Here is a 57,671-nt window from a genome sequence, read left to right as displayed (position 1 = left end):
GTAGCTCTTCTGGTAGCTCAGGCGGCGGTGACACTGCACCACAGTTTGACGGTGACTTAGGTTTCAACAACCCAGGTTTTGAGAACATCGATCCAGGTTACGGCGCAGATGCTCCAGATGGCGATCAAACACCAGATCTCGGTTTCGATTTCGGTTACGTTTACATTCCTGATATCGGTGAAGAGGTGCCTGTACCAACTCATCCAATTATGGGCACACCTGACAACCCAATCGAAATCGATATCAACAACCCAGATAGCAAAATGGCGGCAGTTAAAGAGCGTTCAGACGACAATGAAACCCTATACTCAGTCTACATTGGCCAAATTCGTGTCGGTGAAATCATCATCAACGATGAAGGCATCTCAATCGAAGCACTGCATAGCGATAAAACGATTACCGCCGTTAAAAATACTGACGAAGATTCTTGGCAAGTTCGTGGTAACGACGGTAACGTAAAAGGCGATGTGAAGCGTCTAGAAGATGGCACATGGTTGATTCGTGAAGAGATCACACGAGAGGTATACGTCTCAGTGATCAAAGATGGTGAGCGTATCTTTGTTCCTGTAAGCGAAGTTAAAGGCGCACTGAAAAGCAAATTAAAAACAAACAACCCAGCACGTGCAAACCTACATAAGATTCAAACACTAAAAGCACGTCCTAAATTAGGCTAACAAGGTCTCACGCTAGGTTGACGCAAAGGCTTGGCAAATGATTCTGCATAAAAAAGGCTCGATACCTATTTTGGTATCGAGCCTTTTTGTCATTTGGTCGCCAGTACATACAAGTGACGACAATCAACAACCCATAAAGGAAGACTGCGTTGATGTCGCGATTAAGTTTTGTTGCTCTCTTAGTGCTAAGTTCTCTTTCGCTTTAGCATTCAGAATCAACTAACGTGGTATTTGTCTTGCCATATTTAGCACCACCTGAACTTGTGGAGCGAGATATAACAATAGCGCACCTTCTTGTTCTTACCTCTTTGTTGTATGTAATACCTTTAGGAAAAACATAGAGGGTCTTCATTTGCGATTGCGCATTCGGCTCAACCACTGTGTACCCATCGGTAACCATCATGTTATTAAGGTTCTCGACGGTTAGGTCAATATAGCCATCAAGTATGGTCACGCCATTAACGATGCTGACACCTTTATGATCTTCAAGCCCTTCGATCATTACCTCTGCTGAGACCACTGCTTCTGCGGCTATGAAGGCACCTTCGAATGCCTCAAGTGAGGCTCGCCTTGCATCGCCCTCAATATCAAGAAAGCGTGGCGCGGCTGTGACGGCCAGTACCCCAATAACGATAAGCACAACAATTAGCTCAATAAGTGTGAAACCTTTACTTCTCAACGTACGCCCCAATATACAAATTCACTGGAATGACATACGGATTTTATAAGTTAATATGCGCCTTGTATCGTTACATTTTTTTACATATTTAATTAGTTTTTCTAACTCATTGAGATTTCAGCCGAATCATCCAACCCTGTCACTGCTCATCATCTAATCGACTCTTAAACTCAAACACCTTTTCTGGACACACATCGACACAGCGACCGCAACTGATGCAGTTTTGAGACATTACTCGTCTATCCCCTTCTTTCAAAGGCTGACGCAGAATCTCTGGCTCAGGGCAAACATAAAAACAATCCATACACTTGTCGCAATCTTCTCTTCTGACTGCTTTGACACGTATTACGCTCTTACTCCCAATCACGCCATACATAGCCCCAAGTGGGCACAAGTGACCACACCAACCGTGCTCGACGAGCAGTAAGTCGACGACGAAGACTAAGGCTATGAGAACCCACCCCGCGCCCATTCCAAACACTAACCCTCGGTGCAATGTCGCAACAGGATCGAGCCACGCCCATAAAACCGTGCCAGTGACCGCACTTCCAACCAGCAAGACACCGATTAACCAGTAACGGATTTGCGGCGACCAGCGGTAACTGGCCTTTAAACCCATTTTTCTGCGAAGCCAAGCAGCAGCATCCGTGACGATATTCATTGGGCACACCCAGCCACAGAAAATCCGAGGTGCGACAACCAAATAGAACGCAATCACAATCCCGGCACCAGCCAACACGGTCAGCTCAGGAATATGCCCCGCAGCAATAGTCTGCATGACGATCAATGGATCGCTCAGAGGGACTGTGCCCAATAACAAGCTGGATGAAAGATTCCCTTGTAGGATCCCCCAAGTTGGGCCGGCGATAAAGCAGACCATAACCGCGATTTGGCATGCTCGTCTTAGGATTAAAAAACGGTGTGCTCGCCACCAACCAAGCGTCTCAACTGCCTCTTTACCTGCGTTCTTCGCCAGATTCTTAGCCATTATAATTTCCCCTTCTTCAAGGAGTTTAAAGACTCAAGGGCATCGGTTGGGATCACGTCCTCGACTGGCGCATTATTTAAGTCTCTGTCGACCTCTTCCCAGCCTAATTGATAATGCTCACCCAACTTGCCCATAGCTAAATTGGTCGGAATCACTTTAATCGCAGACACATCAAGAACGCACGCCTGTTCACACTTACCACAGCCAGTACAAGCATCAGAGTGAACCGTTGGTATCAATTTAGCGTGGTAACCGGTTCGATCATTACGAACGTGCTCCAACGTGATCGCTTTGTCTATTAACGGACACACTCGATAACACACATCGCAGCGCAAACCGCGCCAGTTCAAACAGTTTTCATGATCAATCAACACTGCTGTGCCCATACGTGCATCATCAATATCTTTGAGCAAAGGATCTAAGGCTCCCGTTGGGCACTCCACAACACACGGGATGTCTTCGCACATCTCACAAGGAATTTCACGAGCATTAAAGTAAGGGGTTCCGGAAGGAAGTGGCGAAAGCAACGTCGCTAGCTTTAAAGTGTCGTAAGGGCAAGCTTGAACGCATAAACCACACCTTACACAGGCCGATTCAAACGCTTCACCTTCTAATGCACCCGGTGGCCTTACTGGCAGGCCGGTAGTATCTCGCGCTTTGCTTTGCATGGATTGTAGCCCGAGCACGGTAGCCGCAGCTCCAACTCCAGCGGCAGTTCTAGCGGTGTCGCGTAGAAAACGGCGGCGACCTTCAGAGAATTTTGGTTTTGATGACTTCATATACCACCCACTACGAACAAAGCTCTGACAACTCCTGCTCGCTATTAATTGCTATCCATAGACCTTTCCTACGAGCCCACTCAGTGAAAAGCTCATAGTCAGTAATCGTTGGTAATTGGGTTATCTATAAAGGATGGTATGAAAAAGCCATTGACTCAAATCAATGGCTCACAATTAATACACAAAAGTAGTAGGGATATTTGTTAGCAAGATCACTTAAGCTATTCAAAAATCTAAAAGAAAGCACTAGTAACCAGAAAAGACTAACCTTTAATCTTGTCTTTGTTTCTCAGCACTAAAGCAAGAGCGCCAAACAACAGCTCCCCAGCCAAGTATAAATACATAACGAGGTTCGCTTCACCGTCATTCCAAAGACCGACTAATCTTCCAAACGCCATTGCTAACAAAACGACAGCAACGAAAATCAATCCAAGCTCGACATCGTCTTTCAGCTTTACCACCAGCAACATCATCAAGCCAATCGATAGCTGAGCACCACCATATGTCGCTCTAAGGTCTATCACAGCGGAGGCCGTATTCAGATCTGCTCCTGTGATCCAATAAACCATTCCCGTTGGAAGCAAAAGAAACAAACCACCATAAACCATGAAGAAAACAGCGGTGGCATAAACCAGTAATTTCGACATCTCTAATCCTTTAGTTACCGCGATATCACCTATATTCGATTTAAAATACTAGCCGACCCACAGTGAGCTCACACAACTTATTGGTATGTTTCTTCTCGTTTTTTGTCATCCATCGGAAAGGCAAGGTTCACGACTTTTGCCAACAAAATCCCACACGCAACACCACCTGCGTTTGCTGCTAAATCCAACCACTCACCGTAACGGTTCACATAGGGCTGAATAATCTCGATTGCACCACTCCACGCAATAAAGAAAAATGCAATCAACAGCCAGTTCTTTGGTCTTGCCAGTGCAACCGAGAATGTTAACGCGGCATAGGCGATAAAGTGATGCGTTTTATCCGTCCCCGGCACTGGTGGAAGGCTAGGAGCCGGAAGAAGAGAAAGAATGGTGATAGCAGCCAAAACCAATAAGGTAAGTGCTAACCAATATTTTTGAATTAAAGCGATCAAGCGACGCATATTTATCCTTACTTACCGAGGGTATCAATACCGAAAAATATAAAGTATTGAATCATATTTAGTATTAAACCTGACTGCAATTGTCCATTTCGATTGAACAGCTAGCAGGAAATAAAAAATTCTTTAAAAACAACAACCTTGACATTTCATTTGGTCATCAGTAAGAATCCACACAGATAAAATTTGTTACTGAAAGATAAATGATACATAAAACATGCAAATGCATTCTAATCGCTTTAATCGTTTTTGGTTTGAGTTACCTGACAACGTTATTGTTAACAGCAAATCAATATTTCGGCTTTGTGGAATATAGTGCTGGAATCAACTCTGGCTTTGTCAGCTTTTATTCTATTACTACCATTGCTCTTATTAACTACTTTGTAAGTAAACGTGGTTTAAGCTAAACCTTACTTTCAAATCGAAGTACTCGTAGTGTTCCCCGAAAAACTCGTAACTCTCTAATAATCAACCTAGATCTCACTATCGCGATTTCCAGACAAAAAAAGAGCCGCTAAAAAGCGACTCTTGATTTTCAAACTATTCGAATTCGTTCAGATTACTCTTTACCGAATACGTTGTTCTCTTGCTCTTGTACACGAATGAAAGTTGTACGCTTAGTTAGCTCTTTAAGCTTTGCTGCGCCTACGTATGTACAAGTTGAACGTACACCACCAAGGATGTCAGAGATAGTGCCGTGAACAGAACCACGGAACGGAAGTAAAACAGTTTTACCTTCAGCTGCGCGGTACTTAGCAACACCACCTGAGTGCTTGTCCATAGCAGACTGTGAAGACATTCCATAGAACTTCATGAATTGCTTACCGTCTTGCTCAACAACTTCACCGCCTGACTCTTCGTGGCCTGCTAGCATACCGCCTAGCATTACGAAGTCAGCACCACCGCCGAACGCTTTAGATACGTCACCAGCACATGAACAGCCACCGTCACCGATGATCATGCCACCAAGGCCGTGCGCAGCATCACCACACTCGATGATTGCAGAAAGTTGAGGGTAACCTACACCCGTTTTAACACGTGTAGTACAAACTGAACCTGGACCGATACCAACTTTAACGATGTCAGCACCTGCTAGGATTAGCTCTTCAACCATGTCACCTGTTACAACGTTACCTGCAGAGATAACTTTGTCTGGGAATTCAGCACGTACTTTTTGTACGTACTCAACTAGGTGCTCTGAGTAGCCGTTAGCGATATCAATACAGATAAATACGAAGTCTTCGCTAAGCGCCATGATTTGCTTAGTTTTTTCAAACTCAGCTTCAGATGTACCTGTTGAAACAAATACGTTGTTCAGTGTTTTCTTGTCAGCTGTTTTTGCGAACTCAGCCCACTGCTCTACTGTGTAGTGCTTGTGTACTGCTGTCATTACATCGTGCTCTGCTAGAGCCGCTGCCATTTCGAAACTTGCTACCGAATCCATGTTGGCTGCAATTACTGGTACACCAGACCATTGACGACCGCTATGCTTGAATGTAAACTCGCGGGTTAATTCAACTTGAGAACGGCTTTTAAGAGTAGAACGCTTCGGGCGGAATAGTACATCTTTGAAGCCTAACTTAAGTTCTTGTTCGATACGCATGATAATTTGTCCTGTAATCATATTACGTGTCGTGCGTTTTCGGTAAGCGTTGGCAGACGCTTTACTGAGTTTCGGACACAAAAAAACCGGAGCGTTGGCAGACGCTCCGGTTTTCAGCATTATAGGTCGTGATTTATTAACAGCAAGTCTGATATTTCATTTTTTTTTATGCTATCCTCCCAAAGATTCCATATCCGAATTCCTCTCTGCTTTCCTATTTTTCAACTATTTACTTAGATATTAGCAACTTAAGCGAACAGCGTGACGCAAACTTACGCAACATTTGCGCAAACGTTTTCCAGCCCATAGATGGTGATTTGCTGATTTGTTTGTATTTCTGCGAGAAAAGGGCGTCCTATCGCTCACTTTTCACCCTTCCAGTTCAGCCAATAAATCAAAAAAATCGTGATATTTCCTATTTAAACGCCGAAAAAAACACCGTCACGAATAACTCCATGCTGTCGCAGAGATCAAATGCTGGCACTCAATCCACAATTGTTGCGAGCCAAACCGTTTAAAATAAGGTATAAGTTGCTTATTAGAAGCGCTCTTCTCTCATAAAAAGGGCGCATTAAATGGCTTACAAGGAAGTTAGTTATGAAGAAAACTCTCCCTCTACTTGCCCTTTTGTGTATCAGTGGCTCTGCTTTGGCACAAAATGGTCCCGGTTCTTTCTATACCAATTTGGGTGCGACCGCGATTTCAGACGGTTCAGATTCCGAAACCGCCTACTTTGCACAGCTCGGTTACAACTATTATCTGTCTCCTATGGTGTCAGTCGATTTGAGTTTTGGTCATACGGCGACACTCGATAGCACGGTATCATCGGAATCAGATGGCTTTGCCTCAAAATACAACTCTTACAGTGCAGGTTTAAAACTGGAACAGAACTTTGGCGGGTTTAACTTATACGGCTCAGGTGGCGCGAGCTACATTGACTCCGAAACGACTCGATGGGATGCGGTCAACAGTGTGTCCAAGACTACAACCGACAGCAGTGTGCAGCCTTATGCGAGTACTGGTATCACATTCGCACTACTAGGGTCTCCGCTGATTCTTGATACAGGTATTAGCTACCAATGGCTACCGAGCGGCGAAGGTGCAGCTTCTGTTTATGGCGGGGCTTACCTGAGCTTCTAAAACCAGCAACGCATCTTACCTATTGTTTATTTGGTTTATGTGGTGGCTAGCTGGTTAGCTGCCACATAATATCTACGAGTAACACGCCCCTCCTCATCTATTACCCTCTGAACTCACTTTCTCGTCTGGTTTTACCATTCAATTTTCTCAATCGATCAAATGGAATGATATTCCATATATGATATAGTTCATCGTACCATTAAATGATAAAAATGAGTTTAGCCATGCCAACAATCTTCAAAACTGTTTTATGCGGTGCTCTTACTGCACTCTGTTTTAATGTTCATGCTGCCAAAGTGCCCTTGGAGTATTCCTTTGATATTGGTATGTCAAACATCACAAAAGATGGCGAGAGCTTAACGGGTGTTACATCTCGTGGTCGACTGAACTACTACTTCACCCCATTTATCGCCCTCGACCTAAGCTATACCGACACACTTTCTATTTCAGGGGACATCCATGACAACGCCAACAACACGGTGACGACCATGGAATACAAAGCGATAAGCACAGGTGTGAAGATTAACCAACCAGTGAATAAACTGATCAACCTTTATGCTGCAGCTGGCGGGGCCTACTCGACAGTAGATGAGCAAATTGAAGATCTTGGTACGAATACCAAAACCAAAGACTCGGATTCAAGTATCAAGCCCTACGCCAATGTGGGGGTTAGCATGAATAGTCCGTGGCAGAAGGGGCTTCAATTCTCTGTCGACTATACCTATCAGCCATTAGCGCTGGATTACACCGCAAGCTACTTCTCTGTGGGTGTTCATTACGGATTCTAGAGGCGCTGCTATTAGCTCTGTAAAGCTCTCTTAAATAAGAACGCAAAAGGCACGCTAAACAGCGTGCCTTTATCATTTACTATCATCAGATAGAGTCAGTCGAAATCTCTACTATTGAGTCGCCACCAGCGCTTCTGCCGTCGCGTCTTGAATAGAAAGAAACAGTGACGTTACTTGCCCTGTTGGAGAACGCATTGGGTTCAGCGTGACGTTTTGGTACATAAAGTCCGCTTGCTGCGTCACAGGGCGCACGTTACGACACTTAAACAAATATGGACGCTGTTGCCATGTGATAAAGCTGCGACAACCAAGATCATAAACAGGCTTAGTTTTTAATCGAAACCACTCTTCTGGTATCTCTGGGAACAGTTCGAAGATCGACTTACCAATTGCATCGTGTGACTGCTTGCCACTGTGATGCGTCATAAAACCATTCCAAACTTGCACGTTGAAATCACGGTCAATCACAACAAGTCCCATGTCGACATTTTGAACCATATCGACCATCCAATGGAATTGCTCAAACTCTGCTGGTAACTGAAGCATAATTAGAAATCCTCCATTAGATAAGCCAGCTTGTTATCAAGCAATGGCAATGATTCGTCAACAAACATGAACAATAGGTCGCACCGAATCGACGTACCTTCGATGTTGTAGCTCACCTCAAATGTCATGGTCTTCTTGAATGAGCCACTGGTGTTAGCAATAACAGAATCAATAGGAATATGCTGACCAAGCAGCACAGGCGAGCTTTGGAAGAAACGCACTTCAGACTGTTCGCCCAACCCATTAAGGAAAGAACCGACAAGAATATTAGAGACATCCATCAGCAGCTCTAACTCTTCAAGCTCTTCGCTGTCTGTTGGTACCTTCATTAGCTTCTTTAGGTCATTTACGCTGGAATCACTCAGTAACACGAGCGCTTCACCTGCGATACCTTCACCACTAAAGCCTTGGCAAACCCCCGACACTTGGTCGTTGTCAGCCAGATCACGCAATGCCATATGAAGTTCACTCACTTCAAAGATATTCACGTTAGGTAGCGGTAAGTGAACAAACACATCAAAGTGACGTGCCAGTGCGTCTGCCGCTCGGCCGATCGCCACGTTCGCAACTTCCATGTAGATATCGCGTCTACGCAGAATAGGCAGCTCTAATGGCGCTGGTGTGACTAATTGCGGTTGTTTTGGTGGCTCAACCAACTCACGCAAGATCGCCTTAAGCGCGTCTTGATCAATAGGTTTTTGTAAGAAGGCTTTCGCCCCAAGCTCCATCACCTTTTGTTTAGCTTTTGGCTGAATATCGCCAGAGACAACCACAACAGGCGTCGTGTTGCCCAAGCGTTGCATCTCTTCTAATGTTCCATAACCATCCAACTCTGGCATGGTCAGGTCGAGGAACATGAGTTTAAATTGTTTACTCGCTAATTCTTCGAGCGCATTCAATCCATGCACAGCAAAAGTAATGTCAGCATTTAATGACGGCGGTAAAGAGCGCGCCATCTGTTTGCGGGCTAAGGCAGAATCATCACATATAAGAACTGGGAACGACATTAATGTACCACCAACGATTGAAGCGAATATGAGCGAGTGTAACAGATTCTTATAGTATCAGGTACGGGGGGAATACATTAATATGGTGATTATTGACTAAGTAAATACAAGTTTCTTCTATGTTTGAGAAGTGGAGATATGCAGTCAGAAACCCTTAATAACAAAGGGTTTCTTAATAAATGCTCGAAGATTATCCAAATAACCCATCACATCAACGGCGTTTAATAAATCTAGCCGCCAAATGCTCAACAGAGATGAACAAGAGGACTTAGTTATAGCTGGTAACTTGGCCATAAAATGAGTAAAGCAAAACGCAGAATCACAGCGAAAACCAACAGCGCAATGCCCAAACGGTACCACTTATATTCAGACACGCTCATTGGAATACGCTTATAAAACATGGTAATTACACCTTTCCAGTCGGAACTGCGCTTCCCATATTGCATTACGCTTGTCAGTACAAAAAGAGCCCCAAGTACCAACATCCCTTTCTCGGCCCAAAACAACCCTACTTCCATTTGTACAACCTCTTTCCTTGGATTATCACTACAGTGTAATCAGCTTAGGCGCGGGTTTCTGTACGACAATGGTCTAAGTTATACAAGGTGATCAATGTGCCAATTGCGCTGAACAATCCAGGTTGCGCTGCTTTCTGATCTCAACCATGAGTTGGATAAGCAATAAGATACCCGTGACACCAAGGCCAATACCAATGCCGCACCAAATGCCGGCCAGCTGGTAGTCAGGCATTAAATACCATGCAGCAGGCAGACCGAACACCCAGTAGCCGATTGCTGTCATTACCGTTGGCATCGATACAATCTTCATTCCGCGCAGTAGATTAATTGCCAATAGCTGCCATGCATCAACAATAAAGCACAGAGCGACCACCCAAATTACCGAAGTGAGCAGAGTCGACATGGTGTCTGTTCCGTCATCAAGCTGGAACAGCGCAGCAATCGCTTCTGGCCATGCAATGAAAACTGCACAAAGTACCAAGCTCAGTAGCGACACCAAAATGAAGCTCTGAATCGACGTCTTCTTAATGCCTTCAATATTGCCTGCACCAAAGTCACGACCGACCAATATCGCCGCGGCTTGCGAGAAACCAAAGTTGAAATTCCACGTAAAGCTCAAGCATTGAAGTAGGATCTGATGCAATGCCAGCGAGGCAATACTGATAGTCCCCGCCATTAAGGTGCCACCGTAGATAAGACCGTGCTCCAAAATCGCAGCGACCGAAATAGGTAAACCCATCAACAACAGTGGCGTCATCAGCTTAATCGAGTACTCTTCCAAATGAAGCCAAGGGGCGAACGGCTTGAACTCATCACGCCGGAATACCCAAAACGTATAGCCCATCATCACGACGAACGCCGAAATCGCAGTGCCTAGCCCAAGTCCCGTCAATCCCATATTGAGTTCGAAAGCCATGAAATAGCTCACCGGAACATTCAAAACCACGGTCGCGATAGACATGATTAAAATTGAGCGGACCTTACCAAATGCGCTAGTCAAACCGCGTAAGACTAGCAGCAACAGAGATGGCAGCATCACCCATTTCAATGCGTGAACATACTCCATGGCTAAGGTGATCACTTCTGGTGGTTGTTTTGCCATTTCTAGCACTTGAGGGGCAAACCAGAAACCAGACATCAATAAGATGCTCATTGCAAACGAGAGCATGACTGCGCCTTTTACGGCCAAGCGGATCTGTTGATTACCAAAGTCTGGGCGCGCGACTCTTTGTCCATAAGCAATCGCGATCAAGTTAGCGACACAGCCCACAGTGCTGCCCGCAATCAGAAAGATGAAGAAGTAAATTGAAGCACCCAGACCACCTGCAGCCAATGCCGAAACACTGATGCGCGACATCATCCACACATCGGTAAGCACCAATGCCATTGATATTAATTGTGAAATGATGAGCGGGAATGCAAGTTCTAATATTTTTTTCATGGGAGCCTCTTGAGATTCCCACAAACCCTAAGGCTTTTAAGAGTGGCGTTCAATTGATATATCTGCCACTCTTACATTCCAAAAACTCATGCGAGCGTTTTATGACCCCATATCCAAACCTGCCCTATTCACACAATGGACTGCGAGCATTTGAATCTGTTGCGCGACTGATGAGCTTTACTCTAGCCGCCGACGAGCTCAATGTGACGCAGAGCGCCGTTAGCCGACAGGTAAAACAGTTGGAAGATGAGCTAGAAACGTCTTTGGTTCGTCGTAAACATCGCGCGATAGAACTGACACCGCAAGGCAATGAGTTGTATCTCGCACTGCGTGAAGGATATAGCAACATCGAATCGGTGCTCGCGAGTTGGAAAGAGCCTAAGCAGAAGAGGATCGTGATAAAGGCAGCGTTAAGTTATGCCACACGAGTATTGATCGCCAAAGTCAGACAACTCAACGAACGATACCCAGAGTATGAGATCGTGATCATTCCTGTTATCGAAGAGGACGAAGCGCTCAACTACACCGATTACGATTTATTGGTCTTCCACACTCAGTTGAAGAACCATTACGACAACAAACCCGGTATCCGAGTATTGCGTGAAGAGTTTATGGCACCGGTTTGCTCACAGAGCTTGGTGACTGATGACCTTGATTTAGATTCAATCCTAACCTTGCCAAGGTTGCACCCTACTCTCGACCATACTGACTGGAAGACTTGGTTATCCGATGTGGCGTACCCACCGACAACGGCTGTCAGAAATACCAGCTTCCTCTCCCTTGATCTCGCATTGAATGCCTGTCTTTCCGGGCAAGGGGTGACGGTGACCGATCTGCTGTTGATCATTCCAGAGTTAGAGCGCGGATTTTTGTACTGCCCGCCAAACGCGAAGATCCAACACAGTGCATGGACCTATTACCTGCATCAAAACACTAAGAGTGCCGTCATCGATGACCTAATTGAATGGCTTGTTAAAGAGAACGAAAACGAGCTGACCAAACTGAAAAGCCTTGCTCAGCAGAATGCTTGGTATGGTGTGATAGAGAAATAATAACAAAAACGCCCACAAGCTAACATCATGAACAATGATGTACCTTGTGGGCGAGAGTAAGTCGAACTGTTTTGTCGAGTTATAAATGTGTGCAGTGATAGGTTTTAAGCGACTTTCTTACTCACCTCAAAACGACCAATCAGCTGTTCGAGACGACCCAGCGCATTGCCCATGAGTGTAACGCGGCGAGCAAGTTGCTGAGTTGAGCCTTGCAGATCAGAGATCGAACGCTGCGCTTTGTCTGCTGTGTGACCGTTCTCTTGGCTATTTTCATCCAGCTTAGACATGGTCGCAAACAGCTCAGCAACCGCAGCCCGCATCTGCTCACTACGAGCACTGGAGTCCACCATCAAGTTGCCTCGGCTAACGTTCTCTACGCCTTGTTCCATCGACGCGACCGCACTACGTGACTTCGTATGAAGCTCCTTCATTAATTCGCCAATATGATTGGCTGCTTGTGAAGTACGGTCAGCTAAGGTTCTCACTTCCGATGCCACCACAGAGAAACCACGCCCATGCTCACCCGCCCTTGCCGATTCTATTGCAGCGTTCAGTGCTAAAAGATTTGTTTGCGCAGTAATGTCTGTGATGATGTCGATGATATCCGAGACTTTACTCATCTCATTGTTCACCTCATTCACACTGGTTGCAGAGCTCTCAACAATGTTGCGCACCGACTCCATGCCTTGAGCCGCTTGTTTGTACTCTTCTTCTGCGCTCTCAACTGCATGCTTCATGACCGTGTCCATCTGAGTCGCTGAAACCGTAGCATTGGTGATTTCACTCTGTTGATGCTGACTCAGTTCTAGCATGTTATGCAGTGAATGTGATGCATCTTCACTCGCCTGATTCATCACGACGCTGCGTCTAAACATCGACTCAGAAACCTGACGCACTTCGCTACTGGCGTGGATCAGTTCACTAATAATGCCATCAAGATTATCGATGAAACTGTTGGTCCAACGCCCTAAGCTACCAAGTTCGTCACTACTGAAGGTACTAGGGTCGAGTCGGCGACTCAGATTGCCATCGCCCTCCGCTAGCGTCTGCATCACCATGGTCATCTTAGCCATCTTGTTCACCAAAGGTTTAGCACTCACCGCACGAAACAGGCCAAGGCTCAATAACATACATAACGACATTAAACCTGCTTGAATCAGAGGCGAGAGATCAAACATATGGGTAAGCAAGAGTGGTAAGAAAAGGGTAAAGAGCATGCTGCCGACAAAATGTTTAGATAGGGTGTAGCTTAGGCTGCGGTCTCGATACACCTCTTCCAAGTCAGACTCACACATCATACCGAATTTATCCGGTGATCCATCGAGTTGAAAAGTCACGCCCTTGCCAATCACAGGAATGTGTCGGTAATCGGAATAGCCCGGGTACTCAACAAAGACATTGTTGCCTTTCTTTATCGTCTCTCTTACTCCTGGGTGCAGTTGCTTGGTGGCAGGATCGGTAAAGCGAATTTCAAATTCAGTGTGATGCTGAACCTTAACAACACCCCAATCCGTGTTAATACCCTGCTTTAAGTTTTCACCATGAGAAAACGTATTGTCTTCAAATCGAGAGCGCGATAAAGCAACCCCGGCTTCAATGCGTGGATCATGATTCGACTCCACCATAAATATGTAGTTATCACCCGACTCGCTATAAATGTGCCCCGCTTCACGTTGGATAATATCGCTAATTACATCATTCGGAACACGGCCACATAGACACAAAGGTTTACCGTCTTCACGAGAAAACGGCACATAAAACATGAGCGTCACTTGGTCATGAAATGACGAGCTAGAAGCGCCAACCGATAGTGTACGATCATCTACATACGGGCCATGCAAGTAACGCTTATTTAGCCCCTCTGAGAGGGCTTTTGGGTCGGTAAGGGTATAACCCACATGATTGCTGAAACTGGATGCCTGCGCGATGCCTCTTTCATCGACAACTGCTAACTCTGAAATATCGGGGCTGCGATTCAAGAGCCTTTGCAGCGTTTCCGTTGTTTGTTCTTCCGTTCTACTAGCAACATACAGCGCTGCATCTTCGAGAAAATCCCATTGGTTTTTTACCCAATTATTTAATAGCTGTACTCGTGTCTCTGCAATACTTTCAAACGTTTGTTCTAGCTCCCTCGTTCGAGTGCGATTTAAAAAGCACGCTTTCTTCATCGCGATCTTGCCCGTTGAGCCAAACCATTTAAGCCAATGACGTTCCTGATCCGTAAGGTTCATCTACATTCCTTTGTTTTGTTTTACATCTTTCAAAAGCAAAGCAATTTATAGACCATATGCAAAAGAAGGGAATTATCGACTTGTATGATTAAATTACATACAAATCAATCGATTATGCTGGCCAATTTAGTGCAACTCGATCACCAATATGGTGCATCACCAAAAATCTCATCCTAAATTAGTAAGAAAAAACAACTCAAAGATTGAAACATTGATTCCATTTTTATGCCTAATAAATGTCATTTAATGGATTAACTTCACAGCTAACTTATCTAGATTTTATTTGTATTGATTAGTATCAAACCATATTGAATTTTAATTGATTAAAAAATGACTGACGTCAATTTATTGATAAGGCATCATTTTGACACCTATAAGATAATACGCGCCTTATAAAACTATAAATTCTTATAACAAATACAAGGCAGTACGTAATGAACAATCATGATGAACGAGTTCGCTTTTCAGATACGGATAGTCTTATTTCGACCACCACGCCAGAAAGTAATATTACTTATTGTAATGAAGACTTTTACCACGTTGCTGGCTACAACGAACAAGAGTTGTTAGGCCAACCTCACAACCTTATTCGCCACCAAGACATGCCCAAAGCAGCATTCGCTCAGCTTTGGGAGTACATCCAATCGGGGAACAGTTGGATGGGTTTGGTGAAGAACAAGTGTAAGGACAAAGGCCACTATTGGGTCTCTGCATTTGTTACACCCATTCGAAATTCGGATGGCTCCGTTCACGAATACCAATCGGTGAGAACACAACCCACTGACAGCCAAATTGAGCGAGCTAAAGCGCTGTATGCTCAAATGCACGCTGGTAAGGTCAAAACTCGAAGAATGCGCTGGTTGGTCAGCTCATATGTTCTCCTTGGCTTACAAACCTTACTTGGACTCGCGCTTATCACCGGATTGGTGCCGACGACTGCTGCTGCGATTGCACTGCTGGTGAGTGTCGCGGCTCAAGCAGGCTGCGCAGCCATGTTTAAACAACGGTTATCCACTCTTCATAAGCTCGCCAAAGAGCAATACCACAACCCAGTTATGGAGAAGCCTTACACAGGTTATTGTGACGATCTATCACCCATCGAACTGGCGATGCAGATGAAAAAAGCAGAATTACGCGCGGTTACCTCACGCGCTTGTGAAACCTCAACCGATCTGATCGATTCAGCGAAGCAGGAGCTTGCCAATCGCCAGAGCATTGATCACGAGCTGGAAGAGCAAGATATCGCAACCGATGCGATGGCAGTCTCTGCAGAGGAGATGTTGGCGTCCATAGACGAAGTCGCGCACCAAGCCAAACAGAGCGCTGAGTTTGCCATTAATGCACAAAGCCAAGCTCAGAAAGGAGCAAATACAGTTGAAGAAGCCGCACACACTGTCCATGAACTTAGTGAACACCTTACTGGCTCTAAATCTGCGCTTGAGCAGCTGTATAATGATGTAGATGGTATTGAGGCGATCTTATCTATGATTCAAGGTATCGCCGAGCAGACCAACCTACTCGCGCTCAATGCAGCGATTGAAGCGGCACGCGCAGGTGAACAAGGGCGCGGATTCGCAGTGGTTGCGGATGAAGTTCGAGCACTCTCTGGCAAGACAAGCTCTTCAGTAGAGGAGATACGCTCTCGTATTGAGATCCTACAGAACACAGTGAATCAAACCGGTCGCTTTATCGAGGAAGGTATTCACTCCTCAGAAGTATGTGTTGAGAAATCACAGCAGAGTAAAGCGTCTTTCGAGGCTATTGTGGAAGATCTGGTATCAATAAACGAGCAGAGCGCTCAAACCTCTCAAGCGATTGAGGAACAAGTACAAGTGACTCACGGTATCAATGATCACGTTGTCCGAATTAAGCAAGCGAGTATCCAAACCCGTGAGCTTTCTTCAACATCTGTTAGACGTGCAGAATCCCTTGCGACTCACCTACAAAGCCTCAAACGCTTGGTGAATCAGTTTAATCACTAAGTTCAAATCCGAAAAAATTAAAGGCTGATGTCCAAATGAACACCAGCCTTTGTTGTTTCTACTGGGTAACAAGTTTAAACAACGAGCTAGAAATCTAATCCCATTGCTTTCAATTCTTGTTCACATTGATGTGCGTCTTTGAATTGAATAGCAGCCATGCCTTCTTTTTCAGCGCCTTCTACGTTGTAAGGCATATCATCGAGGAAAACAGTTTCTTCCGCTTTCAATTGGTTGGTAGTAAGCAGAGATTGATAGATCTCAGGTTGAGGTTTGAGTAAGCCCAACTCTGCAGAGACAGTCGCCCCTTCAAACAGCGGCCAGAAATCGTAGGTCTCTTTTAAATGGGACACGATTTCATGCACGTTATCTGTTAGCGCATAGACATGATACCCCGCCCCCTTAATACGCTTAAGTAGATCAACAGAGCCGTATATCAAAAGCTGTGTTTGCTTAACGTAGTAAAACAGTTTGTCACACTCTAATTCCGACAAGCCAATCGTATCTTGATACTGCTGTTTGGCTTGCTGCTCAGAAAGATGTCCTTTATTAAGCGCTAACCAAGTCTCGGATTGAAACACGGCACGAGCTCGTTGCTCTAAGTCGTCTATTTCACCAAATGTCAGACGAGCAATCTCCAACGGTGCCCATCGAACCAACACATTCCCGACGTCAAACACGACATTCTTAATCACGCGAAACTCCTTTAAAGCGACCTAATCTTATGACCTCTAGATTAAATCTTTAATCACACTGTCGATATGACGCTGGACACTTTCTTGAGTTAATTTAGGCAGCAGTGCCCAAGTTTCGTGTTGCGACAAACCCAGAAAAAAATCAATCGCTTGTGAGCTGCCTAAACCAATAGGAAGTGTGTTTACTGGAACGCCAATTAACAAAGCAATCGTGATCAGACTTGCGTAGCTATCACAGACAGGATGCGCTTCTCGCTGGCGTCGCTGGGAAGAAGCGTTGTTCGGGTAAACATAACTTGGTGAATACTGCTCTACACCGCGCTCTTGCCAGCTATCACCTACTCGGCGAGCGTTCGAGAAATCAATGAAAGATAGGATGTTTTGCTCAGATAAAAGAATGTTCGACGGCTTGATATCGCCATGCACAAAACCACAACGGTGCAGCTCTTCTAACTCACTCAACAACTGGTCAATGATACTTGAGATAACATCAATATCATTCAACTTATCTTGATGAAGCAAATCAGAAAGTGATTGTCCTTCGATATAATTGGTGAGCAGCGCAGCGCGGTTTCCATCCCGATAAAAATCAAGACTGCGCTGGGTAGATAGCCCTTGGCTATTAAGACGTGAAAGCCACAGCGCTTCCCGTTGTAGCATCATGGTATCAATCAGAGTCTCCGAATATTTAGCCCTGACACGGCCCAGCTCAGAATCAAAACAGAACTGGTTTCGATGTTCGTTTAAAGCTCCATTGGATACCGTTTTATTTGTCGGGTTAGACATTTCAATACTGGTCAAAGACCCGAGCGATATTGTCTTATCCGTGCTGGGATAAGTTGCGTTAAGCGTTTGACAACAAAACTGCGCTAGCCACTGTGGATGTTCAATCGTTATAGCCACGTTGGGAATCCTAAATTATTGAAGAGATCAGGCTCGAAAGGTTGTCCTATACCATCACGTTTCACCTCAAGATTCACTTCGCCATTAGTCGAATGGTAACGCCACAATATTTCGTTACTGCCAACTTGAGTAGAGCCTTTCATTTTCTCAGCCACTCTAAACCAGCTCCAAACTCCTGAGAATTTCTCTCGCTGCACGACACCATCGGTATCTCGGGTCATTACTGAGATGTCTTGCATTTGGTTAGCCGGAATCGGCCAACTTTGAGTACGCCACAACTTCGGACCATTCTGATATTCGAAGAATTTAAGGTTAGCCTCAAGCGCGAAACGCGTTAACGATGGTGACATTTCCACAGCCTTGATAGAGAAGTTAAATCCAAGATCTTTGCCCGTAAACAGCTGTTTTTGGATTCGCTCGACCGAATCACTAAATGATGGATACTGCCAAGAGAGAGATAAATACTGATGCGGTATAAACCCATTCAGATAGATTTCTCGGCTGATGGTCATATCCAAGTGACTCGCGTACTTCTTAGAAAACTGATCAAACTCCCCTTCAGGTTTAAAAAACGCCTCAAAGTCCGACAGCAACACATCCGTATTGGCGTTGTGCTTAATAGGATAATGGTTAGCTAGACGGGTCAAATAGAAGTGAGTCACCTTCGACCAATCTTCATTGATCACTTCACGAACCGCATCGAGCGCCAAACCATTAATCAGTGTTGCTTGGGAGTCCATTAGCTCGGGCAACAGAGGAACGTTGTAATCATCCGCCAAAAGGTGCAAACGTGCGATTGGATTACTTGAATCCGCATTCTCCAACTGTTCTAAGAAGTAATGCCCTTTCGATTGAATCTCTTTCGATTTGTTCACCCAATCTCGCAATGCTGTCAGGTTGGTCAGTGCGATATCCAGTGAGCTTTGACCCGTTTGGTTAGCTTGAATCACACCGTGAATGTGTCGGAATGGGTAAGTGATCGACTCTGCCACCCGCTCCATCGCAGACCCATTATTGGATTGCAGCGGAGAGGCCTCATCGGCTTGCTGACCTTCTTTCTGTTGCTCCGCTTTCTGCTGCTCTTTGTTCTCCATTGTGCTCTTGATGAGATTGGTATTGGTGCTTACAACAGAATAGAACTGAGTGATTGGTGAGAAGTTCGCATCCGTCACCAAATCCAACTGCTGCTCACTTCCGCCCCAACTAGATACTTCCGTCAGCTGAACATTTGAAACAAACGTATTCCAATACTGGATATAGTCTTTGATATAGCGTTCACGCAGTTGACGGTTGATGCGATTCATCTCTGCTTCACCGTTGATGCGCCCCATCACGCCCTCATAAGCCGTAATCGCTTCAGAGGCCAGCTGGAAGCCAGTTTCATTGCTTAAATCTTGAAAACCATCGCGTGTAAACGCATAAGGGATCAGGTAGCCACTAAAATCAGCATTGAACGTAAACACTTGCTCATAAACTGGATTCAGGCTCTTTCGCATATCCACACGGCGCGCAAAGTCGCGGTGCTGCAGAATATGCTGATAAAGCAATTCACTAACATCATCCGTCGATAAGGATTTACGCACTAAACCGAGCAGTTGCTCGTCAAATGCTGGCGGGATTGCCGATGTACTCAGCGCATCTTCTGCCAGCAATTTAAAGCGTTTGATAAGACTAGCATCACCGCTGCCCTCTTCATTCAAGGCATCAATATAGTAGTTTACCAACGAGGCCGAGGAGTGACGTGCTGGGTTGTATAAGATCTGCTGCAGGTTAAGCAGTTCAAGTGTTTTTACTTTGTCATCCAACGAGTTATAGACAAACATATCTTTCATGATGTAGTCACGCATCAAGGTCAATAACTCTGAGTTCAACTCACCAAAGTAAGCATCATGAACATAACCAGAGATACTAGAGCTAGGTAACCAGCTTGAGACATACCAAGGGTGATGTTTTTCATCATAAAGCTGCACTATTTCTCTCAGTTCATACAAGCTGAATACCGGCGATGCTAAGTCATCAGGTTGAATAGCGTTCTTCTCTAGATTCTCTTTGTAACGATCCAGCATCGTCAGCGCTTTATTATCGATTTCCTGCTGATAATCAAAGCCGGCTTTAATGGTCGCGACAAAACCAACAAACAGGAGCACCAGACCACAAGAGACAACCCAACGTGTGGTTCGATAGGTGATTTCACGTTTCTTGTTAAACCCAACCAAAGGCGCTTCTTTTAAGACACAACTTCTAAACAGACCTTTACCAAACAAACTCAAGCTTTTCGATTGCGTATGAATATTGGAAAGGGTTTCAAACCCAAGTTCAGACGCGTGCATTGTGCTGATGATGTCGACGTTTTCGCTCTCCCCACCTACATTAACAAAGAAGTAGCCACGGAAGAATAGGTCGATCTCATCGAATTGATGTTGATTGAAAGTGAGAGAGAGAAAGTCTTCAACATCATAACGAATGGCCGAGAGCTGATAGATGCCGACCAAAGCTGAGTCTCGATAGTCAGCGTTCAACTGACCTTTCAATGAAGAGCTTAAAGAGTTAGTCAAAGAGTGACTGAGCGCCTCAAATGACTCATCAAACCAAGCTTTATCGTATTCCTTACTCTCTTCAACGTCTCGCAACGCACCAAACGGCAACTCACGCTCACTCTCTTCCAATGGCGAGAATAGCTCACACAGGTCCTGAACTTGTGACATATGAGTAAAAGTACAATAAGTCGGCAGTGTTAAGCCTACCGCTTTATTGAGGTCCTCCAGAACCGAGCGATACTTCTGACTCAACTCACTGACTGCAATTTCAGTGCTGTTGATCAGCTTACCCAGGTCCACGGCGCACAACACACCATTGAATGCTTGTCTTGAACGTTTAGATAGAATCAACGCCACCAGAGTATTGATGCTCTTCTGCATACATTCTTTCGGATGAAGGAGATCAATGGTTGCGATAATGACGTCATCAGATGCCCAAAAGCGAACGGCAACTAAGTCTTCAGGTAGGTTATCCGCTGGCTCAATCGCCTCAAATCCCATCTGTTGTAGCCAGAGTTGATCGTTTTCGACGTCTTCCGTTAAATGCACATACCAAGGGATCAGGTATGGATTTGCACTAAGGCGAGAATGCTTGCGCCAAACATGATTAAAAGTGCGCTGGATTTCCTCTTCACGCCACTCTTCACGTTTCTTCGCATCTTCATCAACTGGTGGGCGTCTTAGTCGAGAATAGATCAGAGCTCCAATCCCTACTGCCACTAATACAAGCGCAATAATCTGTACGACTACTGCCCAAACTGGCTCAAGCCAATACCAATCTAATAACCACAGACCACCAACCAATAAACTCGTCACAAGCAGTGAAAGCAAAATGGCAAAAGTGAGCGCTTTTTTCTTACTTATCATTAATTAACCCTACTACTTCGCTTTGGTGATAAAGGCATCGGTTATTCCAGATTGCTTCGCACTTTCGAGTATTTCACGTGCTTGCTCTCGAGTGTCTGCATGGCTTAACACTCGGTATTTATCTCGCCATAGTCTCACTTCGATGTTGGGGAACACAGCCCCATAGCGTGATAAGAAATTCTCAGACGCTGCTTTGGTCGATAGCGTCGCCAGTTGAACATGCCAATTACCCGAAGCCACAGATTCACTGATATTGCTGACTGGCGCTGTTGTTTTCGGTGTGGCTGTTTTAGGTGAACTTGTTTTAGATGATAGAGCGCTCGGTGCTCTGCCTAGCTCCTCAGGGGTACTGGTGTAGATGAATTCTTGTTCTTGTATATTCGCTTGGCTGTAATACTTGTCAGTAAATTGCGGAAGCTGGATAAAGGCTTGTGCTTTTTGTGGTGTCGTTAAGTTGTACCAATAGTAAATTCCCGCCCAAGTAAGCGACAGCAGCATGGCGAATAACAAGAACCCTCTGGTTAAACGTACTGGTCGTTGAGGACGACTCACTTTCTTGATTTGTGCGGCATGCGGCCTTGGAATTGCGTGTGCATTATCTTCACTAGTTTGCGTATCTTGTGCAAACACCGCCTCTTCAATTCTTTGTAGAAGAATGCCGAGTAGCTCTTTGCCTTCCACTCGGTATCGGCCACGAAACCCGAGTTTGATCATGATATAAATGAGCTCTAGTAGATCTCTAAGCAAAACTGGCTGAAGCAATGCACGCTCTGCGACCAGATAAAATTGCTCACCGCCGTTTTTAATTCCAAACAGCTCACTGACCAAGGTTTGGTTTTCCCAACCAGACTCATCTCCCCAGTCCGAGTGAAGGATCTGTTCATCCAACATTACTGCGAATAGGAAACAGGTTTTATCGGCCACAGATGGCGGGTAGTCGAGCTTAGCCACTTTGTATTTCAGGTCAGTAAGCAGGCTTTTAATACCGGTTCTAAAGGTGTAAATATCCGCTGGACACTCAAGCCTTTTTATAGAAACAGAGAGCGATAATAGCTCTGAACTGGCACTCAAGATTTCGTTGTCAAACAGCAAGCCTTTGCGCTGAAACATATTAAATCGCGCATGATTTTTTATGGCGTTAAGACTAGCCAGACGCACGGAATCGAGATTGGACTGAGCCTCCCTCGACTGGGGGTCCGTCTCTATCGCTATCGTTGCTTCATCGAGTAGGTCATCCATAACATTACCCTAGCGCATACAGTTTTATTTCTAGGTCTGGCACTCGGCTGTCAACATGCAGTGCAATCGGCTCTCTTTTCGACTTGAGTTGCTGCCAGTATTCATGAGACGTCTCAATCTCAAAATAGGCCAGATCCACTTGAGCTTTAAGTTCGGAAGGGGCAACCGCTAGCGGGTTGATCGTTACTCCAGACTGACTGTTACGCACCAGTTCAGCAATCAAGCTGATGCCACTCAATGTGCATGCGCTTGGGAAAGTCGAGCTGAGCATTGAAGCGCCGATAGAAGATTTCACCGACAATACCAGCCTACGACCATCCATTTGATGTAGTGTTGGAATAGACAAACGCAGTAGACGGCGCTTATCAAACAAGTTCACATCCCAATCAAACTCAGTCACCTTGTCACTCTGCACCATAGAGAGCTGCTCACGAAGCGCGGCGAACAAAGGCCCAAAGGCTTGATGAAGGTTGTCTTTGTCTAGAACGCGGTGGTTGGCGTTACCAATAGCGGGCGTAAAGCTATCAAGCTCAGACGAGAAGCTCGTGAGTTTTTCATAAAGCAGCTCTACATTGCTATCTGGCTTAGAAAGCAGGATTTGGATTTGTGGGCTCCAACGGTTTAAGGTTTGTAGCCACATGAATTCTCGCATTAAGCTCAGGTCACTTTTGGTTTGCTCACCGACGCCAATGCGCTCCAATACATTTTTCGCTCTCGCCTGTACGAGTATGAATAGCTCCTTTAAGCGTTCTTTTAACTGAGTTGAGGCACCGTATTGAAGGCAGCTTGGGATGAAACCTCTGTCGAGAACCACTTCCCCATCCCCTCTTCTTTCAAGAACTTTAGCAATCGGAATAAGCACTAAGCCATTAACATCTTCACCTTCCACAACCAAACGGATATTGGGCTCTGCCAGTGTAGCTTTGATACCACTTTGCTCGGCATCACTTGCATCAAACAGGTTATGCTCTGCAACGATATAGCGTCTCAATTCTTCTTTTAGCCCGTATTCGTTTTCACCCTCAACAGAGAGTGGCAGGGCTAAGTAAATACATTTATCGATGGTATTTTCAGGTACTTCAATTAATAGCTCTCGCGTGCAGTCGAATAGAGTGCCGTCTTGAAATACACCACTGCATCTAACGACACCGAATTTCCCCAACTTTAAGTAGTTAGATTCGATCTCTAGCGCTGATACGCCATAACTGCCACTGCCTGACGTCAATGCAACATACTTCTGAATATATTGCGTAATGTATCTTTCGGTTTGCTGAAAATGCTGAGGAGCGACAAACATCCCCTCTTTCCAAACCACTTTTCTTTGATGTTTCAAATAGGTCTCCTTACCACCAAGAACTATCAACAGGCTGAGTAATCTCAATCTTTGTTTTAGAGATTCGAATAATTATTGGGTTTTCATCAGGGTCTTCGACTAACGCTACTAAGCCTTTGCTCACTGCCACTTCGTAGTCAGCAAACTCAGCAAACACTGCGACAGCTTTTGCTTCTTGCTGTACTTCTAGTACAAAAGAGCGCTTCTCTTCGGGCAACACCGGCGCCAACACTTTCGTGTCGACAAGGGTTCCTGCTAACACCGTGCTGTCCGATTCGTACAAACTGATGAAGTCCGCTTTTTCAAACGCACCTGTTTCTTTTAATTGGTAAACTCTTACAACCAAAGGTCTTGCTATATCGTCTTCGAATGCATTGATATCATTCGTCGCTTCCATCTTGACGTTGACCGACATCGATGGTTGAAAAACACTCTCATCGCTTGAACTACAAGCCATGATCAAAAATGAACTCACTACGGTTGACAGGCAACGAACAAAAAACTGCTTTGTCTTCATTACTTGTCCCTTAACTCTTCTAATAACATCGCGGTAAAGTTACGTTTGAACTCTCCACGGTCTTGTTTACGTGCGAACTGCTTTTTGTACAGCCCCCAGTACTTCTTCTCTTTGCTTCCCCACCCAGACAGGTAGTCATTGAACTCACTCTCCAAGTGTTGCGGGTTGAAATCTGCGAGGAACTTATCCAAGGTCGTTTCAATACAAGAGACTAATCTTTCGCGATCAACAGCTGCCGTTAGCGCCGTTTGCTGATGTTCAACGATCTGATTGAGCCTCTCGATACTTGAATCCAGTGCTTGAATTTGAGAGCCGTTGCTCAGAGTCACCCCTGTCTCTTGAGACTCACTGTGTTGAGAAGCGCGATTTCGAGAACTTGGCTCGTCAGCCATGATGATGGGATCGCTACTCGACTTTTCATCGAGCGCAATGTTAAGAAGATCATCTTCTTCAAACGGGTCATAGGCATAGACATCTTCGCCAGATACATTGTCTGCACTGAATGTACTCGCGGTATCAATCGCCTCTTCAATTTCATTGAAGGCTGTTGATTCAGCACCAAACACGGTGGCAGCTGGCTCTTCGATCACACCCGCAAAGTCAAAAACAGGTTCATCTGTTGGGATTCTGCTAGGTTCCGATTTTTCCGGCTTGGCCTCTTTTGAGAAAAGCTCCTGCATATCACTCACCAATAGTAAGTAACCGCCTATACGAATGCTGTCACCGTCGCTCACCTTGGCGGATTGACCAGCACCAAGAAGAACGCCATTGACCTGTGCACCATTCGCACTGCGATCGATAACCTGAAAGCCCCCCTCAGAATGGGGAAGTACTTCGATATGAACACGAGAGAGCGTGCGACTCATGTCTGGCAGCTGAACCGTACATTCGTAAGAACGACCTATAGTGCCACCACTACTTGGTAATGATATCTGTCGGCTGACTACCTGCTCGTTTTCAGGTAGCTCGATCAACTGAAAACTTATATTCATGGCATTCCCTTACCCTTACTTCAATAACACTTACGTAAAGAACGATTAAATCTATCCAAGAATCCTGGGGACTCTCGTAAGAAGTCATTAGAAAAGTGAACCATTAGATCTTGTTTTTTGATCCTTACTTTTTGAAAGTAATCGACCGGTATACCTGCTTTCTTCAATGAATCTTCAAAAACAAGCTCATATTCATAAGCCACGTCCAAATCGCCTTTCCATAACATTTGGAGCAGTGAATCTGCGTCACGCGGCTTGCGGATAACGTTGTAGCCATCTCGCTTTAAAGATAACCACTTGTTTGTATTAAACTTAGCACCAAATCGCAGACTAAACTTGGTTGTTTCGTCATTTATGTCGGCATAGATGTTTGGTGCGATGAACCACGCCAAGTATTCCGACACAAGAGGCTCCGATGCAGTTGCGAATTTCGCGCGTCGACTGTTAGCAGAACCGGAGAAAAAACCATGCATCTCACCGGTTTCCACCATCAACTGTGCTTTGTCCCAGCGCATCACTCGAATCTCGTAAGGTTGCCCCATACGGCGCAGCGCGCACTTCACTCGGTTAACGGCAACGCCACCTATCTCACCATTTTCATCCACGGTTTGATAAGGCGTCCAAATCTGCGTCGCCAGTGTTACTCGTTCTACAGCCTGAGCACTGGCGGCAGCGCTCGTCACAGCAATAAACATCACTGTTTTAAGCGCCGCTGCCCTGAACTTACTCGGCAACAAAAAGGTGTTTCTACTGATACTGCTCACCTTTAAGATATCCTTCTCCATTAAGTGATGTTAACCACTAATTCACCAGTCACAGGATCTGTTGTGACCGCGACTTGATTGATACTCTGCCCTTCACTCAATCGATGAATACAATCAATCGCCAGTTGAGGCATCAGAGAGCGGTTGATAATCTGCTCAACGGCGCGACCACCTGTTGTTGGGTCAGTATTACGACTCACCACAAAATCAACAAACTTCTCATCCCACTCAAAGGTCGCTTTGTATTTCTCGTCCAAGCGCTTCGCAATACGATTCAGGCTGATCTCAGTGATCTGGCTAAGCTCATCACGATTCAATGGGTAGTAAGGCACTATCGTGGTTCGTCCTAAGAACGCAGGCTTGAAGTATTGCTGCAGTGCAGGACGAATTTCTTCTAGCAAATCTTCGTTAGCCAAACGATCTTCGTGCTCTTCACAGATATCAACGATGGCCTGATCAGCAGCATTCGACGTCATGATGATAATGGTGTTCTTAAAGTCGACAGTACGACCCTCACTGTCCTTAATATGGCCCTTATCAAAAATCTGATAGAACAAATCATGGACGCCCGGGTGCGCTTTCTCCATCTCATCAAGCAGCAGCACAGAGTAAGGGTTACGACGAATCGCTTCGGTCAACACACCACCTTCGCCAAATCCGACATAGCCCGCAGGAGAGCCAAGTAGCATTGAAATTTTGTGCTCTTCTTTAAACTCGGTCATGTTGATAATGGTAAGGTTGTCACCACCACCAAAGACCTCATCAGCAAGTGCCATCGCCGTTTCAGTTTTACCTACACCACTTGGACCACACATCAAGAACACACCAACTGGCTTACGACTGTCTGTCAGGCCTGCGCGTGAAATTTGGATACTCTTGGCAAGTTCACTGATCGCCACATCTTGGCCAATCACTCGCTTGTGTAGCGCTTTATCGAGAGACAACAGTTGAGCCACCTCTTCTTGCACCATGTTGCCCGCTGGAATACCCGTCCAATTCTCGATAACTGTCGCAATCACTTGGTCATCAACCACAGGGAACACCAGTGGCAGCTCACCTTGGATCTCTTTTAACTGACCAAGTGCAATATTAAGTTGCGCTTGGCTCTCGGTATCTACATTGTCTTCAAGGCGACTACTTTCAATCGTTTCGCACAGTGTGGTAATCGTCGCGACCAATTCACGCTCTTTTTCCCACTGTTCATTAAGCGTGTTTAATTCCCCTTTCTGCTGGTCAATTTTCTGATTAAGCCCTTCGTGGTCGACCGCTTTGTCAATGAACACCGCACCTTCTGCTTCTAGTGCAGAACGTTCACTCTCAAGGTAACTGATATTCTGCTCTAAGCTCTCAATGCACTCTGGTTTTGCGCCTTGGGTCAGTGCGATACGGGCACATGCTGTGTCCAACAAGCTGATCGCTTTGTCTGGAAGCTGACGAGATGGCAAATAACGAATCGACAAGCTCACCGCCGCTTCAATCGCATCTTCCAAAATAAACACGCCATGATGGGCACGCAGAGCTTCACCAACGCCTCGTAGAATCTGTTTTGCATCTTCTGCGTTTGGTTCTTCAACGCTGATCAACTGGAAACGACGCGTCAATGCAGGGTCTTTCTCAAAGTACTTCTTGTACTCAGCCCATGTCGTTGCAGCAATAGAACGGAATTCACCACGAGCTAAGGCTGGTTTAAGCAAGTTAGCGGCATCGTTTTGACCTGCTGCACCACCGGCGCCAATCAGTGTATGTGCTTCATCAATGAATACGATGATCGGTGTCGGTGAGCTTTTCACTTCGTTGATCACGTCTTTCAGGCGGTTCTCAAATTCACCCTTGATGCTCGCACCTGCCTGCAGCAAACCAAGATCAAGCGTATGAATTTCAACACCTTGAATCGCTGGCGGTACTTCACCTTTAACGATGCTATGAGCCAAGCCTTCTACAACCGCGGTTTTACCCACGCCCGGCTCACCCACTAAAATAGGGTTGTTCTGACGCTTACGACACAAGATGTCTATCGCCATACGAACTTCGCTGTTACGACCTAATACTGGGTCAAGTTCGCCGTCTCTAGCTTGTTGAGTCAGGTTTACTGTGTATTTTTCAAGAGCACCACCAGCGACAGCGCCCGCTGCGTTTTCTGATGCTGCTGCGCCAGATGAAGCCGCTTGTGTTTTCACATTCTTGAGGGAACTGATTTGAGAGTTCAACGCCTCAGTAGATAGAGTTTGAAGTGCAGCCAAAGAAAACTTCTTCATCCCTAAGTTATCAGTCTGAGTTAGGGCTAGAAGTAAATGAAGACTGGTGACTTCCTGATGACCGTAATTAACAGAAGCAAGCATCCAAGCACTTTCCATCAATTCACTGGTTGCTAGGCTAATCGTAGGCTGTCCAGCTGCACCTGTAGACAGTCGATTAATACGCTGTGTGAGTTCGCTGAGCACAACGCTAGGATCAATGTTTTGCTTGCTCAAGCAGCTGATGAGGTTTTGTTCCTTCATCGCGATGAGTTGAACCAACCAATGTTCTATCTCAATGGCAGTGACTGTTTGTGCCATAGCAGCTCCTGCTGCTTCCTCTAACGCTGACTTAAGGTGAATATCTAGCTTTGAAACGAGGTTCCCTAGTTTTATTTGTGACATCAAACTCTCTCCTGTTGAATTAAGATCTTACGAAATTCCGATTTTCGTTTATGAGGCACAAGGCAGTTGGCCTCTCCAAGTCTCAGGCCACTCTTTTGGCTTGAGAGCATTGGCTCATCGATGTATTCACGTTTCACATACATATAAAGTCGAATATCGAGACTCTCGCGCAAATAGGCTTGTACTAATGATTTCATCGAGGACGCAAAGTGTGAGTTATTCAATAACCCTAAATACTCACTGCGCGTTTTAGGTGTAATGTTAATTTCCAATGCTTTGAAGGTTTGAGTTCCTGTTGAACCCAACCAAAAGCCTTGGCCCAACTTTTGATTTTGACCTTGCTGACTACCAAGTTTGGTTTGGTATTTGGTATTGATTCGATAGAACGACGCTGGCGCGACAACTGGGTTCACCGTTAAAGAGAAATAGTTACTCAATAGACGTTTTAGCCCGTTGAGGTTTCTGCTTTTGTTGCCCAATGCCATGCCATGACGCAACATACTCGGGTCAGATTTGTCTCGATTTGCATTCGGAAGAGCAAACATGCACGCCAGTGCCGCTTGTTGAGATAAGCGCCCCACTACATTACCCGCTTGCACGTCACGCTCCTGTTTAAGAAGCATGTTGCGATTGGTTTCGACATGCAACTTGAGCTCTAGATAACGCTGATTAAACACATCAATGAATTTTTGCAGCGCATAGTCATCTTGGTGCAAACTGTTAAGGAGCTCAGCATACATATAGTCAGGAATTACCCCTTTTGACCCAGACAGCGCCTCAAGGCCAAGCTTAATCTTTAGTGTATTGTCGCTACGACGAATACGCGTCACTTCACTCGCATCACCATATGGCATAACCTCTGGCGACAACTCTAGATTCGCTTGGCTGCCCATAGCTCTCAGAAGACGTATCACTTGTACAAAATCAAACGTATGAGGTTGGCTTAGCAACCGAGTTTTGACGTGGTCGGCGTCTTGTTGAGTCATCTGAGTTATAGACATAGCTGGCTCCCATGAGTTTTAGGGAACTGCACGCCCGGATTGTCACTACCAAAGCGCTGTACCGAGACCTGAATAAAACGGTCAAAACTGCAATATTGCGAAAACACTGAGTTAAGAATTTGAGAAAACACTGAAAAGTCGGCGCCTAAAATTTCATCGTCGACGACGACTTCAATTTCAGTACCAGAAGCAAAAATACTGTGCCCTGCAATAGTAATTGGAGCTACGAGGTGGCGATAGGATACCTTCTTAATTGCGTATGCTTGCGGGCATTGGACTGAGTTACACGTTAAGCGTAGCGTATCCTGAAGTGCGACTGTTGGGTCATCAGTTTGTACCAAGCTCGCAAAGTTGGCATTCAACATAGCCAAGAAACGCCATGTTAACTGATTATCTAGCGATGGATACTGAGGTGCGGTCGGTGTTTTTAAAATGGAAAACTCGCCCGGCAAATCAACCGCAGCAAGAGAATTCGCTAGCGTTCCAGATCGAATCAAACACGGGGCTCTACCATTGCAAACCAGTAGCTGAGTGGCTAAAACCACGGCCTCTTGCTCGGCAGGTAGCTGCGCATAGCTAACTGATAAATTCATGCAGCGTCGACCTTTATGGTCCCAATGCTGACTGCTTTGCCATTGTGGCGCATCGGTATCAGACCAATAGCCACTGGCATAAATAGGCGATAACGGCACTTCGCCCGTCGACATCACTTCACACACCGACTCAACTGACACCACAGTGAAATGATCTTGTTGCTGCGCATCGGCGATGACTGGAATCGAAAGCTTGGAGAAATCGTAACGCATTGGCTCACCGCGTTTACTGAACAGGTTCACCGCTGGTGCTGTGTTCAACAAAAATACATTACGTGAAAATAGACTGAGGTACTCTACCGGCAGTTGCTTGATGAAGAAAGTAAGCTGAACTTTGTCGGTTTCAAATTGGCTCAGCTCTTCACCCAGATTCTCAATGCGCATATATGCTGCTTTGTCTGGGTAAGCGAAGTAGTCTCGCAGGATATCAAAGCCGCTTAGGTGGCCGTCATAAGTAGGCAGCCAAATGAAATCAGGATCGGTAATGCGGCTACGTAATTTATCAGTATCGACCAGTACCTGCTGTTCACCACTGGTAATCGAAATCGCTTCGGTATTCAATAGCAGAAGGTCGATCAAACCGCGTGAGCTACTCTCAAAACCTCTCACATAAAAATCGAACGATCCGGTTTCCATTTGTGAGAAAAACAGCTCTGGATCGTTACTTGATAGCTCAACTTGAATCGCTGAGTCTGAACGTCGCAAGGTTGGCGGCGTTGGGAAATTAAATGGAGCCGTTGTGGCAGAAATATCCGCAATGTGAAAAGGCTCGATGACCATCTCGTCCACCAGCGTAAAGATGGATTCCATCTCATCATGCACGACTGAAAGCTCTGAGCCTTTATTTAAAACAACCTTTGCTGTCGCTTCTTCGGCTTCTACGTCGAGATAGAATGGGGTGTAGCTTGGAATAACTTGCAGATACCCCGGATAAACAATATTGATTAAGTCCTGTAGGATCTCAGGAAACTGCTCATCAAGACGTTTCTCTGTTTTTGCATTGAGTAATGCTGCCGCTTCAATTAAGCGACTGATATTTGGATCTTCTTGATCATGTTGATTAAGGCGCATTGAGCCAGCGTGTTTTGGAAAGTCACGCCCATAATCGCTGAGTGCAGAGCGGATACTCGCCAACTCTCGCTCGAAATAACTTAGCATTTGATCAGACAACTTCCTGTCCCTCCATGGTCGCCTGTTGATTGGATAGGCTTAAATTCGAATCAAACAGGAATACGTGCTCTCCTGCTGAGGTATTGACCTTAGCCATGATGGAAAAACAGATCGCGTTCTTGGTTTGATCGCCCTCTTGGACGAACACACTCACTTCCGACAGTCGCGGCTCAAACGACTGAATCAAGCGTTCTAACGCTCGTGAGAACTGATCTTTCTCTATTTGGCTGCTTTGACTCTGTGAGTTGTCCAAGCCAAAGCAGTAAATGGATTTCTGAGTTTCTGAATAGACACTCGGAATCAAACGCATTGGCGCTTCCGAGTTAAGCAGAGTCGTCAGTTGATAGTGAATAGAATCAAGCAGATCATCACGATCAGAGCTGGTGTTGCTTTTCTTAACGAAGGTTTTCCAGAAACTCATGCGCGACCTCCAGAAGCAAACAGTGACTCTTCTGTACCGAGATCTGTAGATAGCAGAACTTCACCACACACGTTATCGAACTGATACTGAGGCTGAACGAGTACATTACACACGTAGCGATCGTTCTCTCCTTTCACCTGTTTTACTTCTACGCGGCTCTTACTGAGTGGAAATTTCGCGAGCGTTGCTTCATCGGCATTGAACAAGTTACTGGTGTACTTTTGCAGCCAGTTATTCAAATACAATTCACACTCTTCGGCGCTTTGAAAGTTGCCGATCATGCCGCGGATTTGCACCTTCAAAAAGTGGGCGATACGGCAGATCATCAGAGTGGTTTGCACTTGGCCTGCGACAAGGTCGGCGTCATCTCGGGCTTTATCCCAAATAGAACGATTACCTCTGAAGAAATACTTGTCGGTGGTGGTGCTATGACACAAAGGAATAAATCCTTGGTCTGCATAGAAGTTGCCCATCTCGGTATAGATATTGAGTTCTGGCGTTGGAGTGAATGTTGCAGGCGTGCCCACGCCATTTTGCGGGACATTCACTAATGAGCCGATCAACTTGTCTTGCCAGCGCGACTTCATAAAACCAAACCAATTGATGCGATTAAATTCTCGCATCGCAATCGAGGCAAACAGCATAGCTGCACTGCCCCACAAGCCCTTTTGCATCTGTGCTGATTCAGAAAAAACAATGCGACGAGAAGATGAAAAAGAGTGCGCTTCACGCAAGCGAACACGTGGCATCGCAAGAGCGATGAACCTGGCTTGGCTAATACTTCTTAAACGCTGCCAAGAGACAAAATCCGGTCCATCTAAGATCTTTTCTATTCGATTGGTATCAGATAACCAGTCAGGGCCACTCTCTCCAAAAAAGTTATCTTCTGGAGACAGTACAAAAGGACACAAACAGAGCTCGCCTAGACAGGCTAATAGCTCTAATGTGTAGAGATCATCATAGTCGTCATCGACATCCATCGAGATAGCATGGTCGACGACTATCATGCCAAAAGGCTGACCGCCAGAAGTGTTTAACTCTCTATTGGCGACCAAATTATATAAGCTGGTTCTCTTTAAAGAGACGGCATTATTAAGCTCATGAGAAAGCTCTCCCCATGAGGTATCTAATAATTTAACTCGTATTTTTTGGTAGTTAACTGGAAGCATGACAAGGGTTTCTACGCCCTTCCATGTTGCCTCCAATTGACTAAAACTAGGATGATGAATGATATGAGACAGCTGCTCTGAAATACGACGATCTATCTCCGCAATGAGGCGAGTGACACCGGCGAATAACAAACCGGTGTCACTTAGCATCTCTGCATCAATATGGAATAGCAAAGAGAGCGCATCATGCAGATACGCACTGTCCTCACTATTCAATTCGCAAAACTCCGTTTGCAGCTTCTCATCAAACATCCATCAATCCATTCGTGCTTGCTGTTGTTCCAAATTAACCTGGGATCTTCGTAACCATACGGACAGAAGTGGTTAATTCCTCCATTTGCAACCACGGTCTTAGGTGAGCGACAGCAGAGTACGCACCCGGTCTACCTGGCTGTTCCACAACCTGAATCTGAGATTCACATAGCGGTGTTTTAGAACGTTCAGAGTTACCAACAGCACCAGAGTTCGTGTATTGATCAATCCACGTTTGCAGCTGCTTCTGAATATCCGTTGCTTCAAGGTTCGAGCCCAACATATCGCGACCCATTACTTTTAGGTAATGTGCGATACGGCTACTTGCCATGATGTAAGGGATACGTGCAGAGATCGCTGCATTACTGGTTGCATCAGGATCGGTGTAAACTTTTGGCTTCTGAGTCGTTTGGCTACCGATAAACACACCATAGTTGGTGTTTTTGTAGTGAACCAAAGGCAAGAATCCAAGATCGCTCAGCTCTTTTTCACGCTCATCAGTCAGGTTAACTTCGATTGGACATTGTTGCTGAATATCACCAGCATCAGACTTAAACGTCAGGTTAGGTAGGTTCTCAACCTTACCACCGTTATCTAAGCCACGAACCGCCGTACACCAACCAAACTGAGTGTGAGCCTGAGTCATTTTCAAGCCGAATTCAAAAGCAGCATTAGACCAAACTAACTCTGAGTTATCTTTCGGTTTAGGGTTACCTTCTGCATCTGTCGCTAACTCTTCGTAGTTGAATGAGTCAGTTGCCAGACCTTTGTCGCCGTATGGAAGACGAGCAAGCGTTTGAGGCATGGTTAATACCACATAGCGAGCATCATCACTTTCACGGAAAGCGTTCCAAGAAGCATACGCTGGAGAGTCGAAACCAGCCGCAACTGGCTTACCCTCATCGAAGGTTTCAAACGAATCAAACTCAAACATTTCAGGGTTCGCCGCGGCCACAAAAGGAGCATGGCTTGCTGCCGCTGTTTCACCCATGTATCTCAGTAGCGCTACATCTTCATCTTTGTGGCTGAAGCTGTAGTCACCAATCAATGCACCATAAGGCTCACCACCAGCAGTACCGAACTCTTTCTGATACAGCGCATCGAATAACGGGCTGCGATCGACTGCAGGCGCATCTTCAAACTGCTCAATGAGTTCATCTTTGGTGAAGTCGACCAGTTTGATCTTAAGAGACTGACCGGTTTCACTCTCTTTCACTAGCTTGTTCAAACCGCGCCAAGAGCCTTCAAGTCTCTGGAATTCATCGTTTTGCATCACTTGTGAAAGTTGCTTAGACATCTGTTGATCGATCTGGGCAATCGCGTTTTCTATTGTTTTAGAAACGTTTTTGTCCCAGGTTACCGTACCACTAAGAGCCTGTTCTGCGAGGACTGAGAACAGTTCTTTGGTTGTATCAGCCGGGGTTTGGTTTGTTGCTGCAATTGCTCTGTCTAATAGACTCGCCGATGCCGCTTCTGCTTCTCCACCCGCTTGGCTTTCTAGTTCAGAACTCATTACTCATCTCCTTTGCTTTCTACGCCCAACTCACTAGAAAGTGCGTTAATCTGATCGGCACTTTGTAGTACTTCTTTCAATAGCTTCTCCAAATCACGAGAACGGTCCGCCTTTGAAAGGAGTGTTTTAAGCTGTTGACGTGTTTCAGCAAGTTTTTTCAATGGTTCAACTTGCTCAATGAGAGCATCTGGCTCGAAGTCTTTCATTGAAGAGAAAGATAAAGCGGCTTCAAATTGGCTATCGTCATCTTGTAGCGTGTTATCTACTTTCAGCTTTAGCTCTGGGCCTACACGTTTCAGAACCGTATCGAAGTTGTCTTTATCGATCTGGTAAAACGTTCTCTCTTCTAAATCTTCGCGATCTTCTTTATGCGCAGAAAAATCCCCAATAACACCTACAACAAACGGCAGTTCTTTGTTCTCTACCGCACCATTGGTTTCAACGTCGTAAGTGATACTTACCCGGTTTTTGCTAACACGTTTGTGTTGTGAATTTAAAGCCACGTTACTTCTCCCTGTTAATCAAAATTAAGCCGCCTTAGACTCAAGTTTGCCTGTGGTACAATCGAACTTAACGGTATCGCCTTTCTCGATCTTACCGCCGTCGCCTTCTTGGTAGTAAACCTTGGTCAGCGTGGTGTACGTAAGCGAGAAATCCTCTACAGGTAGCTGGCCATCAGAGCCATGAATGTTGTAGCTAGCAATACGAGTTTTCTCTAGAGTTAACACAAGGTATGGATCTGCGCCTGCACCATCACGAGATGGTTTAGTCAGCAGAATTTCAACCGTTTTACCTTCTGCACCCGGTGCAAATAAGAATGTGGTTAGATGAGGAGATGCACCATCTGACGTACGAGAAACATGAATTGCGTCCAGTGACACCATCCCTTTATCGGCGTTGTTTGCATTACCAACATCAACGGCTACGCCACGGTTTGCACCCCAGCTCATGTTATCGATAGCGAAGAAGCCTTTCTTGCCACCAATATCACCGATTGTTGCTGCGCCTTTAATCGTATTTAGTCCATCAATTCGCATGTAAATAGAAGCCATGATTATTCCCTTTTCTATGATTTGTCATTTTTGACTGTTAGTAACCGCTACCACTCGATATTGGAGAGCCCTGAATCAGAGCTTGGGGTAGAGGTTGATTCCTGCACTTTCACTTCTTCCTGAACTGTTTCTGACGGCATGACCACTTGAGGTTGTGGCGCAGCCGTCGCTTTGAGTACTGCTTTATGCTCAGCGCTCTCGAGTCCAGCTAGATGTTCGATTCTTTGATGTACGGCGCCGTTATCGCCGACCAGTTCTTCGAGTAATTCTGGTAATGACATTCCTCCCCAACGTATCGCTCGTTTAAGTAGTAAATAAATTGGACTGTGTGGTTCATTTTCTAAAAAGTAGTCGGCAATCACCTGCAGATCCGCCAATGCTTGTTCACGAGTCGCTGCTGCACTGGCAGTGGCCATAGTTGCAATTGCAGGTGCGCTAAGAGCTGCGGCAGAAACTGAAGACACTGCGGGTGTGACCGGCGACTCAGCAACAGCACCTACGGTAGCGGGATCAACACTTGGTGATATTTCCGCAGGCTCTGGTTCAGCTGGAGCTTCGACTACCGGGTCAAGCGGCCAATGAGCAAACTGCTCGCCAACTAAATAGCGAAGTGCTGAGATAAGGCGTTCAATGGACTCTTTAACAAAGCGGAAGCTCAAAGCCTGAGCTCCGACATCAGCACACTTACTTGAAATCAGTGTTTCTAACTGGGTTAACGCCTCTAAAGATTCGCCCAATGCCAAAATGCGTGATTCCACTTCGCCTCTTTCACTCGCGAGTGCCGAGACGGCTTCCGCTTTCAGTGTCGCCAACGTCCCGTCTTTTTCGTTCTTGTAGAATCGGCCGTAATCGATATCACCAACCAACGCTAACATCTGAAGAGGCATGTACAACAGGCCGCTCTCTGCGGTATCGCCAATCAGTTGCAATAGAGGCTTAACTCTGTGCTCTGCAACCTCGACAGCTTGGGCTTGCTCAGTGTCGCCTTTGCGCTTTTTCTCTGGCAGCACAGGGTGCAGCGTATCCCAGTAGTTATCGACTACGTTTTCCATGCTTCTTAACGCGTTCGACAGATTCTGGAACGGCTGTGCGCCAAACAGTTGAGCCACCGTAAACCAAGAGAAGATTTCGAGGTCTTTCGAGGTCTCTTTTAGGCACTGGTAGCAGGTCTCCGACAGCTTTTGCCAATTCGCTAAATTCGCATCCACGAGCTCCGCATCTTCTAAAGCATCTGGGATTTCCATTAGCTGACGAAATGACGATTGCGCCATGTTGAATTCGTTACGGTAGCCACGAAACAGCGAGCGATTATCTTTTAGATATTCACCACAAGGCGCTTCGTCAGAAATCGGTGTCAGCAAATCTTCAAACATTCATTGATTCCCCACTAATTCGCATGCCAATTGGCAGCGGTACCCGTTACACCAGGCTTGTGCTGAGACTTAGTGAAATTCGCCCAGATAAAGCTTGCGAGAAACGAAATAGCCCAAGCTTGTGCATTACTAGAGTCTTGATTCGCTGCCTTTTTGTAGTCATAAGGGCCACATTGAATCACCAGAGGCTTCTTGCGATTCTTATAGCTGTAGTGCTGAGCCGCCGGTAAGCTCTCGCACTCTTTAGATGAAGGCAGTTTGAATTTTGCCGAAACCATCTTCGATAAAATGCTTGCAGCCAATAACACATCCTTGTCTCCACACGCGATGCTGCGGCAGTGAGTGATAGCGGTTCTTAGTTTGTTCGCTACTTTTCCTGAAATATCCGCAGGAACAGTAATGACACAGTCGGTATCATCCCAAACAAACTTCTGCTTGCCGCCAATGTAAGCAAGGCGTGAAAGGTTGTAGAACGCGTGACCATAGGTTTTACCCCAAGCCATCTGACTCACGTTCAGTTGAAGCTCAACAATATGAGGGATCGTTTTCTTTGGTGTAGGTACGTTGTTAACTCTGGTTGAAAAGTCGATTTCGACCTGCAAGAAGAACTTTACGTCCTTGTATTGGTCTAGGATCTCTTTTTCCCAGAGATCTTTCACAGCGTCTGATTGCTTGTCTTTAATCGCCTGATACTCAGGTGTCGTGTAGATATAATCTCTGAATGCAAACATCTGAGCGATCGTGCTAAAAACGATCGTTGCACGAGCGATATCTTTAACCGCCAAAGGCTTTTTAACGCCTTGCGTTTTATCGGTTTTAGGATCATCCCAATTGGTGATGCCACACTTAGCCGCGATACGTTCACGGGTTTTTAGGGGACCACGGTTATAGGCAATCGCCTTACCGGACTCATTGTTTACTTTTCGAGTAAGATCAAGCATGAAAGCATGCAGCTTGGGGTTAGCCAGCTTCGCTTGCTCGACAAGTTCTTCTATCTGTTCGCGCTTATGGTCATTGTCCCAAAACGTTGTTTGAGAAATAACTCCCTCAAGAGTATGCGTTGGCATCGTTCCCTCCACTCACCATCTTCATAGTTAGTCCTTTCAACTACCCACCTATTTGAACCGTCGGAGCACCAAAAACAATGCTGCCCCCGTGACTTGTTGTGTCGCCCATTCGTGCAGCCGGAGTGCTATTGATTAGAACAGTCGCACTGCCTTTTACTATGCTGTCTGGCGGTCCTACACATACCAGCGAGTCACCCATTTTTGCCGCTGGTAATTTACATATCAGTACCGTCACTGCGCCCGGCCCTACAATTGGCCCACCCACATGAGGAATTGGCGGAGTACCCGGTGTTTGCATCGGGCACGTGTGCATGTCAGTCAATCTTGCTGCAGACGGCATCATTGGTCTCCTTCGCGTGTAACACCAGAGCCACCATTGGCGATATCAATAGCGCTGTTAAATACCTTCTTGTAGTAAGCCTTATATCCTGACCACTCAGGTAAAGCTGCGGCTGTATTAACCGCTCCAGCAACAGCCTTTGCGTAAAGAAGATCGGCAGGCATGACCACAGGTAAATCAGCAGGTGCAATACTGCCTTGACCACTCCAAAACACTGATTGTCCTACCCATCTGGCTGAACTTTCATTCGGCAGAGGTTCTATTGCTTTTTCAATATGTCTGCGAGTCGCTTCGTTGGGCTCTTTCACCCATTTGCCACTCTCATTAATCAACTTCAGCTCTTGGTTGGTTAAGTCCGCTTTTCTTAACTGCGTCGCTTGTACCGACCACCAGATCGCCTCTCGCATTGGCAGTGCATGTGCTAAGTAGTTAGTAAGATCGATGTTCAGCTCCGCATCTCGCAACTTAGTAATCGCCTCTGTAGGTAACGTCTCAACGTTTACCAAAGCACTTGCTTCTTCTGATAGCTCAAAATGAGCGAGTATCTGAGCTGAATTCTTGTATGGGATCTTTTTCATCAGTTCACCATCACTATTGTGCCTTTCACGGCGGTTTGACCTGATGAACTGATCTCAGCGGTCGCGGCACCAGAAACCTTGGCGGTAACGTCCCCTTTTAGCTCAGCGTTGAGCCCTTGAATCTTGGCGCCAGTGCTGCCTTTCGCGGCAAAGCTAGTTGAGGCGCTGAGTGACATTGATGTACTGGCCTTCGCGCTTAAAGAGCCTTTTGATGAGATACTGACAGAGGTTCCCGATTGGCTAAGGCTGCCGCCATCTAGCGAGATTTTTGAACTGCCACTGATCGCAACTGTACCGCTTGATAACTCGATCTTATCGCTGCTGATCACCAACTTACTGCTGCCGACCTTTAGCGTTATCGTGTCATCGGCAGTAAGGGTGATGGTTTTCCCATCTTCCGTAATCGCCTCTTTTGCCTTTAGGGCATATGACTTGTCTGTCGAGAGTTCGATACCCTCTTTCGCTGTTAAAATGCTTTTCTGTTCGATGGTTTGAGTGACGTTTTTCGTCACTGTGGATTTGAATTCACCACCGACCGTTTCTGTGTAGTCATTGATAACGTCACGCGTCATGTCTTTTGCAGCGTTGACAGCAAACAGCTCATTGTCTTTTTTGTCATCAAGCTTAATTTCATTGGCTTTACCGGCCAGTTTGGTCATTACGCCGCTTTGAGTAGTGTTCGCGGTTGGATAAGGCGGTTTGTGTTTGCTGTTATAGACACTTGAGACAATGACTGGCTGATCTGGATCGCCATTGATAAAACTCACCAGTACTTCCTGGCCTGCGCGAGGCAGAAATTGTGCGCCATAGCCGTTGCCTGCCATGGCTTGTGCCACGCGTACCCAACAACTGGTTTTGTCGCCACTTTCTGGATCCCAATGGAACTTGATTCTCACTCTTCCAAGCGCATCATTGGCAGGCTCACCGTCTTTGCTTCCTGAAACCAAAGCCGACTGCAAACCATGTAACACGGGCTTATCTTTAGCAGATGGATAGAACACTTGGTCTTCTGGGATACAGGTCAATTCGGCAGTTAGATCGCCTGTCTTGTCATCAAATTCATAACGCAGCTCAGAGACTAGATAATTACCTTTCTGAGTCGTGTCTGAATGGCCTGCTAGCTTTAAGAAATGCCCAACACAAACATCCAAAGATTGTGTCTTCGCATAAGCTCTGTCGTATGAAGAGTCCAGTTGGCCACGCTGAGTCTCGACCAATGCACTTGCTAGGTCGGTGTAACTGCCAGCAGGGCTTGCCGCTGGGTAACGATACTCGGTCAACTTAGAGTTGTTCGACAGAGTATATTTGGATTTTTTCGCTTTGCTTGTCACCAACTTCGACTGGTTGTAGTCGTAGCCTGCAATTTCGAGTGAAGCACTATGAAAGCGCTGCTCGCGCTGCCAGGTATCAAGCACCTCATAATCGCCAGACGGTTGCCCTGCATAGTCAACGGTGACGCTATCATCGGTCGCAAACGGTTTAGACGCTTGTTGCAGATAAAGTGTGTCTGCTTTGCTGTCTTTACCAAAGTAATAGTGCACGCCTTCTTCTGCGAGCAGTCGAGTGACAAAATCAAAGTCTGATTCGTTGAATTGAATGCAGTACTCTCTTTTCGTTGAGGGCATACTTTTAACGCTGTAGTCGCCTTTAAAACCCAAGTCATCAAAAATACTGGTGACGATTGTCTGAACCGTCGCTTCTTGAAACACCCGGCATTGTCGTGAGTGCTTGAGTAAAAAGAACCAAGGCTGAACCGTTAGCTTGACGCCAAAATAGGATGAATCAACGCGCTGAGATTGCACTTGTGCTTTAACCACATACCCTTTGAAGGTACGCGCTTCTTTGCGGCTAGAACCGGTTTCCGTGTAAAAGTTGCAATCAATCGGCTCACCAATCCAGTCTTCCGCACTAGAGCTTGACGCCAACACGGTGACTTGGAACTGATACTCATCACTGACCGCCTCACAAACCGAGAGATCAGACGCAACAAACTCTTTGCTCTTTGAGTTTTTAACTACCAACAAGCTACCTTGAGGTTCAATCAATTCGTTCATTGAACCTCCTTGTGGTTGAATGCTAAATGCGTTCCTTGCATATTCGCTCCTTACTTCACGTCTACGTTTACCAGTTCGGCAAACCGCAGTAATTGAATCGGAGGGAAAATGGACATGATTCTTGCCACTTCCATGTTGATCGAAATCGAGTAGCTGCTTAGCTCCGCGATAGGCAATGTGCCCGGCTCCACGCCTTCAAAAAGCACCTTCTCTGCTTGGTTAGCAGCCAACTGACCCACTCGGTAGTATTTATTGGATACCGAGATAAGGGCGTTCGACTCTGTCACCATTGAGTCGTATGCAGACGCTACAGGTAGGCCATTCGCCACAGCAGCGGAGGTAAAATCATCGCGATTTGACAGGTTGTAAGAGCTTGAGCCGACATACACCACGTCAGCGCCTTGCTCGACAAGCTTTTGCATCTTGCCGTCAAACTGACCGGGTAACGGTTTTCCATTCTCATCAAGCTCGTAAGTCTCAATCACTGTTTCAAATTCCATTTTCTCTTCTAAGCTCTTTAGCTTTTGGGTATTTAAGTTCGAGTTGAGCTCAGCCGTTGAGTACACCACACCAATCTTGTCCACTGGGAAGTATTCACGCATCACGCGGATCTGTACTTCCTCGTCAATACGGTTTCGTATTCCAGTGACTAACGAACGCCCTGACGTTTGTGGCGAATCGATAATGCCTGCACCTACAGGGTCTGCAACGATCATAAATAGTGCCGGTATGTCACCCAATTTGGTCTTGTCGCCAAACTCGTCACGAGTTCCGATAATGGCTTTACTGACGCTAGTTCCCCACGTCACAACCAAGTCTGGAGAGAGCGATTTAGCCTCTTCAAGGAACTCTGCCAACTTCGTTTTATCCCGGTTCGCATTCCTTAGCGTTATCTCAACCGGTAAGTTATTGGTTTCAATATAGTCAAAGAAACCTTGGCACGCCTCCTCACAACCACGCCAAACGGTCATATATACTGATTTAGTCTCTGTCGCTTGTACAAAACTAGGGGCTATCAGGGCTATGAGTAGTAAGATAATTTTATTCATAGTGGCAGTCCTATTGAGCAGCGCGCTCAGGCATTCTGAGGATCATAAACATGGCAATACCCGCTAGGAAAATACCGCCGCCGACTATGGTCATCGCCTCACCGAAGCTATGACTGATTAATAACGAAGCCACCAAAATAGGGCCGATAACACTACCAATTCGCTCGGATGTACGAAGTAAGCCAAGTACTTCAGTGCGTCCAACTTCTGGAGTTGCTTCTGACGCTTCAAGAGCACAAGCAATCAACGGCGCTTTCAGAATCGAGTGGGCGATACCCATGAGTGTGACCGCCAATAGAATCTTAAACACAGAATCTTCACCGTACATCGAAACCAAGATCGCCCCTGACAACAAAGTACCCAATACCACCAATTGCTTCGTTTTTTGCGTACGGTCGGCAATACCCGAAGCAATTGGACTCAGCGGAATGATCACCAATGAGTAGATCATCATGACACGACCAATTTCTGATTGGCTGGCATCTAAAGAAACAAGGTAGAGAGGAACGAGGAAATATAAGAAACCCGTTAGTACGATCTTCGCTGGGATCGCACAGAACAAGATCACAGCCATGAAACGTAAGTTCTTAGCTAATAAGAAAACACTGCCCTTAGCTGCTGCTTTGCCTTTAGCACCATCGCCAGAGACATCCCCAATAAACATGCGCCATGCAAGGAAACCTGCGAAAGCCGCTAATAATGCCGAGAGTAAGAACACCGGTTGGTAGCCGATGCGATCCGCGATGATCGCGCCAAGCGCCGTACCACACATGGTCGCTGTCATTAGGACACCAACAAAAATCGACATGCCTTTCGCTCGGTTTTCAGGCGTAATCACAGCGGCGATATAGCTTTGACAACTGATGGTGATGATCGCGTAGCCGAAGGCCGTCACACCACGGGCAATCACAATGTCCATGCTGTCTTGGGCAAAGGCACACCCGAAGTAACCACCAATTGCTGGAATCAAGCCCAACAAGAACAGTTGTTTTTGTCCCCATCGGTCAACCCACTTAGCAGCAAATGGCGTACAAGCTGCGATGACAAACATGAAAACGGAAATTGGTAGCCCCAGCATCACGTCCTTTGAGATCCAGCTTGTTGGCTTATAGAACTCATTAACGAAAAGAGGCATGAAAGACTTAGAAAGCTCTTCTGCGAAAGAGAACACAAACAATGGGATACGAGCGTCAACAATGTTGCCCTTATGAAATCCAAGTTTGCTCTCTAGACTGAAACGCTCTGAAATGCTGGATAACTTTGAGGTAACCGTGTTCTGCTCAGCCTGCCCATCGGAATTCGATTTAGACGAGATAAAACGGGAGAACAGAGCTTTAAATCGAGACTGAAGATCTTTCGAATCGTCATTTAGACGCTGAGAGAACAAACCAATCACGCCGTGATAACTGGTTCTCTCATTAACTGAAAAGTCCCCTTTCACCTGACGTTTTAGTATCGACTCGGACTCTTCTAAAGGTCCCGATACATAAAACATCACCACAACCATCACCACTTCAAAACAGACCAATAGCACTGCAATCAGAACGATAGCGATATCAAAAAAGATATCTGTTAACTGGGACTGAACAAAAGTAGAGCTCAAGCCAACATAGATGCGCCCGGAAACCTCTTCTGCGCCTTGGATCGCCAATTGAAACACATCACTCTGTGCGGAATCAGCACTAAACAAAGAAGGGAGCAAGCTTGGCAGTTCTTTAAATACCACAACCAGACGTTCAAGGAATGTCGCTGACAGGTATTGATTCGACACCTTTTCAAAGGCTACTGCATAGGTTGGGTCTAATGTTTCGACTGCACCAGAACGGTAAAGCACATCTTCATTCTGGGTGATCGCAACGAAGGTAAGTTCTGGATAGGTGGCTAACGTATCGTCCAGATAAGTGTCCATACCTTTGATCTGCTCAAAAGGTACACCGACATCGATCGCCAATTCCACATCATCTTGGATATTTTGCGCAATCGCACTCGCCTTCTTAAGCAGTTCAGGTTTGATGGAGAAGTTAAACTCAACCAAGGTGTAGGCTGCACTCAAAAATGAAGCAAAAAAGGCACTGACGATAGTGATCCAGATTAGGCGTTTGTTGATTAACCCCGCCATAGTATGAACTCTACTCATTTGATCACCTCAGTATCTTGTTTCTCCTGCTTCTTCGAGAGCTCTTTCAATCTTTCTAGCTCTGCAGATACTTCAGCTTTCATTTTCTCGCTCTGTTTGATTTGGTCAGCGAAGGTTTGACTCATGGTTCCTTGCGGTGCTTGATCCAAAAGCTGTTTATCGCCTTTCGAGTACTTCTGGATAAGGTCTATAACCCCCGCAACGTCACCAAAGCCAAGTCGAACCACTAAGAAAACCACTAAAGCCGTGATAAGGAAGATCACCACCGTCGCTTCAAGAAGGTGCAGCCTAACTAAGGCATAGACACCAAATAACGCGGTCTTGTCGTACTCAATAACAATGCTGCCAGACAGGTTTCCAAAGCTATCGAGCGTTTGTAGGCCACTGTAAAGTTGCGAGTCATCGTTGTAAGACCAACGTGCTTCATTCGATGTTAGGGCTCGTCGTAGAACTTCGGGAGGTACATGTGTGCCTTGAGTGGTCGAAGAGTGGATAAGGACATCGCCGTTCTGGTTCACTAATGAGATAGCCGTAACGTCAGATTCACGAACTCTCGCATGATCGAACTGATCTTTGAGGTTATCGGCCGATTCAAATGGAATACCCATTCGGTCGACACGTTCCATAGAGGTTTTAAGCGAAGAGGAGATCACATCTAGCTTTGACGACACAACGTTCGACATCACACTGTCGAACTTCATGTAATTCATCAAATACAGAAGTCCCAATACAGACATTAGGATTATCCATACTGTAATCACTAGCCTTAAATGAACTTCAAAGAATGCTCTCATCTTCCCAACCTCTTGATGAAGAAGTACCGCTAATCACGAACTTTGGAAATACTCCATATGCATGTACTTTTGGGAAACCCATAAATAAACAAAGGTATTTCTTATAAAACATACATAATTTAATATTTAAAGTAACAATGAGGTAACAATATAACAACCACTTAATTACTAGGTGTAAAACTATTATTGGTCAAACTAAGGCACGTCTAAAATTGCTTTTGTGGCAATAAGTTCTAAGTTTTAATTGAATTTAATCGCAAAATTTGACTTTCCAGAAAATCTCGCTTGAAGTTACCCGAGAAATTAGGTTAGAAACTTGCGCTCTTGATGTTAAGGATAACAATATGCCCAACTCTCTTTTTTCTATGGGTCAGAAAGGGAAAGACCGCTCCCCCAAAATAATGGACGAGCCTGAGTCGAAAATAGTAGCCCGACCATGGAAAGTACTACTTATTGATGATGAGCCTGATGTCATTGCGGTATCGAAAATGGCGCTATCAGGCTTGAAATTTCATAAAAGCCCTATAGAAATACTCTCTGCGTCATCCGCAAAACAAGCGCAAGAAATACTCGAAACACACTCAGATATTGCGCTCGCATTGGTCGATGTAGTGATGGAAACGGACAGCGCTGGCCTTGATTTAATCCACTGGATTCGTGAAACAAAGAACAATAAGCAGATAAGATTAGTTCTGAGAACGGGGCAACCAGGTCAAGCCCCCGAAGAAAAAGTCATCAATACCTATGAAATTAATGACTATAAGAATAAAACTGAGCTAAATGCGACACGTCTCAAAACTTCAGTTTTAACGGCATTACGAGCGTACCGAGACATACGAATCATCTCCTCCAACCAGAACAGGTTGGAGCAGTTACTGTCCTCAACTGAGACCATTTTGGCTCATTCAGAGGTGAAAGACTTCCTCTGCACCGCGCATTCTGAGCTCAAACAATTTCTAAAACACGACCATTTACAGTTGGCAATCAACATCGAAAGCCAAATGCCCTACGCTCAACCCGTCCGAAAGCAGTACTTAATCAACGATGACAATGAGTTTATTGAGGCTGGCTCCATTGACGTCGTCGAGGCTTTGATTGCTAATTTACCTACAACAAAGCCAGACAAACCCATCATTGATGTAAATAACGAACGTTTATTGCACTGTTTAAAAATCAATGAGTTCGAACATATTACGATTGGCTTTAATTTCCAAAAGCCAATATCAAAAGGGGTCAGTAACCTACTGCCGCACTTCACATCTAACTTTGTATTAGTGTTTAAAAACCTACTCTCAAATCACGAGATCCAAGAGGTGCAGCAACAATTGATGCTGATGCTCAGTGAAGCTATTGAGACACGTTCAAAAGAGACTGGCGCTCACGTATTAAGGGTGGCACTGATCTGTGAATATATTGCGACCCAACTAGGTTTAGGTAAAAAGCACGTTCAAATCATCAAGCACGCCGCTCCAATGCATGACCTCGGCAAGATTGGCGTACCTGAGAGTATCCTACATAAGCCTGCAGCCCTCTCTGATGAAGAGTGGGAAGTGATGAAAACGCACCCCACCATTGGCTATAACCTGTTGAGTAAACTCAATTATGGTATTCCACAGATGGGCGCGATGGTTTCGCTCTCGCATCACGAGAAATGGGATGGCTCAGGCTATCCAAATCAAGTCAAAGGGGAAGATATCCCGCTAGAGGGTCGTATCATGGCGATAGCTGATGTCATCGATGCGCTAGGCTCCACCCGCTCTTATAAAAAAGCGTGGCGCGACCAAGACATCATTGACCTAATCGAAGACCAGAAAGGGATTCATTTTGACCCTGAAATTGCGGATGTTGCGATTCAACACTTCGCCGAAATCATGGATATTCGTAAACAGTATCCTGATTCAGATTAATGAGCGCAGCCATTCGTATGCTAACAAAAAAATTAAACGCCCTCCTCGACCATCCAAGTATTGATCTTGGAGACATAGATACAATTGCGAAAGCAAGCCTGAGCCTAATCAGCTCGGGCCTTCATCTATCGGATACAAGCCTATGGCTAACGACCGATAAAAACGACGTTAGCTGTGTCTATATCGAGTGCAACGAACAGACAGAAGTGAAAGAAAATCAGATAATTACGTCAGAACACTTCCAACAATTTCTGGAACAGTTAAAAGATAAAAGTCACTTGGCTTATAGCCATCTCAACGCCGTAAACGGACAATGGCTGGGGCTTTCTGACCTTCACTACTTCCAATCTTGCTTAGTGCCAGTTCGACTAAACCAAGAGGTCATCGGCTTTTTACTGCTCAGGCAGGCACCCCATCGCATTAAACTTGATCAACCAAGTATTCAGCTCACCATCAGCCTCTCGTTTGCTATATCTAGAACCATAAAATCTGCAGAGATAAATCAGAGTTTCGATATCCACACACAGCAAGGGCTTGAGCTTAAGCAAAGTGTGAAAAGCCAGAATGAGAACATCAAACAGATGCTTAAAAACTTGGAGAAATCGCAACAGTACCAAGTAGAAGTTGAAAAGATGGAAGCGCTCGGTCACCTCGTTAATGGTGTGGCTCACGAGGTCAATACCCCCCTTGGGGTCGCCATTACTGCTTTGTCCGTGATGGAAGAGCACATAGACCAATTGGAAAATGCCTACAACAATCAACTTCTGGATGAAAACACCTTTGTTGATTTTTTAGCGGGCGTGCGGCCTGCACATAAAATGACGAGCTCCAATCTCGAACGAGCAGCCAAGTTAGTACAGCAATTCAAACAGACATCGGTCATTGAACACCATGGAGAGGTGGAGGATTTAAATATCCTGACTGTGTTTAATGAATTGATAGAGAGCATTGAGCCAATATACTCCCCTTTTAAGGTAGAGTTTATACTCGAAATATCAGAAACGTTAAACATACGTTTAAATTCCGGTATTCTCGAGCAGATCCTTACAAACTTAATTAATAACAGCTGTATTCATGGCTTCGAATTAAGTAAAGAGGAGAATAATCTAATCTATATAAAAGCTATGGCATCAAACCAAGATATCATCATCAGCTATCAAGATAATGGCATAGGTATAGATGACAGCGTAGCAAGTAAGATCTTTACGCCTTTTTATACCACCAACCGATTAAACGGTGGAACAGGCTTGGGGCTCTCCATTATATATAACCTTATAACCCATAAACTGGGCGGGGATATTAGAGTGGTGGAACAAGAATCTTCTATCGGTGCACACTTTCAAATAAGGCTACCGGGAATATCGTCTAATTAATTTAATTAAACAGCACGCTCTAATAATTGATAGTTAAATACTCGGTGCTTGCTTCTAGTCGTTCGGTTTCATAATAGAATATTATCCTGCCCGAAAACTTAGAGATAACGCCAACCCCTGTAACGAGCAAAAAAGGCCTGACCATCAGTTCACACGTTGACTGATGATACAGGCCTTTATCGTCACTTTATCAGATTTACAACATTCGCTTCATCGCAGAATACTCACCCTTGGTTCGAATGATCACCATAACGGTATTGTCATTTCTGTTCCTGAAGAACCAACCGTGATGTCCAGTGAATGCGGCAACCAACTCCCCTTCGTCATTTGGTACGCCACGCCCTTTTTGATAACTGATGGCGTTACCATTTCCATCACCGTGGGTATCGAAGTTGACCGGACCACCCTTCGCAGACCACGCAAAGGTCGCTTTCTGCCCTTCGGTCATCACAAGCTTCACTTCTGCACCCTCACCCGGTTTTAGCACTAGCATCATCTTGTCTTTCCAAACAGGATTCGTTTGCTGTTCCGAACCTGAACTTGGTTGATTAGCAGAACTTGACTGAGAAGTTGAACTAGGTTTAGAAGCGGATTCGGCTTGAACCACTGGCGCTGAAACAATCACCGCTTGATCGCGTGCTCGATCCGCTTCCGCTTCTTGAGCCAGTTGTGTCTTAATTTCACCCATCTCAGTGAGGCCGAGCAATTTGCCTGCGCCCGTTGGGTCGATCGCATACTCGGCCGGTAGGATAACGGTGATCAGCGTCACCACAGCCACGATAAGTGCAATGAAAGTAGAGCGAACAAGTTGCTTGGTAGTCGGTAACTCGGCTCTGTTTGGCATGTCTGAATTGTACATGGATAATTCCTTTTCTAATTATTGAGCGACAAAGTAGCCCGTCATTTGATACCCGATAAGCATGAAACCAAGGCTCATCATTACTACGTTGACCGAATAAGCTTGGCGATAGAAGCTATCCTGTCTTCGCCAAAAGCCCATCACGATCAAAATGGTGCCGAGCGCGATAAGTTGCCCTATCTCTACACCAATATTGAACGCCAATAGATTGGGAATTAAACCGTCTGGAGAGATATCGTAATCAATGATCTTAGACGACAGTCCAAAACCATGACAGAAACCAAACAGCAAGGTTGCTAGTTTTGTATTCGGTTGAAAACCAAACCAGCGTTGAAATGCACCGAGGTTATCCATCGCTTTATACACCACCGAAAAGCCAATAATGGCGTCGATGATGTAGCTGTTGATCCCGATATTGAAATAGACACCAAGCAACATGGTTGATGAATGCCCCAAGGCAAACAAGCTCACATACAGCGCAATGTGCTTCATCTTATAGAGGAAGAAAATCACACCGAACAGGAACAGCACATGGTCATAACCGGTAACCATGTGTTTTGCCCCTAAGTACATAAAAGAGACAAGGTGTGTCCCAGTAATTTCTTGAATATAGCCTTTGTCACCTTCTGCTACAGCATGGGCCAAAGCTTCACTGCTGACCATGGTACACAAGGCGAGAATAGCAAAGAGCACCCCATTTCTTAGACGAGCACCAACATGGTTGTCGAATCTGCTCACTTCATGGGGAAAGGAATGTTTCATACAAACTCCGATATAAATTTGAATAGTTTTGGCTGCGAACTTTACGCAGCGCGAAATCATACAAATATCGAAGTAATAGGAGGGCGATCTAAAAGGAATGGACTATAGCTGGGCTCACCAGAGACACGGCGATCTCTGACGATACTCAGAAGTTGAGAATCTGCAATAAATAGGTCTGGCTTTAGATGGCCTTTGTCGTGATGATGATTGCTTGCATCATGATGTGAGACAAATTCAGAGCCCTCATCCGTTTGGTTCAACTCTCCCACCGCATGATGATCTATAGCGTGTTGATGACCGGAGTGATGATGGTGTCCGACATGGGACTGATGACCCGTATCTTTATGATGAGCAGCAGGGCTTAAAGACAATAAGCTATGAGAGCGGAATTCACCAATCACAGATGCTGTCGACCCCAGAGCGACGATGACGAGCATCGACCAACTGATAAACTGTTTGTACAGCTTCGACAACATACTGCGGCTTCCATTAGAGTAAGTGTAATCATTTAAGACTGGCACTGTTATATTATAACAGCAACTAAATATCAATGATTCTCATATGAAGGTTTCAAACCATTTCCTAGCCGAAATGAAAAAGCGAGCCTCTCAATTAGCTCGCTGTGTATTAACCTTGAATCTTCGTTGCAATGAGCACATCAAGATTGAGTTGGTGAGGCACTCCTTGCTTGAGACGATCTCGCTTTATAGTCGTGTAACCAACAGCAGAGTAATCCAATACACAGTCCCCAAAATGCACTGCCAATCCCAAGTAAATCAATACCCGATGCAGTAAACAAGAATGCAAACAGCGCTGGCTCACGATACTTATCATCGGCCATTGAGACTGTTAAGCAGCTTAATAGTGTTGGCATCACCGCCAGCCCGGCGACCGCAATGACAACTGCTGTCGGCACTGCACTAAATAGGGAAACAAATGACATGCCCAGTACCGCGGCTAAAAGGTAGAAGACTCCCATCGAAACCCCGGCCATATAGCGCGTCTTTGGATTTGCATCGGCATTCTCCCCCATACAGATCGCACCAGAAATGGCAGCGAGGTTAAAGGTAAATCCCCCAAAAGGCGCCAATAGCAAACCTGTCACACCTGTCGTCGTAATAACCTTTGACGAATCGACTTGGTAGCCATTGGCTTTCAATACCGCAAACCCCGGCAGATTCTGAGAAGCCATTGTGACAATAAATAGTGGGATCCCCACGCTAATCAAAGAGAAAAACTCAAAATCAGGGGCGATATAAACAGGAAGTGTCATCCCTAATGTAACCTCACTCAAGTCGAGCTTTCCTAAGCCAATACACATCGTCAATGCAACAGCAAAGATGCTTGGAATCAATAGGTTTCCTAACCATGTCCTTGCCAAAATAAACATGCCTAGCATCACCACGACAATTTCAACTTCGTCCATTAATGAAGTGAATAACCCTAAGCCAAATTGCAGCAATATGCCCGCTAACATCGCAGAGGCTATGGATGTCGGGATGTGTTTAAGCACCCGTTCAAAAACACCGGCTAAACCCACCAGCGTTATCAACAGAGAGCTAAACAAAAACACCGCGATAGCTTGATTCATTGTTAGACCTTCTAACGAGGTGATAAGTAGCGCAGCCCCCGGCGTCGACCACGCTGTGACAATCGGTTTCTTGTAGTGAAGAGAGAGCAGTATCGTCGATACGCCCATACCAATACCTAGCGCCCAGAACCATGACGCCACTTGCTCTTCCGTCGCCCCTGCGCTCATTGCGGCTTGGTAAATGATCGCAGCGGCACTCGCGTAGCCAATGAAAACCGCGATAAAACCCGTACTGACATGAGAAAATTTTAGCTTCGTCATTTTAATTTCAACCTGTGTGCGTTATAACGTCCTTAAATTAAACTTAGCACTTGTGCGCTATAACGCACAACCTATTTATCGAAAAAAACTTGCCGAGAAAATATGCAAACGGAAATTAAAGTTGGCGATAACCTAAAACGCCTGCGTAAAGAAAAAGGCTGGAGCTTAGATACAACGGCTAAAGCCACAGGAGTGAGTAAAGCCATGCTAGGACAAATTGAGCGTGGTGAATCCAGCCCTACGGTCGCCAAACTGTGGCAAATCGCTTCAGGCTTCGAGGTATCTTTTTCGAGCTTTATCGATGCCAGCTCGAACAATGAACTCACCAGTCTTTTTAGAGACGCAAACGAATTAAGGCGTGAGGAGTACAACGTTGGTTTTTTTGTGAGCTTGCTGTTCCCTTTCGAACCAGCGTTAGGCTTTGAGATTTTCGAACTGACTTTAGCGCCAGAGTACCAGCATGAATCAGAGCCTCATAACTTAGGTGTTACAGAGCACATCTTATGTATTTCAGGTCAAATGGCAGTGCTGTTTGATGGTGAGTGGCACACATTACATGCTGGGCAAGCTGTGCGCTTCAATGCCAATCAAACTCATGGCTACAAAAACGTAGGACCAGAGAACGCTGTTTTTCATAACGTGATCCACTATCCAAATAAATAATGCGTATAACCCTATGTTTGGCTTGGTCTTTTCATTTTTTTGGCGTTGCACCTACACATCTGACCACGAATCTAGTAATAATACAGTTGGACAGTATCTGCTCTATCTGGTCGATGAGTAGCTAAAGGAATAGATTCAGATAAACATTAGGGAGTCGACGTTAGAATGACACAAAAAACAAAACATGCGTTGGTGGTAGAAGGTGGTGCAATGCGAGGCATCTTTGCAGCCGGTGTATTGGACGGATTTTTAGACCACAACTACAACCCATTTGATTTCTGCATCGGTGTTTCTGCTGGCTCAACCAACATAGCCTCTTGGTTATCGAATCAACGTGGTCGAACCCATACCATCATTGCTGACTACTCCTGTAGGCCAGAGTTCATTGACTTTAAAAGATTTGCCAAAGGTGGTCACCTATTAGAGCTAGATTGGTTATGGGATCATATCGCAGAGAACTACCCTTATGACATGCAAGCCTTCAACGAGCAGCCACTGCCCTTTCATGTCGTGACCACCGATGTTGATAATGGAACGGCTGTTTATACTCAAGGGGACGAGGAGAACCTTGAAGAGCTGCTTAAAGCGTCTTGCTCTGTACCTATGGCTTATCGCACGCCACTGACTATTGATGGACGCACCATGATTGATGGCGGCGTGGTTGATTCGATCCCCGTGATTGAGGCGTACAATCGAGGTGCTAAAGAGATCACGGTGATCCTCTCTCAAAAGCAAGGTTATGAAAAACGCCCGCCAAGATCGGCTTGGTTAGTCCGAAAACTATTGAAGAAAACACCTCAGCTTGCTGAAGCAATGATCACTCGTGCAGATCAATACAATCAGACTCTGGCATTCATTAATAACCCGCCACAAGACTGTACCATCAAAGTAATCGCCCCCGAAGATAGCTTTGAAGTCGGTAGGTTAACCACTGATAAAGATAAGCTAGAAGCCGGTTATCAGATGGGACTGCAGGCTGCGAATACCTTGATTCAACAACAGTAGAGTTTACCTAAGGGCTTTAAAGAGGCTGCATATCATGGCAGCCGCTTAAAACATTGATTTTAAGTGCATTAGCAATCATCAGGAATTTGTAAAAACCTAATATCTAAGATTTTACCTTTCTTTAGTTTTCATATCACACTGAGCTGTTAGTATTGGCTCGCTCTCGTGCGAAGAGCTAACTCTCAAGGATTGAGTAACACATTGAGACGACATTATCTTAGAACGCGGTTACAAACTATTTTTGCTAGTCCTTATGCTTACTCACATTGTGAGTGCTAGCCTGTACCCGAACGAAACTGATCACGTCCACTCAAACCAACCTTATGTTAGCCACAGCGTCGCCTCTGAATACCTCTCACTCGATCATTTTTTCATTCAAGATGAAGTAGCCAATGATGCGCGCGTACATGCTGTTACAGACAATGATCCAGGCTCGGATCTAACCAACCATAGCTCTCAATATTTCGCATCAATCCAGCGCAGGCTTACCAGCACAGACCGAAGTGCCACGTTAGGGATAGAGCCCACTTATCACCTACTCGTCGCCTTTAATCCGCCTCCTTTATTGCAGTTAGCGATGGAGCCACGACGACCATTTGCACAACACCTGCATTGGACAAATCAAATCACCACACACGCGTCACGTTTGTCGGGATGGAAAGATTCCAACCTGCTCTATTCGCACATCCACGGAAAACCACTCTCGTTCTCATAATTCAGCTCATGCCTACATCATTTTGATCCCAAAATGATGCGTTTTCGCTCGCCTAAAGAGTGTCATTCATACGGATAAATGGGTGGGGATTGAATAGGCGTCTCCCGTTTATTTATAGAGAATTTGGTTTTAATGATTACACCCAACGCCTCATCAAATGTATTTGATGAAACGGCCGCTTTGCGCGGTCAATACTTGCTGCACACTGCTTACCGCTCTGACATTCAGTGCACCTTTTACTGTCTCTCCACCCAGACATTCACAACGTTAGTGGCGATGGAGGCTGTACTATGAACAAGATTTTGAAAAACGAACTCGTTCTGTTCATCGGTTTTCTCACCGTTATTGGATTTAAGAGTTTCGGTGACACAATGCTTCTGAGTAACATGGGTTCGCTAATGGGCGTATTGCTTGCTCTGACATTGTTTGTCGTGGTTATGAAGGCAATCTTTATAACCAGCTTCAGCGGGCAATGAACCTGTTCTTTGGATCTGTGTTGGCAACCATAGCCCTTACAGTGCCTGCGGTTCTACTGATATCTCATGTTATTAACCAGCCGCTAATTCTGGGGCTAGAGCCAGCGGAAATGATACTCCTTGGAACGACACTGCTGGTGGCAAGTGTCAGCTTTAGCAGTGGTCGCACTAACCCCCTGAATGGCGCGACCCATTTAATCCTATTTATCGCCTATATCATATTGATGTTTGAGTAAGTCATGAAGAAAGTAAAATTATTGGCCGCATTAACGCTTGCCTACACCTCAATCCCGATCGTTTCCGCCACTGAGCTAAGCGAGGTTAGTAACGAACAGTTGGTGCTCTGTGCCAATGTTTCTGGCGTCAATGGCGCCTCTATTACGTCACGCACTGCGTTTAGAAATTATTTAGTCACTAAGCGTAATTACCAGTATTCAAACCTTGTCGAACTAGAGCGGGAATATCTATCAGGGATGACTGAAGGACAGCAAGAGCAAGCAAGAAAAGCGTACCAAGAGCAATGTCAAGAGACTGGTCGACAGCTCTATTTCAAAGGGTTTTAAATAAACAAGGCGCGCAAACAGGTGCATTGTTTTTGAGCTCTTACCATTAAAAGCAAAAGAAGCGAGCCACATGGGCTCGCTTCTTACTGTCTATTTTGAAAAGCTATTACAGAAGCTCTACAGACTGCTTAGCGATTACGAATTCTTCGTTTGTTGGGATAACCATTGCTACTGCGTTTAGTAGCTCAGACTTCGCGATAACGCCTGCTGCGCCAAAGCGTGCATCTTCGTTACCTTTCTCGTCTTCAACAAAACCTAGAAGTTTCAGGTTCGCTAGAATCTCACGACGGATTGGTAGCGAGTTCTCACCGATACCACCTGTAAAGATTACTGCGTCTAGGCTGCTTAGTGGAATCATGTAAGAGCCGATGTATTTCGCAACACGGTAAGTGAAGACTTCAAATGCTAGCTTCGCACCTTCGTGGCCGTTTTCCATCGCTTCTAGGATGCCACGAGCATCAGAAGTTAGGCCAGATACACCTAGGAAGCCAGACTTCTTGTTTAGTGTGTCGAATACTTTTTCAGTCGTCCAACCTTTCTTGATTAGGAACTCGATAACGCCTGGGTCTAGGTCACCAGAGCGCGTACCCATCATTAGGCCCGCAAGTGGTGTGAAGCCCATTGATGTATCAACTGACTTACCGTTTTCGATTGCACATACTGATGCGCCGTTACCTAGGTGAACAGAGATGAAGCTTGATTCTTCAACTGGCTTGTTCAACATTTTTGCAGCTTCGCGACTTACAAAGTAGTGGCTTGTGCCGTGGAAGCCGTAGCGACGGATACCGTATTCTTTGTATAGCTCACCAGAAATCGCACCTGTAAATGCTTTTTGCGGCATTGTTTGGTGGAACGCTGTATCAAACACAGCAAACTGAGGAAGGTGAGGGAAAGCTTGCATAGAAGCTTCGATGCCTTTTGCACCTGCAGGGTTGTGCAGTGGTGCTAGGTCAGACAGGCTTTCGATTTCAGCCAGTACTTCATCGTTGATACGAACCGTAGAAGTGAATTTCTCGCCACCGTGAACGATGCGGTGACCAACAGCAACAAGATCGCTAGAGAAGCCTAGCGTTTCCATTAGTGCAACGATACGAGTAATTGCATGTTGGTGGTGGTTGTCAGGAGCCGTAATCGCTTCTTCAACTTTCTCACCATTGTATTTCCAGCTAATTACCGCTTCTGGAAGGCCAAAACACTCACCTAAGCCGCTAACAACTGCATCACCTGTTACCGAATCGATAACAGCGAATTTAAGAGAAGAACTACCTGAGTTAATAACCAGAACAAACGAATTAGACATTGGATATGGATCCTGTTTCAGTACGAATTTGATGAAGTTTCTACTTCAATTTTATTTAAGCCCATTATTCAATAATTTTTGAATCTTTCAACTTTTGTTTTGAATATTTAACTAAATTAACACAAATTAGTTGATCCTAGTCATTAATTGATTTCTTTTACGCCTGAAAATTAAAAAATAGTTGAATTCAACCAGATGTATATATCTATAAATTATAGAATTTGCGCTCAAAAAAATTTTGTCTCTTATTGATATTCTTAATCAAAAACGGTCATTAATCCATCAGATGGATGTACAATATATGTACTCACCGTAACACATGGTCTACAATAAAATTACAGAACGACAAACCATATAACTAAAATAACGATACAAGGAACGTTACTCTTGTCTATTTTTGCTGCTGCATTAGTCACCCTAGGAATCATCATTCTAGGTATTGGGCTTGTTTTTGCGCATAAGATTTGTCACATCACCGAAAAAAAAGGGTGGAAGCTTCTCTCTGGACTGATTGTCGGTTTTGTTATCGGCTACATCCTATTTCTGGACGCTCTTTTAGTCTTAGATAACATTAACTCGCTGGTGGTGGGTGTTTCTCTGATCCTGTTCTTTGGCAG

General features: G+C 45.4%; 53 protein-coding genes and 1 pseudogene (2 of these 54 running past the window's edge). 14 read left to right on the top strand and 40 right to left on the bottom strand.

Annotated features, from left to right (window positions below; translation table 11 throughout):
• A protein-coding gene (locus KI655_RS03825) for a hypothetical protein (RefSeq protein WP_285401880.1) crosses the window boundary here: on the top strand, positions 1 to 674 show its 3' portion. 58 nt of this gene lie to the left of the window's left edge; only the last 674 of its 732 coding nucleotides appear in the window; the start codon falls outside the window, past its left edge; its stop codon occupies positions 672 to 674.
• Positions 675 to 876: 202 nt separating this feature from the next.
• On the opposite strand, the gene KI655_RS03820 is transcribed toward KI655_RS03825, so the two are convergent.
• From KI655_RS03820 to KI655_RS03795, 6 genes are all read right to left on the bottom strand, one after another.
• Positions 877 to 1,353, bottom strand: coding sequence for a prepilin-type N-terminal cleavage/methylation domain-containing protein (locus KI655_RS03820; protein ID WP_285401878.1), 477 nt, complete (start codon positions 1,351 to 1,353; stop codon positions 877 to 879).
• Positions 1,354 to 1,492: 139 nt separating this feature from the next.
• Positions 1,493 to 2,341: a quinol dehydrogenase ferredoxin subunit NapH gene (napH, locus tag KI655_RS03815; protein WP_285401876.1), complete on the bottom strand. Its 849-nt coding sequence runs from the start codon at positions 2,339 to 2,341 to the stop codon at positions 1,493 to 1,495.
• Complete coding sequence (napG, locus tag KI655_RS03810) at positions 2,341 to 3,120, bottom strand: ferredoxin-type protein NapG (protein ID WP_285401875.1); 780 nt, start codon at positions 3,118 to 3,120, stop codon at positions 2,341 to 2,343. Before napG ends, napH begins: the two co-directional genes overlap by 1 nt.
• 263 nt (positions 3,121 to 3,383) lie before the next feature.
• Positions 3,384 to 3,767, bottom strand: a complete 384-nt coding sequence (locus KI655_RS03805; RefSeq protein WP_285401873.1) for a DUF4345 domain-containing protein — start codon at positions 3,765 to 3,767, stop codon at positions 3,384 to 3,386.
• Between the two features lie 77 nt (positions 3,768 to 3,844).
• Positions 3,845 to 4,228, bottom strand: coding sequence for a VanZ family protein (locus KI655_RS03800; RefSeq protein WP_285401871.1), 384 nt, complete (start codon positions 4,226 to 4,228; stop codon positions 3,845 to 3,847).
• A 556-nt stretch (positions 4,229 to 4,784) separates the two neighbouring features.
• Positions 4,785 to 5,828, bottom strand: a complete 1,044-nt coding sequence (locus KI655_RS03795) for a GMP reductase (protein ID WP_285402010.1) — start codon at positions 5,826 to 5,828, stop codon at positions 4,785 to 4,787.
• Between the two features lie 597 nt (positions 5,829 to 6,425).
• Here KI655_RS03795 and KI655_RS03790 point away from each other — a divergent pair.
• Both KI655_RS03790 and KI655_RS03785 read left to right on the top strand, forming a co-directional pair.
• Entirely contained in the window at positions 6,426 to 6,968 is a 543-nt protein-coding gene (locus KI655_RS03790; RefSeq protein ID WP_285401869.1) for an outer membrane beta-barrel protein, read from the top strand.
• A gap of 203 nt (positions 6,969 to 7,171) precedes the next feature.
• Positions 7,172 to 7,756 carry an outer membrane beta-barrel protein gene (locus KI655_RS03785; protein ID WP_306416273.1) on the top strand — a complete coding sequence of 195 codons (585 nt, stop codon included), beginning with the start codon at positions 7,172 to 7,174 and terminating at the stop codon, positions 7,754 to 7,756.
• A 111-nt stretch (positions 7,757 to 7,867) separates the two neighbouring features.
• On the opposite strand, the gene KI655_RS03780 is transcribed toward KI655_RS03785, so the two are convergent.
• From KI655_RS03780 to KI655_RS03765, 4 genes are all read right to left on the bottom strand, one after another.
• Positions 7,868 to 8,302, bottom strand: a complete 435-nt coding sequence (locus tag KI655_RS03780) for a PAS domain-containing protein (protein WP_285401866.1) — start codon at positions 8,300 to 8,302, stop codon at positions 7,868 to 7,870.
• A 2-nt stretch (positions 8,303 to 8,304) separates the two neighbouring features.
• Positions 8,305 to 9,309 (bottom strand): response regulator, encoded by a 1,005-nt coding sequence (locus KI655_RS03775; protein ID WP_285401865.1) that lies wholly within the window; start codon positions 9,307 to 9,309, stop codon positions 8,305 to 8,307.
• Between the two features lie 272 nt (positions 9,310 to 9,581).
• Positions 9,582 to 9,827 carry a hypothetical protein gene (locus tag KI655_RS03770; RefSeq protein ID WP_261905181.1) on the bottom strand — a complete coding sequence of 82 codons (246 nt, stop codon included), beginning with the start codon at positions 9,825 to 9,827 and terminating at the stop codon, positions 9,582 to 9,584.
• A gap of 91 nt (positions 9,828 to 9,918) precedes the next feature.
• Positions 9,919 to 11,268, bottom strand: a complete 1,350-nt coding sequence (locus KI655_RS03765; RefSeq protein ID WP_285401864.1) for an MATE family efflux transporter — start codon at positions 11,266 to 11,268, stop codon at positions 9,919 to 9,921.
• 101 nt (positions 11,269 to 11,369) lie between these two features.
• Here KI655_RS03765 and KI655_RS03760 point away from each other — a divergent pair, with 101 nt between their 5' ends.
• The gene (locus KI655_RS03760; RefSeq protein WP_285401862.1) at positions 11,370 to 12,320 is read left to right on the top strand and encodes a LysR family transcriptional regulator; all 951 of its coding nucleotides are present in this window, start codon (positions 11,370 to 11,372) and stop codon (positions 12,318 to 12,320) included.
• A 104-nt stretch (positions 12,321 to 12,424) separates the two neighbouring features.
• Here KI655_RS03760 and KI655_RS03755 read toward each other — a convergent pair whose 3' ends face one another.
• The gene (locus tag KI655_RS03755; protein WP_285401861.1) at positions 12,425 to 14,551 is read right to left on the bottom strand and encodes a methyl-accepting chemotaxis protein; all 2,127 of its coding nucleotides are present in this window, start codon (positions 14,549 to 14,551) and stop codon (positions 12,425 to 12,427) included.
• 434 nt (positions 14,552 to 14,985) lie between these two features.
• Between KI655_RS03755 and KI655_RS03750 the strand changes: the two genes are divergently transcribed.
• Positions 14,986 to 16,533: a PAS domain-containing methyl-accepting chemotaxis protein gene (locus KI655_RS03750; RefSeq protein ID WP_285401859.1), complete on the top strand. Its 1,548-nt coding sequence runs from the start codon at positions 14,986 to 14,988 to the stop codon at positions 16,531 to 16,533.
• Positions 16,534 to 16,619: 86 nt separating this feature from the next.
• On the opposite strand, the gene KI655_RS03745 is transcribed toward KI655_RS03750, so the two are convergent.
• The 24 genes from KI655_RS03745 to KI655_RS03630 form a co-directional block, all read right to left on the bottom strand.
• Complete coding sequence (locus KI655_RS03745; RefSeq protein ID WP_285401858.1) at positions 16,620 to 17,225, bottom strand: HAD family phosphatase; 606 nt, start codon at positions 17,223 to 17,225, stop codon at positions 16,620 to 16,622.
• A 36-nt stretch (positions 17,226 to 17,261) separates the two neighbouring features.
• Positions 17,262 to 18,011 carry a lipopolysaccharide kinase InaA family protein gene (locus tag KI655_RS03740; protein WP_285401856.1) on the bottom strand — a complete coding sequence of 250 codons (750 nt, stop codon included), beginning with the start codon at positions 18,009 to 18,011 and terminating at the stop codon, positions 17,262 to 17,264.
• A 107-nt stretch (positions 18,012 to 18,118) separates the two neighbouring features.
• Positions 18,119 to 21,532, bottom strand: a complete 3,414-nt coding sequence (locus KI655_RS03735; protein WP_285401854.1) for a type VI secretion protein IcmF/TssM N-terminal domain-containing protein — start codon at positions 21,530 to 21,532, stop codon at positions 18,119 to 18,121.
• A 12-nt stretch (positions 21,533 to 21,544) separates the two neighbouring features.
• Positions 21,545 to 22,771 carry a type IVB secretion system protein IcmH/DotU gene (icmH, locus tag KI655_RS03730; RefSeq protein ID WP_285401852.1) on the bottom strand — a complete coding sequence of 409 codons (1,227 nt, stop codon included), beginning with the start codon at positions 22,769 to 22,771 and terminating at the stop codon, positions 21,545 to 21,547.
• Positions 22,772 to 22,775: 4 nt separating this feature from the next.
• Positions 22,776 to 24,104, bottom strand: a complete 1,329-nt coding sequence (gene tssK / locus KI655_RS03725; protein ID WP_285401851.1) for a type VI secretion system baseplate subunit TssK — start codon at positions 24,102 to 24,104, stop codon at positions 22,776 to 22,778.
• Positions 24,105 to 24,114: 10 nt separating this feature from the next.
• Complete coding sequence (gene tssJ / locus KI655_RS03720) at positions 24,115 to 24,621, bottom strand: type VI secretion system lipoprotein TssJ (RefSeq protein ID WP_285401850.1); 507 nt, start codon at positions 24,619 to 24,621, stop codon at positions 24,115 to 24,117.
• Entirely contained in the window at positions 24,621 to 25,613 is a 993-nt protein-coding gene (locus KI655_RS03715) for an FHA domain-containing protein (RefSeq protein ID WP_285401849.1), read from the bottom strand. The genes tssJ and KI655_RS03715 overlap by 1 nt, the downstream gene beginning before the upstream one ends.
• A gap of 20 nt (positions 25,614 to 25,633) precedes the next feature.
• Entirely contained in the window at positions 25,634 to 26,377 is a 744-nt protein-coding gene (locus KI655_RS03710) for a transporter substrate-binding domain-containing protein (protein ID WP_285401848.1), read from the bottom strand.
• 20 nt (positions 26,378 to 26,397) lie between these two features.
• On the bottom strand, positions 26,398 to 29,016 hold the full coding sequence (gene tssH, locus KI655_RS03705; protein ID WP_285401847.1) for a type VI secretion system ATPase TssH: 2,619 nt from the start codon (positions 29,014 to 29,016) through the stop codon (positions 26,398 to 26,400).
• On the bottom strand, positions 29,016 to 30,017 hold the full coding sequence (locus KI655_RS03700; protein WP_285401846.1) for a type VI secretion system baseplate subunit TssG: 1,002 nt from the start codon (positions 30,015 to 30,017) through the stop codon (positions 29,016 to 29,018). The genes tssH and KI655_RS03700 overlap by 1 nt, the downstream gene beginning before the upstream one ends.
• The gene (tssF, locus tag KI655_RS03695) at positions 30,008 to 31,780 is read right to left on the bottom strand and encodes a type VI secretion system baseplate subunit TssF (protein ID WP_285401845.1); all 1,773 of its coding nucleotides are present in this window, start codon (positions 31,778 to 31,780) and stop codon (positions 30,008 to 30,010) included. Before tssF ends, KI655_RS03700 begins: the two co-directional genes overlap by 10 nt.
• Positions 31,773 to 32,201: a type VI secretion system baseplate subunit TssE gene (tssE, locus tag KI655_RS03690; RefSeq protein WP_285401844.1), complete on the bottom strand. Its 429-nt coding sequence runs from the start codon at positions 32,199 to 32,201 to the stop codon at positions 31,773 to 31,775. Before tssE ends, tssF begins: the two co-directional genes overlap by 8 nt.
• Entirely contained in the window at positions 32,198 to 33,622 is a 1,425-nt protein-coding gene (locus tag KI655_RS03685; RefSeq protein WP_032552860.1) for a type VI secretion system contractile sheath domain-containing protein, read from the bottom strand. Before KI655_RS03685 ends, tssE begins: the two co-directional genes overlap by 4 nt.
• A gap of 34 nt (positions 33,623 to 33,656) precedes the next feature.
• A complete protein-coding gene (gene tssC / locus KI655_RS03680; protein WP_285401841.1) occupies positions 33,657 to 35,135 on the bottom strand; it encodes a type VI secretion system contractile sheath large subunit in 1,479 nt (492 codons plus the stop codon).
• Complete coding sequence (gene tssB, locus KI655_RS03675; protein WP_032552862.1) at positions 35,135 to 35,638, bottom strand: type VI secretion system contractile sheath small subunit; 504 nt, start codon at positions 35,636 to 35,638, stop codon at positions 35,135 to 35,137. Before tssB ends, tssC begins: the two co-directional genes overlap by 1 nt.
• A gap of 24 nt (positions 35,639 to 35,662) precedes the next feature.
• Positions 35,663 to 36,187, bottom strand: a complete 525-nt coding sequence (locus KI655_RS03670; protein ID WP_032552863.1) for a type VI secretion system tube protein Hcp — start codon at positions 36,185 to 36,187, stop codon at positions 35,663 to 35,665.
• Between the two features lie 47 nt (positions 36,188 to 36,234).
• A complete protein-coding gene (locus tag KI655_RS03665) occupies positions 36,235 to 37,560 on the bottom strand; it encodes an ImpA family type VI secretion system protein (RefSeq protein ID WP_285401836.1) in 1,326 nt (441 codons plus the stop codon).
• A gap of 14 nt (positions 37,561 to 37,574) precedes the next feature.
• Positions 37,575 to 38,627 carry a hypothetical protein gene (locus KI655_RS03660; RefSeq protein ID WP_285401834.1) on the bottom strand — a complete coding sequence of 351 codons (1,053 nt, stop codon included), beginning with the start codon at positions 38,625 to 38,627 and terminating at the stop codon, positions 37,575 to 37,577.
• Positions 38,628 to 38,667: 40 nt separating this feature from the next.
• Positions 38,668 to 38,967, bottom strand: coding sequence for a PAAR domain-containing protein (locus KI655_RS03655; RefSeq protein ID WP_032552866.1), 300 nt, complete (start codon positions 38,965 to 38,967; stop codon positions 38,668 to 38,670).
• Entirely contained in the window at positions 38,967 to 39,545 is a 579-nt protein-coding gene (locus tag KI655_RS03650; RefSeq protein WP_285401831.1) for a hypothetical protein, read from the bottom strand. Before KI655_RS03650 ends, KI655_RS03655 begins: the two co-directional genes overlap by 1 nt.
• The gene (locus KI655_RS03645; RefSeq protein WP_285401829.1) at positions 39,545 to 41,599 is read right to left on the bottom strand and encodes a type VI secretion system Vgr family protein; all 2,055 of its coding nucleotides are present in this window, start codon (positions 41,597 to 41,599) and stop codon (positions 39,545 to 39,547) included. The genes KI655_RS03650 and KI655_RS03645 overlap by 1 nt, the downstream gene beginning before the upstream one ends.
• Before the next feature lie 50 nt (positions 41,600 to 41,649).
• Positions 41,650 to 42,648 (bottom strand): ABC transporter substrate-binding protein, encoded by a 999-nt coding sequence (locus KI655_RS03640; protein ID WP_285401826.1) that lies wholly within the window; start codon positions 42,646 to 42,648, stop codon positions 41,650 to 41,652.
• A gap of 10 nt (positions 42,649 to 42,658) precedes the next feature.
• Positions 42,659 to 44,785 (bottom strand): MFS transporter, encoded by a 2,127-nt coding sequence (locus KI655_RS03635; RefSeq protein ID WP_285401824.1) that lies wholly within the window; start codon positions 44,783 to 44,785, stop codon positions 42,659 to 42,661.
• A complete protein-coding gene (locus KI655_RS03630; protein ID WP_285401822.1) occupies positions 44,782 to 45,522 on the bottom strand; it encodes a hypothetical protein in 741 nt (246 codons plus the stop codon). The genes KI655_RS03635 and KI655_RS03630 overlap by 4 nt, the downstream gene beginning before the upstream one ends.
• 401 nt (positions 45,523 to 45,923) lie before the next feature.
• On the opposite strand from KI655_RS03630, the gene KI655_RS03625 reads away from it, so the two are divergent.
• Both KI655_RS03625 and KI655_RS03620 read left to right on the top strand, forming a co-directional pair.
• Positions 45,924 to 47,486, top strand: a complete 1,563-nt coding sequence (locus KI655_RS03625) for an HD domain-containing phosphohydrolase (protein ID WP_285401820.1) — start codon at positions 45,924 to 45,926, stop codon at positions 47,484 to 47,486.
• The gene (locus KI655_RS03620; RefSeq protein WP_285401818.1) at positions 47,486 to 48,859 is read left to right on the top strand and encodes a sensor histidine kinase; all 1,374 of its coding nucleotides are present in this window, start codon (positions 47,486 to 47,488) and stop codon (positions 48,857 to 48,859) included. The genes KI655_RS03625 and KI655_RS03620 overlap by 1 nt, the downstream gene beginning before the upstream one ends.
• Positions 48,860 to 49,055: 196 nt before the next feature.
• On the opposite strand, the gene KI655_RS03615 is transcribed toward KI655_RS03620, so the two are convergent.
• The 4 genes from KI655_RS03615 to KI655_RS03600 form a co-directional block, all read right to left on the bottom strand.
• Positions 49,056 to 49,718, bottom strand: coding sequence for a transmembrane anchor protein (locus tag KI655_RS03615; protein ID WP_285401816.1), 663 nt, complete (start codon positions 49,716 to 49,718; stop codon positions 49,056 to 49,058).
• Positions 49,719 to 49,736: 18 nt separating this feature from the next.
• Positions 49,737 to 50,381, bottom strand: coding sequence for a HupE/UreJ family protein (locus KI655_RS03610; RefSeq protein ID WP_285402009.1), 645 nt, complete (start codon positions 50,379 to 50,381; stop codon positions 49,737 to 49,739).
• Between the two features lie 155 nt (positions 50,382 to 50,536).
• Entirely contained in the window at positions 50,537 to 50,956 is a 420-nt protein-coding gene (locus KI655_RS03605; RefSeq protein ID WP_285401814.1) for a hypothetical protein, read from the bottom strand.
• A 182-nt stretch (positions 50,957 to 51,138) separates the two neighbouring features.
• Complete coding sequence (locus KI655_RS03600) at positions 51,139 to 52,332, bottom strand: benzoate/H(+) symporter BenE family transporter (RefSeq protein ID WP_285401812.1); 1,194 nt, start codon at positions 52,330 to 52,332, stop codon at positions 51,139 to 51,141.
• 102 nt (positions 52,333 to 52,434) lie between these two features.
• Here KI655_RS03600 and KI655_RS03595 point away from each other — a divergent pair, with 102 nt between their 5' ends.
• The 6 genes and pseudogenes from KI655_RS03595 to KI655_RS03575 all read left to right on the top strand — a co-directional run bounded on the left by KI655_RS03595 (position 52,435) and on the right by KI655_RS03575 (position 55,754).
• A complete protein-coding gene (locus KI655_RS03595; RefSeq protein ID WP_285401810.1) occupies positions 52,435 to 52,995 on the top strand; it encodes a helix-turn-helix domain-containing protein in 561 nt (186 codons plus the stop codon).
• A gap of 165 nt (positions 52,996 to 53,160) precedes the next feature.
• Positions 53,161 to 54,000, top strand: a complete 840-nt coding sequence (locus tag KI655_RS03590) for a patatin family protein (RefSeq protein ID WP_285401808.1) — start codon at positions 53,161 to 53,163, stop codon at positions 53,998 to 54,000.
• Positions 54,001 to 54,253: 253 nt separating this feature from the next.
• Positions 54,254 to 54,715, top strand: coding sequence for a hypothetical protein (locus KI655_RS03585; RefSeq protein WP_285401806.1), 462 nt, complete (start codon positions 54,254 to 54,256; stop codon positions 54,713 to 54,715).
• Between the two features lie 290 nt (positions 54,716 to 55,005).
• Positions 55,006 to 55,191, top strand: a complete 186-nt coding sequence (locus KI655_RS24145) for a hypothetical protein (protein WP_373417253.1) — start codon at positions 55,006 to 55,008, stop codon at positions 55,189 to 55,191.
• Positions 55,170 to 55,427: pseudogene (locus KI655_RS03580) on the top strand (calcium:proton antiporter); the annotation flags it as partial. The gene KI655_RS24145 and the pseudogene KI655_RS03580, both read left to right, overlap by 22 nt.
• Before the next feature lie 3 nt (positions 55,428 to 55,430).
• A complete protein-coding gene (locus KI655_RS03575) occupies positions 55,431 to 55,754 on the top strand; it encodes a hypothetical protein (protein WP_285401804.1) in 324 nt (107 codons plus the stop codon).
• A gap of 106 nt (positions 55,755 to 55,860) precedes the next feature.
• Here the strand turns inward: KI655_RS03575 and KI655_RS03570 are convergent, their stop codons facing one another.
• Complete coding sequence (locus tag KI655_RS03570) at positions 55,861 to 57,054, bottom strand: acetate/propionate family kinase (RefSeq protein ID WP_285401802.1); 1,194 nt, start codon at positions 57,052 to 57,054, stop codon at positions 55,861 to 55,863.
• 387 nt (positions 57,055 to 57,441) lie between these two features.
• Here KI655_RS03570 and KI655_RS03565 point away from each other — a divergent pair, with 387 nt between their 5' ends.
• Positions 57,442 to 57,671: the 5' portion of a bifunctional diguanylate cyclase/phosphodiesterase gene (locus KI655_RS03565; RefSeq protein ID WP_285401800.1), read on the top strand. Its footprint extends 1,372 nt past the window's final position; only the first 230 of its 1,602 coding nucleotides appear in the window; the start codon lies at positions 57,442 to 57,444; its stop codon lies beyond the right edge, outside the window.

Origin of the sequence: Vibrio sp. D404a, assembly GCF_030248535.1 — a bacterium.
Lineage (GTDB): Bacteria > Pseudomonadota > Gammaproteobacteria > Enterobacterales > Vibrionaceae > Vibrio.
Note: the sequence above shows the minus strand (reverse complement) of the source record. Positions and strands in the feature narration are given on the sequence as shown.

Bases quoted from the DNA above. Each gene is read 5' to 3' on its own strand.
- KI655_RS03790 (WP_285401869.1), top strand. From the start codon at position 6,426: ATGAAGAAAACTCTCCCTCTACTTGCCCTTTTGTGTATCAGTGGCTCT.
- KI655_RS03805 (WP_285401873.1), bottom strand. From the start codon at position 3,767: ATGTCGAAATTACTGGTTTATGCCACCGCTGTTTTCTTCATGGTTTAT.
- KI655_RS03700 (WP_285401846.1), bottom strand. From the start codon at position 30,017: ATGTCTATAACTCAGATGACTCAACAAGACGCCGACCACGTCAAAACT.
- KI655_RS03635 (WP_285401824.1), bottom strand. From the start codon at position 44,785: ATGAGTAGAGTTCATACTATGGCGGGGTTAATCAACAAACGCCTAATC.
- KI655_RS03750 (WP_285401859.1), top strand. From the start codon at position 14,986: ATGAACAATCATGATGAACGAGTTCGCTTTTCAGATACGGATAGTCTT.
- KI655_RS03620 (WP_285401818.1), top strand. From the start codon at position 47,486: ATGAGCGCAGCCATTCGTATGCTAACAAAAAAATTAAACGCCCTCCTC.
- tssE (WP_285401844.1), bottom strand. From the start codon at position 32,201: ATGAGTTTCTGGAAAACCTTCGTTAAGAAAAGCAACACCAGCTCTGAT.
- KI655_RS03795 (WP_285402010.1), bottom strand. From the start codon at position 5,828: ATGCGTATCGAACAAGAACTTAAGTTAGGCTTCAAAGATGTACTATTC.
- KI655_RS03630 (WP_285401822.1), bottom strand. From the start codon at position 45,522: ATGTCTGTATTGGGACTTCTGTATTTGATGAATTACATGAAGTTCGAC.
- KI655_RS03585 (WP_285401806.1), top strand. From the start codon at position 54,254: ATGCTTACTCACATTGTGAGTGCTAGCCTGTACCCGAACGAAACTGAT.
- tssC (WP_285401841.1), bottom strand. From the start codon at position 35,135: ATGAGTTCTGAACTAGAAAGCCAAGCGGGTGGAGAAGCAGAAGCGGCA.
- napH (WP_285401876.1), bottom strand. From the start codon at position 2,341: ATGGCTAAGAATCTGGCGAAGAACGCAGGTAAAGAGGCAGTTGAGACG.
- tssH (WP_285401847.1), bottom strand. From the start codon at position 29,016: ATGTCACAAATAAAACTAGGGAACCTCGTTTCAAAGCTAGATATTCAC.
- KI655_RS03765 (WP_285401864.1), bottom strand. From the start codon at position 11,268: ATGAAAAAAATATTAGAACTTGCATTCCCGCTCATCATTTCACAATTA.
- KI655_RS03755 (WP_285401861.1), bottom strand. From the start codon at position 14,551: ATGAACCTTACGGATCAGGAACGTCATTGGCTTAAATGGTTTGGCTCA.
- KI655_RS03665 (WP_285401836.1), bottom strand. From the start codon at position 37,560: ATGTTTGAAGATTTGCTGACACCGATTTCTGACGAAGCGCCTTGTGGT.
- KI655_RS03575 (WP_285401804.1), top strand. From the start codon at position 55,431: ATGAAGAAAGTAAAATTATTGGCCGCATTAACGCTTGCCTACACCTCA.
- KI655_RS03735 (WP_285401854.1), bottom strand. From the start codon at position 21,532: ATGATAAGTAAGAAAAAAGCGCTCACTTTTGCCATTTTGCTTTCACTG.
- KI655_RS03800 (WP_285401871.1), bottom strand. From the start codon at position 4,228: ATGCGTCGCTTGATCGCTTTAATTCAAAAATATTGGTTAGCACTTACC.
- KI655_RS03660 (WP_285401834.1), bottom strand. From the start codon at position 38,627: ATGCCAACGCATACTCTTGAGGGAGTTATTTCTCAAACAACGTTTTGG.
- KI655_RS03610 (WP_285402009.1), bottom strand. From the start codon at position 50,381: ATGGTCAGCAGTGAAGCTTTGGCCCATGCTGTAGCAGAAGGTGACAAA.
- KI655_RS03595 (WP_285401810.1), top strand. From the start codon at position 52,435: ATGCAAACGGAAATTAAAGTTGGCGATAACCTAAAACGCCTGCGTAAA.
- KI655_RS03645 (WP_285401829.1), bottom strand. From the start codon at position 41,599: ATGAACGAATTGATTGAACCTCAAGGTAGCTTGTTGGTAGTTAAAAAC.
- KI655_RS03655 (WP_032552866.1), bottom strand. From the start codon at position 38,967: ATGCCGTCTGCAGCAAGATTGACTGACATGCACACGTGCCCGATGCAA.
- KI655_RS03570 (WP_285401802.1), bottom strand. From the start codon at position 57,054: ATGTCTAATTCGTTTGTTCTGGTTATTAACTCAGGTAGTTCTTCTCTT.
- KI655_RS03605 (WP_285401814.1), bottom strand. From the start codon at position 50,956: ATGTTGTCGAAGCTGTACAAACAGTTTATCAGTTGGTCGATGCTCGTC.
- KI655_RS03770 (WP_261905181.1), bottom strand. From the start codon at position 9,827: ATGGAAGTAGGGTTGTTTTGGGCCGAGAAAGGGATGTTGGTACTTGGG.
- KI655_RS03625 (WP_285401820.1), top strand. From the start codon at position 45,924: ATGCCCAACTCTCTTTTTTCTATGGGTCAGAAAGGGAAAGACCGCTCC.
- tssJ (WP_285401850.1), bottom strand. From the start codon at position 24,621: ATGAAGACAAAGCAGTTTTTTGTTCGTTGCCTGTCAACCGTAGTGAGT.
- KI655_RS03615 (WP_285401816.1), bottom strand. From the start codon at position 49,718: ATGTACAATTCAGACATGCCAAACAGAGCCGAGTTACCGACTACCAAG.
- KI655_RS03785 (WP_306416273.1), top strand. From the start codon at position 7,172: ATGATAAAAATGAGTTTAGCCATGCCAACAATCTTCAAAACTGTTTTA.
- KI655_RS03640 (WP_285401826.1), bottom strand. From the start codon at position 42,648: ATGAATAAAATTATCTTACTACTCATAGCCCTGATAGCCCCTAGTTTT.
- KI655_RS24145 (WP_373417253.1), top strand. From the start codon at position 55,006: ATGAACAAGATTTTGAAAAACGAACTCGTTCTGTTCATCGGTTTTCTC.
- KI655_RS03775 (WP_285401865.1), bottom strand. From the start codon at position 9,309: ATGTCGTTCCCAGTTCTTATATGTGATGATTCTGCCTTAGCCCGCAAA.
- KI655_RS03670 (WP_032552863.1), bottom strand. From the start codon at position 36,187: ATGGCTTCTATTTACATGCGAATTGATGGACTAAATACGATTAAAGGC.
- KI655_RS03760 (WP_285401862.1), top strand. From the start codon at position 11,370: ATGACCCCATATCCAAACCTGCCCTATTCACACAATGGACTGCGAGCA.
- KI655_RS03715 (WP_285401849.1), bottom strand. From the start codon at position 25,613: ATGAATATAAGTTTTCAGTTGATCGAGCTACCTGAAAACGAGCAGGTA.
- KI655_RS03780 (WP_285401866.1), bottom strand. From the start codon at position 8,302: ATGCTTCAGTTACCAGCAGAGTTTGAGCAATTCCATTGGATGGTCGAT.
- icmH (WP_285401852.1), bottom strand. From the start codon at position 22,771: ATGGATGACCTACTCGATGAAGCAACGATAGCGATAGAGACGGACCCC.
- KI655_RS03600 (WP_285401812.1), bottom strand. From the start codon at position 52,332: ATGACGAAGCTAAAATTTTCTCATGTCAGTACGGGTTTTATCGCGGTT.
- KI655_RS03740 (WP_285401856.1), bottom strand. From the start codon at position 18,011: ATGTCTAACCCGACAAATAAAACGGTATCCAATGGAGCTTTAAACGAA.
- KI655_RS03590 (WP_285401808.1), top strand. From the start codon at position 53,161: ATGACACAAAAAACAAAACATGCGTTGGTGGTAGAAGGTGGTGCAATG.
- KI655_RS03650 (WP_285401831.1), bottom strand. From the start codon at position 39,545: ATGAAAAAGATCCCATACAAGAATTCAGCTCAGATACTCGCTCATTTT.
- napG (WP_285401875.1), bottom strand. From the start codon at position 3,120: ATGAAGTCATCAAAACCAAAATTCTCTGAAGGTCGCCGCCGTTTTCTA.
- KI655_RS03685 (WP_032552860.1), bottom strand. From the start codon at position 33,622: ATGTTTGATGAGAAGCTGCAAACGGAGTTTTGCGAATTGAATAGTGAG.